The sequence below is a fragment of the Pseudomonadota bacterium genome (genome assembly GCA_026388275.1).
Taxonomy (GTDB): domain Bacteria; phylum Desulfobacterota; class Syntrophorhabdia; order Syntrophorhabdales; family Syntrophorhabdaceae; genus JAPLKB01.
The window spans coordinates 1-57,671 of sequence record JAPLKB010000010.1 but is presented as its reverse complement, the minus strand read 5'-3'; the positions used below and the strand labels follow the sequence as shown (position 1 = coordinate 57,671).

Annotated in this window: 58 protein-coding genes and 1 pseudogene (1 of these 59 running past the window's edge); 9 read left to right on the top strand and 50 right to left on the bottom strand. The window is 41.0% G+C overall.

Features of this window, described 5'->3' with window-relative positions; translation table 11 throughout:
* Both trmFO and NT010_02395 read left to right on the top strand, forming a co-directional pair.
* Window positions 1–863: the 3' portion of a methylenetetrahydrofolate--tRNA-(uracil(54)-C(5))-methyltransferase (FADH(2)-oxidizing) TrmFO gene (gene trmFO / locus NT010_02400; protein MCX5804908.1), read on the top strand. 451 nt of this gene lie to the left of the window's left edge; only the last 863 of its 1,314 coding nucleotides appear in the window; its start codon lies off the left edge, out of view; it ends in the stop codon at window positions 861–863.
* 75 nt (window positions 864–938) lie between these two features.
* Window positions 939–2,669: a GspE/PulE family protein gene (locus tag NT010_02395; protein ID MCX5804907.1), complete on the top strand. Its 1,731-nt coding sequence runs from the start codon at window positions 939–941 to the stop codon at window positions 2,667–2,669.
* A 100-nt stretch (window positions 2,670–2,769) separates the two neighbouring features.
* Here the strand turns inward: NT010_02395 and NT010_02390 are convergent, their stop codons facing one another.
* The 6 genes from NT010_02390 to NT010_02365 form a co-directional block, all read right to left on the bottom strand.
* Window positions 2,770–3,978, bottom strand: coding sequence for a type II secretion system F family protein (locus NT010_02390; protein MCX5804906.1), 1,209 nt, complete (start codon window positions 3,976–3,978; stop codon window positions 2,770–2,772).
* A 145-nt stretch (window positions 3,979–4,123) separates the two neighbouring features.
* Entirely contained in the window at window positions 4,124–5,599 is a 1,476-nt protein-coding gene (locus NT010_02385) for a DegQ family serine endoprotease (GenBank protein ID MCX5804905.1), read from the bottom strand.
* A gap of 14 nt (window positions 5,600–5,613) precedes the next feature.
* Complete coding sequence (locus tag NT010_02380) at window positions 5,614–7,023, bottom strand: ATP-binding protein (protein ID MCX5804904.1); 1,410 nt, start codon at window positions 7,021–7,023, stop codon at window positions 5,614–5,616.
* Entirely contained in the window at window positions 7,010–7,690 is a 681-nt protein-coding gene (locus NT010_02375) for a response regulator transcription factor (GenBank protein ID MCX5804903.1), read from the bottom strand. Before NT010_02375 ends, NT010_02380 begins: the two co-directional genes overlap by 14 nt.
* 262 nt (window positions 7,691–7,952) lie before the next feature.
* Window positions 7,953–8,546: an HD domain-containing protein gene (locus tag NT010_02370; protein MCX5804902.1), complete on the bottom strand. Its 594-nt coding sequence runs from the start codon at window positions 8,544–8,546 to the stop codon at window positions 7,953–7,955.
* A 117-nt stretch (window positions 8,547–8,663) separates the two neighbouring features.
* Window positions 8,664–11,096 carry a GNAT family N-acetyltransferase gene (locus tag NT010_02365; protein MCX5804901.1) on the bottom strand — a complete coding sequence of 811 codons (2,433 nt, stop codon included), beginning with the start codon at window positions 11,094–11,096 and terminating at the stop codon, window positions 8,664–8,666.
* A gap of 955 nt (window positions 11,097–12,051) precedes the next feature.
* On the opposite strand from NT010_02365, the gene NT010_02360 reads away from it, so the two are divergent.
* Window positions 12,052–12,873, top strand: coding sequence for an alpha/beta hydrolase (locus tag NT010_02360; GenBank protein MCX5804900.1), 822 nt, complete (start codon window positions 12,052–12,054; stop codon window positions 12,871–12,873).
* A gap of 2 nt (window positions 12,874–12,875) precedes the next feature.
* Complete coding sequence (locus tag NT010_02355; protein MCX5804899.1) at window positions 12,876–13,118, top strand: hypothetical protein; 243 nt, start codon at window positions 12,876–12,878, stop codon at window positions 13,116–13,118.
* Here the strand turns inward: NT010_02355 and NT010_02350 are convergent.
* Entirely contained in the window at window positions 13,111–14,088 is a 978-nt protein-coding gene (locus tag NT010_02350) for a DUF4931 domain-containing protein (protein ID MCX5804898.1), read from the bottom strand. The two genes, NT010_02355 and NT010_02350, sit on opposite strands and share 8 nt — an antisense overlap.
* A 318-nt stretch (window positions 14,089–14,406) precedes the next feature.
* Here NT010_02350 and NT010_02345 point away from each other — a divergent pair, with 318 nt between their 5' ends.
* Entirely contained in the window at window positions 14,407–14,802 is a 396-nt protein-coding gene (locus tag NT010_02345) for a hypothetical protein (GenBank protein ID MCX5804897.1), read from the top strand.
* 63 nt (window positions 14,803–14,865) lie between these two features.
* Here NT010_02345 and NT010_02340 read toward each other — a convergent pair whose 3' ends face one another.
* From NT010_02340 to NT010_02330, 3 genes are read right to left on the bottom strand one after another with little or no spacing between them, the layout of a single operon-like run.
* The gene (locus NT010_02340; GenBank protein MCX5804896.1) at window positions 14,866–15,132 is read right to left on the bottom strand and encodes a hypothetical protein; all 267 of its coding nucleotides are present in this window, start codon (window positions 15,130–15,132) and stop codon (window positions 14,866–14,868) included.
* A complete protein-coding gene (locus tag NT010_02335; GenBank protein MCX5804895.1) occupies window positions 15,095–15,454 on the bottom strand; it encodes a hypothetical protein in 360 nt (119 codons plus the stop codon). Before NT010_02335 ends, NT010_02340 begins: the two co-directional genes overlap by 38 nt.
* A gap of 55 nt (window positions 15,455–15,509) precedes the next feature.
* Window positions 15,510–15,722 (bottom strand): DUF2905 family protein, encoded by a 213-nt coding sequence (locus NT010_02330; protein MCX5804894.1) that lies wholly within the window; start codon window positions 15,720–15,722, stop codon window positions 15,510–15,512.
* A gap of 403 nt (window positions 15,723–16,125) precedes the next feature.
* Here NT010_02330 and NT010_02325 point away from each other — a divergent pair, with 403 nt between their 5' ends.
* On the top strand, window positions 16,126–17,751 hold the full coding sequence (locus NT010_02325; protein MCX5804893.1) for a methyl-accepting chemotaxis protein: 1,626 nt from the start codon (window positions 16,126–16,128) through the stop codon (window positions 17,749–17,751).
* Window positions 17,752–17,863: 112 nt separating this feature from the next.
* Here NT010_02325 and NT010_02320 read toward each other — a convergent pair whose 3' ends face one another.
* The 15 genes and pseudogenes from NT010_02320 to NT010_02250 form a co-directional block, all read right to left on the bottom strand.
* Window positions 17,864–18,730, bottom strand: coding sequence for a formyltransferase family protein (locus NT010_02320; GenBank protein MCX5804892.1), 867 nt, complete (start codon window positions 18,728–18,730; stop codon window positions 17,864–17,866).
* A gap of 108 nt (window positions 18,731–18,838) precedes the next feature.
* On the bottom strand, window positions 18,839–20,029 hold the full coding sequence (larC, locus tag NT010_02315) for a nickel pincer cofactor biosynthesis protein LarC (GenBank protein ID MCX5804891.1): 1,191 nt from the start codon (window positions 20,027–20,029) through the stop codon (window positions 18,839–18,841).
* Window positions 20,026–20,766 carry a nickel pincer cofactor biosynthesis protein LarB gene (larB, locus tag NT010_02310; GenBank protein MCX5804890.1) on the bottom strand — a complete coding sequence of 247 codons (741 nt, stop codon included), beginning with the start codon at window positions 20,764–20,766 and terminating at the stop codon, window positions 20,026–20,028. Before larB ends, larC begins: the two co-directional genes overlap by 4 nt.
* A gap of 308 nt (window positions 20,767–21,074) precedes the next feature.
* Window positions 21,075–21,428, bottom strand: a complete 354-nt coding sequence (locus tag NT010_02305) for a YraN family protein (GenBank protein ID MCX5804889.1) — start codon at window positions 21,426–21,428, stop codon at window positions 21,075–21,077.
* Window positions 21,418–22,002, bottom strand: coding sequence for a ribonuclease HII (locus NT010_02300; protein MCX5804888.1), 585 nt, complete (start codon window positions 22,000–22,002; stop codon window positions 21,418–21,420). Before NT010_02300 ends, NT010_02305 begins: the two co-directional genes overlap by 11 nt.
* The gene (gene rplS / locus NT010_02295) at window positions 22,002–22,349 is read right to left on the bottom strand and encodes a 50S ribosomal protein L19 (GenBank protein ID MCX5804887.1); all 348 of its coding nucleotides are present in this window, start codon (window positions 22,347–22,349) and stop codon (window positions 22,002–22,004) included. The genes NT010_02300 and rplS overlap by 1 nt, the downstream gene beginning before the upstream one ends.
* Entirely contained in the window at window positions 22,333–22,878 is a 546-nt protein-coding gene (locus NT010_02290; GenBank protein MCX5804886.1) for an RNA methyltransferase, read from the bottom strand. The genes rplS and NT010_02290 overlap by 17 nt, the downstream gene beginning before the upstream one ends.
* A 28-nt stretch (window positions 22,879–22,906) precedes the next feature.
* Window positions 22,907–23,641: a tRNA (guanosine(37)-N1)-methyltransferase TrmD gene (trmD, locus tag NT010_02285; GenBank protein ID MCX5804885.1), complete on the bottom strand. Its 735-nt coding sequence runs from the start codon at window positions 23,639–23,641 to the stop codon at window positions 22,907–22,909.
* Window positions 23,638–24,135: a ribosome maturation factor RimM gene (rimM, locus tag NT010_02280; protein MCX5804884.1), complete on the bottom strand. Its 498-nt coding sequence runs from the start codon at window positions 24,133–24,135 to the stop codon at window positions 23,638–23,640. The genes trmD and rimM overlap by 4 nt, the downstream gene beginning before the upstream one ends.
* Entirely contained in the window at window positions 24,135–24,368 is a 234-nt protein-coding gene (locus NT010_02275; GenBank protein MCX5804883.1) for a KH domain-containing protein, read from the bottom strand. Before NT010_02275 ends, rimM begins: the two co-directional genes overlap by 1 nt.
* A gap of 16 nt (window positions 24,369–24,384) precedes the next feature.
* The gene (rpsP, locus tag NT010_02270; GenBank protein MCX5804882.1) at window positions 24,385–24,642 is read right to left on the bottom strand and encodes a 30S ribosomal protein S16; all 258 of its coding nucleotides are present in this window, start codon (window positions 24,640–24,642) and stop codon (window positions 24,385–24,387) included.
* 11 nt (window positions 24,643–24,653) lie between these two features.
* Complete coding sequence (gene ffh / locus NT010_02265) at window positions 24,654–25,985, bottom strand: signal recognition particle protein (protein MCX5804881.1); 1,332 nt, start codon at window positions 25,983–25,985, stop codon at window positions 24,654–24,656.
* A gap of 121 nt (window positions 25,986–26,106) precedes the next feature.
* Window positions 26,107–26,823, bottom strand: a pseudogene (locus NT010_02260) (SDR family NAD(P)-dependent oxidoreductase).
* Between the two features lie 361 nt (window positions 26,824–27,184).
* The gene (locus NT010_02255) at window positions 27,185–27,997 is read right to left on the bottom strand and encodes a hypothetical protein (protein ID MCX5804880.1); all 813 of its coding nucleotides are present in this window, start codon (window positions 27,995–27,997) and stop codon (window positions 27,185–27,187) included.
* Window positions 27,998–28,114: 117 nt separating this feature from the next.
* Window positions 28,115–28,870, bottom strand: a complete 756-nt coding sequence (locus NT010_02250) for a hypothetical protein (protein ID MCX5804879.1) — start codon at window positions 28,868–28,870, stop codon at window positions 28,115–28,117.
* A 486-nt stretch (window positions 28,871–29,356) separates the two neighbouring features.
* Between NT010_02250 and NT010_02245 the strand changes: the two genes are divergently transcribed.
* The 3 genes from NT010_02245 to NT010_02235 all read left to right on the top strand — a co-directional run bounded on the left by NT010_02245 (window position 29,357) and on the right by NT010_02235 (window position 32,942).
* The gene (locus NT010_02245) at window positions 29,357–29,824 is read left to right on the top strand and encodes a hypothetical protein (protein ID MCX5804878.1); all 468 of its coding nucleotides are present in this window, start codon (window positions 29,357–29,359) and stop codon (window positions 29,822–29,824) included.
* A gap of 49 nt (window positions 29,825–29,873) precedes the next feature.
* Window positions 29,874–30,929: an aminotransferase class I/II-fold pyridoxal phosphate-dependent enzyme gene (locus NT010_02240; GenBank protein ID MCX5804877.1), complete on the top strand. Its 1,056-nt coding sequence runs from the start codon at window positions 29,874–29,876 to the stop codon at window positions 30,927–30,929.
* Window positions 30,930–31,376: 447 nt separating this feature from the next.
* Window positions 31,377–32,942: a 5'-nucleotidase C-terminal domain-containing protein gene (locus NT010_02235; protein MCX5804876.1), complete on the top strand. Its 1,566-nt coding sequence runs from the start codon at window positions 31,377–31,379 to the stop codon at window positions 32,940–32,942.
* A gap of 140 nt (window positions 32,943–33,082) precedes the next feature.
* Here the strand turns inward: NT010_02235 and NT010_02230 are convergent, their stop codons facing one another.
* The 25 genes from NT010_02230 to NT010_02110 all read right to left on the bottom strand — a co-directional run.
* Window positions 33,083–33,451, bottom strand: a complete 369-nt coding sequence (locus NT010_02230) for an aspartate 1-decarboxylase (GenBank protein ID MCX5804875.1) — start codon at window positions 33,449–33,451, stop codon at window positions 33,083–33,085.
* Window positions 33,444–34,298 (bottom strand): pantoate--beta-alanine ligase, encoded by an 855-nt coding sequence (panC, locus tag NT010_02225; protein ID MCX5804874.1) that lies wholly within the window; start codon window positions 34,296–34,298, stop codon window positions 33,444–33,446. The genes NT010_02230 and panC overlap by 8 nt, the downstream gene beginning before the upstream one ends.
* Window positions 34,299–34,367: 69 nt before the next feature.
* Window positions 34,368–35,153, bottom strand: a complete 786-nt coding sequence (gene panB / locus NT010_02220) for a 3-methyl-2-oxobutanoate hydroxymethyltransferase (GenBank protein MCX5804873.1) — start codon at window positions 35,151–35,153, stop codon at window positions 34,368–34,370.
* 265 nt (window positions 35,154–35,418) lie between these two features.
* Window positions 35,419–36,339 (bottom strand): PfkB family carbohydrate kinase, encoded by a 921-nt coding sequence (locus NT010_02215; protein ID MCX5804872.1) that lies wholly within the window; start codon window positions 36,337–36,339, stop codon window positions 35,419–35,421.
* Window positions 36,339–37,664 (bottom strand): adenosylhomocysteinase, encoded by a 1,326-nt coding sequence (gene ahcY / locus NT010_02210; protein ID MCX5804871.1) that lies wholly within the window; start codon window positions 37,662–37,664, stop codon window positions 36,339–36,341. Before ahcY ends, NT010_02215 begins: the two co-directional genes overlap by 1 nt.
* Window positions 37,665–37,814: 150 nt before the next feature.
* Complete coding sequence (metK, locus tag NT010_02205) at window positions 37,815–38,978, bottom strand: methionine adenosyltransferase (protein ID MCX5804870.1); 1,164 nt, start codon at window positions 38,976–38,978, stop codon at window positions 37,815–37,817.
* Window positions 38,979–39,044: 66 nt separating this feature from the next.
* Window positions 39,045–40,823 carry a phosphoenolpyruvate--protein phosphotransferase gene (ptsP, locus tag NT010_02200; GenBank protein ID MCX5804869.1) on the bottom strand — a complete coding sequence of 593 codons (1,779 nt, stop codon included), beginning with the start codon at window positions 40,821–40,823 and terminating at the stop codon, window positions 39,045–39,047.
* Window positions 40,820–41,086 (bottom strand): HPr family phosphocarrier protein, encoded by a 267-nt coding sequence (locus NT010_02195; protein ID MCX5804868.1) that lies wholly within the window; start codon window positions 41,084–41,086, stop codon window positions 40,820–40,822. The genes ptsP and NT010_02195 overlap by 4 nt, the downstream gene beginning before the upstream one ends.
* Before the next feature lie 6 nt (window positions 41,087–41,092).
* On the bottom strand, window positions 41,093–41,503 hold the full coding sequence (locus NT010_02190) for a PTS sugar transporter subunit IIA (GenBank protein ID MCX5804867.1): 411 nt from the start codon (window positions 41,501–41,503) through the stop codon (window positions 41,093–41,095).
* 33 nt (window positions 41,504–41,536) lie between these two features.
* On the bottom strand, window positions 41,537–42,382 hold the full coding sequence (gene rapZ, locus NT010_02185) for an RNase adapter RapZ (protein MCX5804866.1): 846 nt from the start codon (window positions 42,380–42,382) through the stop codon (window positions 41,537–41,539).
* A complete protein-coding gene (gene hprK, locus NT010_02180; GenBank protein MCX5804865.1) occupies window positions 42,379–43,320 on the bottom strand; it encodes an HPr(Ser) kinase/phosphatase in 942 nt (313 codons plus the stop codon). The genes rapZ and hprK overlap by 4 nt, the downstream gene beginning before the upstream one ends.
* 58 nt (window positions 43,321–43,378) lie before the next feature.
* Window positions 43,379–43,840, bottom strand: coding sequence for a PTS sugar transporter subunit IIA (locus NT010_02175; GenBank protein ID MCX5804864.1), 462 nt, complete (start codon window positions 43,838–43,840; stop codon window positions 43,379–43,381).
* Window positions 43,837–44,361 (bottom strand): ribosome-associated translation inhibitor RaiA, encoded by a 525-nt coding sequence (raiA, locus tag NT010_02170; protein ID MCX5804863.1) that lies wholly within the window; start codon window positions 44,359–44,361, stop codon window positions 43,837–43,839. Before raiA ends, NT010_02175 begins: the two co-directional genes overlap by 4 nt.
* Window positions 44,362–44,517: 156 nt before the next feature.
* Complete coding sequence (gene rpoN / locus NT010_02165) at window positions 44,518–45,873, bottom strand: RNA polymerase factor sigma-54 (GenBank protein MCX5804862.1); 1,356 nt, start codon at window positions 45,871–45,873, stop codon at window positions 44,518–44,520.
* Window positions 45,860–46,603: an LPS export ABC transporter ATP-binding protein gene (gene lptB, locus NT010_02160; GenBank protein ID MCX5804861.1), complete on the bottom strand. Its 744-nt coding sequence runs from the start codon at window positions 46,601–46,603 to the stop codon at window positions 45,860–45,862. The genes rpoN and lptB overlap by 14 nt, the downstream gene beginning before the upstream one ends.
* Window positions 46,603–47,514 carry an LPS export ABC transporter periplasmic protein LptC gene (gene lptC, locus NT010_02155; GenBank protein MCX5804860.1) on the bottom strand — a complete coding sequence of 304 codons (912 nt, stop codon included), beginning with the start codon at window positions 47,512–47,514 and terminating at the stop codon, window positions 46,603–46,605. The genes lptB and lptC overlap by 1 nt, the downstream gene beginning before the upstream one ends.
* A gap of 57 nt (window positions 47,515–47,571) precedes the next feature.
* The gene (locus NT010_02150; GenBank protein MCX5804859.1) at window positions 47,572–48,474 is read right to left on the bottom strand and encodes a KpsF/GutQ family sugar-phosphate isomerase; all 903 of its coding nucleotides are present in this window, start codon (window positions 48,472–48,474) and stop codon (window positions 47,572–47,574) included.
* A gap of 143 nt (window positions 48,475–48,617) precedes the next feature.
* The gene (kdsA, locus tag NT010_02145) at window positions 48,618–49,430 is read right to left on the bottom strand and encodes a 3-deoxy-8-phosphooctulonate synthase (protein ID MCX5804858.1); all 813 of its coding nucleotides are present in this window, start codon (window positions 49,428–49,430) and stop codon (window positions 48,618–48,620) included.
* A complete protein-coding gene (locus NT010_02140) occupies window positions 49,415–51,064 on the bottom strand; it encodes a CTP synthase (protein MCX5804857.1) in 1,650 nt (549 codons plus the stop codon). Before NT010_02140 ends, kdsA begins: the two co-directional genes overlap by 16 nt.
* On the bottom strand, window positions 51,061–52,251 hold the full coding sequence (locus tag NT010_02135; GenBank protein ID MCX5804856.1) for a cofactor-independent phosphoglycerate mutase: 1,191 nt from the start codon (window positions 52,249–52,251) through the stop codon (window positions 51,061–51,063). Before NT010_02135 ends, NT010_02140 begins: the two co-directional genes overlap by 4 nt.
* A gap of 77 nt (window positions 52,252–52,328) precedes the next feature.
* Complete coding sequence (locus NT010_02130) at window positions 52,329–53,621, bottom strand: homoserine dehydrogenase (protein MCX5804855.1); 1,293 nt, start codon at window positions 53,619–53,621, stop codon at window positions 52,329–52,331.
* The gene (locus NT010_02125) at window positions 53,618–54,802 is read right to left on the bottom strand and encodes an aminotransferase class I/II-fold pyridoxal phosphate-dependent enzyme (protein ID MCX5804854.1); all 1,185 of its coding nucleotides are present in this window, start codon (window positions 54,800–54,802) and stop codon (window positions 53,618–53,620) included. Before NT010_02125 ends, NT010_02130 begins: the two co-directional genes overlap by 4 nt.
* A 434-nt stretch (window positions 54,803–55,236) precedes the next feature.
* Window positions 55,237–56,463 carry a PAS domain S-box protein gene (locus NT010_02120; GenBank protein ID MCX5804853.1) on the bottom strand — a complete coding sequence of 409 codons (1,227 nt, stop codon included), beginning with the start codon at window positions 56,461–56,463 and terminating at the stop codon, window positions 55,237–55,239.
* Window positions 56,464–56,798: 335 nt separating this feature from the next.
* Window positions 56,799–56,999: a cold-shock protein gene (locus NT010_02115; GenBank protein ID MCX5804852.1), complete on the bottom strand. Its 201-nt coding sequence runs from the start codon at window positions 56,997–56,999 to the stop codon at window positions 56,799–56,801.
* Window positions 57,000–57,105: 106 nt separating this feature from the next.
* Window positions 57,106–57,671 (bottom strand): hypothetical protein (locus tag NT010_02110; protein MCX5804851.1); only part of this gene is annotated, 566 nt, incomplete at its 5' end.

The window sequence follows — 57,671 nt, the reverse complement described above, 5'->3', positions numbered from 1 at the left end:
GTGCAGAAAACCTGTCCTTTTTTGATGCCATATCTCCGATTATCGACAAAGAATCAATAGACATGGAAAAGGCCTTCTTCGGTTCCCGCTACATGGAGGACACCGGAGACTATCTCAACTGCCCCCTTACCGAGGAAGAATACAGTGTATTTTACGAGGAACTCCTTAAGGCAGAGAAGGTAGATCTGCGGGAATTTGAAAAAACCCCATATTTTGAAGGATGTCTGCCTGTTGAGGTTATGGCCGGCAGAGGTAAACAGACTCTCCTTTATGGTCCCGCAAAACCTGTCGGCATCATCGACAAACGGACAAATAAAAGACCTTTTGCAGTTATACAATTGAGAAAAGAAAACGCATCCGGCGCTATGTACAATATGGTAGGTTTTCAGACCAAACTCACATATCCGGAGCAGGAAAGGGTTTTCGCGCTCATTCCTGCACTGAAACATGCCATATTCTTAAGGCATGGGAGCATCCACAGAAACACATACATCAACTCCCCGGTTGTCCTTAACAAAAATCTCAGTCTTAGAAATGGCGAACAGGTCTTCTTCGCAGGACAAATAACAGGTGTGGAAGGATATGTGGAATCAGCAGCCATGGGTATTGTTGCCGGCATCTCGGCATTGGCCTCTCTTGAGGGCAGGGAATTCCTTCTTCCACCAGAAGAGACCTGTGTCGGTGCACTGGCAAGCTATATCACCACACCAACAAAAAACTTTCAACCCATGAATGTCAATTTCGGGATTCTTAAGGACTACAACAAAAAGTATAAAGAAAGAGTAATCGAAAGGGCACTGTCGGCAATTTTGGAATGGAAGAAAACAACTGATGGATCATTAGCAGCCCTCCCGGATATATGAAACGTTTAGCTGTATTAGAACTCAGGTCTCAACACGTTAAAGAACCTATCCCTCAGTTATGGAGGTGTTCATGCTATGCTAAAAAATATAGATAGAAAAGATTTATACGCAATTTTAACCAAAAACAACCTGATCTCTGAAAAACAAATCATTGAAATTGAACAAACCAGAATCTCTTCTAAGAAGGAGATTGAAGATATAATACTGGATATGCATATTATACAGGAAGAGGTTTTTTTAAAAACATTGGCAGCATATATGAGGATTGAATTTATAAAAATTGATCCTTTGGAGCTTGATTCTCGCGCAATCACAGAAATGATACCCGGAAAATTTGCCAAAGCATACGGGTTAATCCCAATAAAAAAACAGAACGAAACTCTGACTCTTGCCATTTCCAACCCATTCTTGCATTATCCCTTTGATGATATCGCAAAAATGACAGGGTTGAAGATAGAGATAGTGCTTTGCACAAAAAAGAACATAGACAGTGTTTTCAATATGACTTACGGTCTGATGGATTCATTGTCTGCCGCAGAGCAGGAAATGATTCTTCATGGAAAAATCAGCACTGTAGATTTAGGCAATTTAGAGCGTTTGCATAAGGGTCTCCAAATTTCAGGAGCTCAGGATCATGCTTCGCGGCCAATAGTCGAATCGGTAAATAACCTTTTCTATTATGCATTTGATCAAAGAGCAAGCGACATACACCTTGAGCCTAAAAGGGATATCAGTATTGTCCGTTTCAGGATAGACGGGATTCTTCACAATGTATATATACTTAAAAAGGTGGTTTACAACGCCATTGTTTCCCGTATTAAAACAATGGCAGGAATGAATATTGCTGAAAAACGGCGGCCTCAGGACGGAAGGATAAAGATTGTTCATAAGGAACAGGAAATAGAGCTTCGCGTTTCAACCGTCTCTACTGCCTTTGGCGAAAAAGTAGTGCTTAGAATATTTGATCCTGACATTCTCCTCCAGGACATTGACGAATTGGGCTTTTCAAATAACGATTCCTCATTATTCAATGAATTTATCCGTCATCCATATGGGATAATCCTTGTGACAGGTCCCACCGGCAGTGGTAAAACAACAACACTGTATTCTGCTTTGAATAAGCTGAGCAGCACGGAATTGAATATATGTACTATCGAAGATCCGATTGAACTTGTCCATGACATGTTTAATCAGGTTGCTGTCAATCCCCAGATTGATTTGACTTTCGGTAAAATATTACGGACCATGTTACGACAGGACCCGGATATCATTATGGTAGGTGAAATCCGCGACACAGAAACAGTTCAAAACGCAATACAGGCAGCGCTTACCGGACACCTTGTTCTCAGCACACTTCACACAAATGACGCCCCTACGGCAATTACGCGCCTCATTGATATGGGCGGACAACCTTTTTTAATCGCTTCTACTTTAATAGGGGTAGTAGCTCAACGTCTTGTTCGCAAAATATGTCCGCATTGCAAGACATCTTTTGAAGTAAAAGAAGAACATCTGAAAAAAGAATTGGGAATTGATACGGGCAAAAAAAAGAATATTGTTTTACATAGAGGCGAAGGTTGTCTGGAATGCAGAGGAACGGGCTATTTAGGTAGAACGGCTGTTTTTGAAATTATGAAAATAGATGATGAGATATGTGAATTAACAAAAAACAAGGCGTCTTCAAATGAAGTCCGCAAGGCAGCATTAAAAAACGGTATGGTTACACTTCGCGAAAATGCGTTGAAAAAATTATTCAACGGTACAACGACCATTGAAGAAATAGTAAAAATAATAAGAGGGATTTAAAAACACCCAAAGGTTCTCATAAAAGTTCCGGAAGTTCATATAAGGCAAAAATATTTTCATAATTATGATACAAAAATGAAGTTAAATGGAGAAACTGAGCTTATCCTACCGTCTCTCCGAGTTTGAATATGGGCAGGTACATGGCAATAACCAAGCCGCCCAATATAACACCGAGAAACATCATAATCATCGGCTCCATCATTGCCGTCAGGTTCGTTACAAGATTATCAACATCTTCTTCGTAAAAATCTGCAATTTTATTCAACATGGTGTCCAGTGCGCCCGTGGATTCGCCAACCTGGATCATCTGGACCACCATTGGAGGAAAAACACCACTTTCCTCAAGAGGCTCTGACATGCTTCTGCCTTCACTAATACGCGCCCTTGCAACAATCAATGCCTCTTCAATGACCTTATTGCCTGCAACTTTTGCCACGATTGCAAGACTTTCAAGAATGGCAACACCACTCGATAACAGCGTGGCAAGCGTCCTTGTTATTCTTGCAACTGATGCCTTGATTGTAAGAATACCAAAGATGGGGAGCTTCAGGACAAGGTTGTCCACCTTGCGTTTTCCGTTTTCGGTTCTATAGTATCTCTTAAAAAGAAAAACAAATAATACAAGAGCACCGATTATAAAATGTATGCTTGATTTTAACAATCTGCTCAGATTAACCACAAACTGTGTAGGCGCCGGAAGGCCAGCTCCCATATCTTTAAACATCTTCTCAAAAACTGGTATCACGAAAATTAGAAGCACCATTACCACAACAATTGCAACAATAATAATGCTGATAGGATATATCATTGCAGATTTTACTTTCTTTTTCAATTTCATGGATTTTTCCATGTAGACAGAAAGCCTTGACAGTACCGTATCGAGCAGGCCGCCCTCTTCACCTGCAACAACAAGATTTATATACAATGGATCAAAACATTGCGGGTAATCCCTAAGGCTATCGGCAAACCTTGATCCACCCTCTATCTTTTCTTTTATCTCCCTGACAATGCCCCGCAGGTTCTTATTCTCAATCTGGTTGGAGAGTATATCAAGGGATTGGACAAGAGGAAGACCTGATGAAATCATTGTTGAGAGCTGTCTCGTAAAAATTACAACACTTAACTGGTCAATTTTTTTCTTCGGATTATACTTTTCCTTTTTTACAATTTCTTTTTTTTCAGTTGATTTAGTGAGAATAATGCCGTCTTTTCTCAAAACGGCCCTAAGGTAAGCCTCGGAATCAGCTCTTGTAACTCCTGATTTTTTCTCACCTTTTAGTGTTTTACCCTGCCATTCGTAAACTGCCATAATTTTTATCTTACCTCAACTAAAATATAATGAAAAGAAAATTATTCACAGATCACAATTGTAAAAACACAGATTTAGAGACAACGGATCGCAAAAGCTAAACCTCTTCATAGCTTTTCCGATCCGTATAAGCCGTGAATTACATTTATTCCTCTCTTAATACTATGTAGAATGTTGCGTTTTCTCTCCTCACCAGTAAAACTATGCCTTCCTTAACATTTCCCCTCTTCATAGCATCCTTAAAATCAGTAATATTCCTTATAGGTTTTCTGTTAATCTCCTTTATGACATCTCCGGAACGTATGTCTACATTTTGGGCAGGGCTTCCCGGTTGCACATCCGTTACGATTACCCCTTTTTTATCTTTTATGTTCAGATGCTTTGCAATATCAGGTGTAATATTCTGCACAACAAGTCCAAAATCCTTTTCTATTTCAGGTTTCTTAGATGCCTGGGCACTTTCTTCTTTTAATTCATCTATCGTAACATTTACTTCAAGGGGTTTCCCATCCCTGACAATACCGACCTTGACCTGTTTGCCTATTTCTGCTCCTCCCACCAGTCTCGGGAGCATGTCCATATCCTTTATCTTCTTCCCGTTAAAAGATACGATAATATCTCCTCTTTTAATCCCTGCCTTTTCTGCAGGACTCTGTTCCATCACATCCGATACAAGAGCTCCTTCAGACTCTTTCAAGCCAAAGCTCTTCACAATCTCTGGAGTTATCTTCTGTATTACTACGCCAAGCCATCCTCTTGTAACCTTACCCTTTGACTTTAATTGAGCAAGCATTTCTTTGGCAGCATTTATCGGGATAGCAAAACCTATTCCCTGTCCCCCCGAAACAATAGCAGTGTTTATTCCAACAACCTCGCCTTTCAAATTAAATAAAGGCCCTCCGCTGTTACCCGGATTGATTGATGCATCAGTCTGAATAAAATCATCATAGGGTCCGGCGCCTATAACCCTGCCCTTTGCGCTGACAATGCCTGCCGTAACGGTTTGTTCAAGGCCAAAGGGGTTGCCGATAGCAATTACCCAATCACCAACTTCCAGCTTTCCGGAATCTCCGAATACTGCAACAGGAAGATTGTGCTTCGCATCTATTTTGATTAAAGCAATATCGGTCTTGGCATCTTTACCTATCACTTTGGCATCATATTCCTTCTCATCAGAGAGTTTTACTTTTATACTCACCGCTCTCTCCACAACGTGGTTGTTGGTCAGGATATACCCTTCTTTGTCGATTATAAAACCTGAGCCGAGACTTTTGTGCTTGAACTCCTTTCTTGGTGTATTACCAAAAAAATTCTCAAAAAAATCGTTACCAAAAAAATCCTTGAAAGGATTTTGCTGAGGGTTTTGCTGGCCGAAAAACCGCTCTTGCATGTCAGGGCCTTTAATGACAGTCGTCGTGCTGATATTCACTACAGAAGGTTTTACATCTTTTACAAGCTCGCTTAAACTCGGCAAGCCTTTATCATAAACAACCTTCTTTACATCCATATTTGTTGCATTAAACCAGGATTCCCTGGTAAATACCTTGCTCCTCACATACATAAATCCTGACAAAATAATAACCAGTAAGATAATGACCAAATACCATCTTCTGTTTCTCATAGAAACTCCTCCAATTATACAGGCAATTTTATCGAGAACAAGCTGCCTTCTGACAGCCCGCTCTTTACTTCTATTGTACCTTTATGCATTTCGGCAATCCATTTACTTATCGATAGACCAAGACCGCTGCCGCTCTCGCGTTTTCTCGATTTGTCCCCTCTGTAGAACCTGTCAAAGATAAACTTAATATCATCTTCTGCTATACCGACGCCGTTGTCTTTTATGTCAATCTGTACATAGCCATTATTGATAGAAGAAGATATATCTACCTTACCCCCCGGCTGGGTATATTTAATGCCATTTTCTACAATATTCAGGAACATCCTCCTGAGTTTCAGTTCATCGCCCTTTATTTTAACATCTTCCAGTTCTTTAATCATCAATCCTATCCCTTTGTTGTCTGCAAATATCTTAACATTCATACAAACATCAGCAATCAGATCTCTCAGTGAAACATCTTCAAAGCTCAGTTTTACCTCTTTTGTTTCAGCCTTGGAGAGTAGTAGCAGGTCATCAATAATTTCTGCCATTCTGTTAATCTCTTCGAGGTTACTCTTAAGTATGCTTTTATAATCTTCATTTTCTCTATCTTTTCTTAATGCAACCTCTGTCTGTCCCTTTAATATTGTTAGAGGGGTTTTTAACTCATGCGAAACATCGATACTGAATTGATTTATCCTCAGGAATGAGTCCCGTAATCTGCTGATCATTTCATTAAAGGTCCTTGCAAGCCTGCTAAGTTCATCCCTTCTGCTTCCGATATCAATTTTCTCGCCGAGGTTGCTCAACGTAATCTTTACAGCAGCCTTCCTTATCTGATCAACAGGACGCAATGCTTTCTTTGCCAGAAAATAGCCGCTCACTATGCTGACGCCTATAGAGGTGGGGATGCTGATTAACATGATAATAAGGAGCTTTTTCATGGTTTCATCAAAGTCCTCTAATGATGTACCTACCTGGACAATGCTAGTTACCTTCTTGCTTTCTTTATTCTCTATAATGGGGATTGTAACCATCCTCAGTCTCGGTTTTACCCGTTCCATTGTTTCGTAGACAACTTCTCCGTTGAGCACTCTTTCAAGCGTTTTAAAACTTGACGGCAGGACTTCGGTTTCAATATCGTTCATTTTTGCACCGATTTTTCCTGAGGTATCCATTATCTGAATGAATTTACCCTTCGGCCGCTTGCCAAGGACATTTTCAAGGTATCTTTCAAAGTTTCCGAATACGCTTGTGTTATGACTTTCCGACATTGAGGATGACAATATCTCGCCGATAGATTTAATCTTTTCGTCTATGCTTTTTTGAAGACTGTTCCTGAAGTAGGTATATACTCCGCTAGAAAAAACTGAAAGGATTAAGGTAAGTATCAACCCATACCATAATGTGAGTCTCCATCTTATAGGTAAATTAATTTTTTTCATTTTCTTCTTTCAGGATATAACCGGTGCCCCTTACAGTGTGTATATATTTCTTAGATGATAAAGATTCCATCTTCTTTCTGAGAAAATTGACATAAACATCTACTATATTAGTTGAATCGTTTGCATTTTGCCATGCGTATTCTGCAATTTCTTTTCTGGTCAATGGTTTTTCTTTGTTCTTCATCATAAATTCCAATATCATGTACTCTTTTTCAGTCAATTCTGCTTCTTTAGATGCTATGTTCATTTTTCTATTATATGGGTTTAGAACCAGTTCTTTATATTCAAGAATATGGGCATCTGCCTTTTTGCTTCTTCTCAATAATGCCCGTATTCTTGCAAGAAGTTCATCAAAGGAAAAAGGCTTTGTGAGATAATCATCGCTTCCTGTATCGAGTCCTTTTATAACATCTTCTTTTGAGGTTTTTGCTGTAATTATCAATACAGGAGTATCAATGCCCCATGTCCGCATATTTCTGAGAACTTCAAACCCATCTATTTCCGGTATCATGAGATCGAGAAGGATAATATCGTAACTGTGCTCGCCTAAAAATTCAAGCCCTGTCTTGCCGTCGTAAGCAGTTTCTACTGTATACCCCTCTTCCTCCAGGCCTTTGCTTATGAAGCTTGCTAACTTTTCTTCATCCTCTATAATAAGTACATTCATATTATTTATTATATAGCAAAAATCATTAATTTTAAATATTTTGATGGTAAATGGGCTTGAAATGATCTTTCCTGGTGTCCTAACTAGTTTCCATTCGCTAACTACGGATGAGAAACTATTGGTTCCCGAATCGGAAAGGAGGAATTTTTCGTTCCGGCAAGAAGATGAAGGGATTGCGCGGAGACGAACAACATGTACGCCGCACAAGGAAGACCACGGATCGACGCCGCCGGGGCGGAAAAGTACCCTTTCCGAACGGGAACTAACTATCCATTTCTGTAAGACGCCGTGAAAGCTCAATTCTGGCCATTTCTTTAGAATCCGGGAGGAAGAACCATCGGTCTATAAGACGTTCAAGCGATATCACAAATGCCTCAGGTGTTATCGGAAACCGTCGAGCCAGAAACCAGAAGCTTCCTGCAAAGCGAGTCAACTTGTCCGAATCCTGCACAATTTTATCGTTGATCGAGAAGGCCTTACTCCGCGTGTCGTGACCATCAATTATTTCAAGTATCTCATTTGTTCTTAAGGGATCATAACTGACTATTCCAAGGATTTCCCTTGCAATTTTCAAGCTTTCTTCTTCATGAATCCTTAGGAGATCCTTGTCAGGATTAGCCCGGCACACCTTTCCAATAATTTCTTCAGAGACCCTGCACCATCCCACATCGTGCAAAATTATAGCCGGAATTACTACAGCTCTCTCAGCTTGGTGGATTGCAAGCAACCTGAAAGCAAATTCTATTGCATTCCTGGTATGAAGTTCGTTGTTTCTCGTCTGCAGATAAGGTTTGGCTAGTCGTAAAATCGGTGATTCAATCCTATTCAGGCGAGGTGTTTTTGTATTTTTATGCATCGCGTCAATTCTTTAAATTATGTCGTGTTCCAAAATATTATCAATTTTTTTACGAAATAAATAGAATTTGTTACATAAAAATGATTGAGATCCTGGGGTCCGGTACTTCCAGGTATTTTAATCGAGCTTCAAACTGACCCTGGTGACGCCATCGGGCAGCCTCATCAACTTAAATCCCATTCTCCTGCTCAATCTCAGCATTTTATCATTCTCGGAAAGCACCATTCCGTAAATCTCCCGCAATCCATTATCCTGCGCTATCCCAATTGTAATATCAAGGAATTTCTCTCCCAAACCCTGCCTTCGGAAGTCATCATGCACTGACATAGCAAACTGACCGCTCCCTGAATCAGGCTCGACAATAAGGCGCCCACCGCCTATAATCCTCTTTTTGTCGCCTTCATTTAATTCAGCAATAATAGCAATTTCTCTGTCATAATCTATGTTACAGAAATTCATGAGCATCCTGTGATTGATTTTCAAAGCCACAAAAAATCGTAACCGAAGCGTTTCTTCGGATAATGTGGACATCATTTCTTTTATCAGAGGTTCATCTTCCGCCTTGAGCGGCCTCAATATAACATCTCTTCCATCCCTTAATCTCCAGGGCATGATGTACTTTGTCGGGTAGGGCATAATTACAAGATGAGGGTAATGAGCAACGCCCTTTTGATAGTTTTTATCTATACAAATTGTTGTGTTTCTTGCATATACCCTGTCGTCTGCCGTTACTGCAACTTCTATTTCTATCTCTGCTATCTCCGGGAAATCAACAATGAGGCTGGAAAAATTCATAAGGATTTCCTCCATATGCCTCATAACGGATTTATTGGTTGCCCGAAATTCAGCTTCATCCATCATATATTTTGCAAGAACCTGATTTAACGGGGGCAGGCCTACAGCAAAACCCGTACGATTTCTATATCCTCCAGCCATAGATACAAAAAGTATGACAGTTCCAAAATCAACGTCCTTCTTTGATCTTAAAGACCACTCATCAACTATAGATTCAGTTGTTACAGATTTTCCATGAGGATCAGATTTTTTTAAAAAGGGAATTTCATAATTTTTAAGAAAATTTGCAGCGTCATCTTCGTCAAGGATTTCTTTGTTTCCTTTAACAGCATTGCGAATAACAGCCTTCAGGTGATTTGTCAGTCCCATTTTGTTCTCAGGGGCTTCTTCCGGGGTTTCATTTAGAATCTCAATATTCCGCCGGTACTTAAACATATACATACATGCTCTCACAGCAACTTCCGGAGTTGTATAGACGGGTATATTGGCTTTTTCTAAAATATCTAAACCCTGGAGTGAATATTGACCACCCATCCAGACAGCAACGATTGGTTTTGTTGTTTTCAAAGAGAGTTCGACTATCCGCCTTGCCAGTTCTCCCGGGTCATGATAAGGAGCAGGCGCATATACAATGAGAACACCGTCGACACCATCGTCTCTCAGGCAAACGTCTGTTATCTCGATATATCTTTCAATATCAGCATCTCCGAAAAGATCAAAGGGGTTATTTGCTTTCCAGTAGGAAGGCATTATACGGCAAAGCTTTTTCATGCTTTTTTCTGAAAGCCTGGCAAGTTGACCTTTCTGTTCTGCAAGGGTGTCACAGGCAATAATGCTGATGCTGCCTGAGTTAGTAATAACACCAAGCCTTGGCCCCCTGGGCAGAGATCTTGAAACAAGGACCTTGGCTGTGTCAAAAAAATCCATTGTTTCCTTTGTCCTTACTATACCAACCCGCCTGAAAGCAGCATCATAGACTGCATCGCTTCCTGTCTCCACGCCCGTACGGGAAAAGAGCGTTTCTGTGCTCTGGGGATATCTGCCTGGTTTAAAAACAACAATAGGTTTATTTCGTGCAAAACAGCGCGAGGCACTTAAGAACTTTTTTGCATCTTTTATGTGCTCAACATAGAGCATGATGCTTTTTGTGTAATAATCTTCCTGAAGAAAATCTATGAGATCAGCAAAATCCACGTCAACCATGGAACCGAGAGATGCAAACATACTGAAACCAATATGGTTATCCATCCCCCAGTGAAGCATAGTATTTCCTATAGTGCTGCTCTGGGAGATAAAGGCTATATTTCCAGCTACTGGGTGTGCCTTAAGGAATGTGGTATTCAAGTTATTATTAGGCAGAATAATACCGTTACTGTCGGGGCCAATTATCCTTATGCCGTAATTCTTTTTTATATTCCATATCTCATTTTCAAACTTTTTTCTCTCATACTTAGGGCCTGCCGATATAATAATTGCACCCTCTACACCCTTTTTCCCGCACTCTTCAGCTATATCAGTAATCAGTTCATCATGTACTGCTATGACAGCAAGGTCTATATGTTCATCAATAAATGAGACAGAGGGGTAACAATCAATGTGAAGCATCTTTCTTCTGTCCGGACTGACAGCAAATACCTGCCTCTCTCCTGAGGAGAGAAGGTTATCAAATATTGATCTTTCGATGGTGCCCTCCCGGTCTTCTGAACCGATGAATGCAATGGTTTTAGGATTAAGCACTTTTTTAAGATTGCCCATTTATAACCCGCTTGTATCCCTTCCGGTAAATGCCACGCAACGCTTGCGAAAGGGTATTTTATTTATTTTCCTGTAACTCCAGGTTTTTTGCAACATTTTTCTATTATACTGGGGGCTCACGTCGCCCCCTCCTGCAGCATCAAGCCACTACCGGCAAGCATGTACACCGGTATAGTCGTTTCATGAGAAAACGGTACATAAAATGAACCTCCCCGCAGCAGAGCTTCGAGGAATCAATTGATTGAATAATGACAAGCCTGAACTGACAAATATAACAGGGGGGAGAATAGGGAACTGGAGATATTGATCCATGTTTTTTATCCCGGATTCGCATCAGCGTGAAGGCTTATGCGAATCCGGGTTCAGTGGGCAGCGGCATTTCAGTAAGGTTTCATTGCAAGAGATTTATCGAGCAAAAATTTTGCAGATGTGGATGGGCTGTGAGATTTGCAGGCCGTAGACGTACGCAATGTACGTCGGAGGATCGCAAGACGAAGCAGACCGCCGCAGATCAAAATTTTCGAAATGCCGCTGCCCGAACAAAAAGAAAACCTAAAAAAACATATTGTTCAAAAACCGCACAATATATAACAATAAAAAAGTCAGGAAACCCCGATTACTTTAGTCTTGCATTTCTATTCTTCCAGGTTTATCATTGCATAAGAAATATCTGCCATGCGAAAAAAGACAAAAGTTTCATACATTCAGGAACCCTTATTTGAGGAATTTAAAAAAGATATATGCTATGTCTGCCGCAAATGGATCAAGAAGGACGACGGACTGAATGTGGGCAAGGGAGTATGGAGACACTTGAAGTGCAAGCCTATAGATTTAAATTTATTAAAAAAATCCCCAACTTAACAATATAATACATTCAATAATACAAAATAAAATTTAGTGGAATCTTTTGCAGAACAGTCTTGAAAGAAAAGACATTGGGCTTTAATATATCAGAATGAAAAAGATCGCGGCTTATGCCGGAATGATACTGTTAGTTGCCTATTCTATAATTATGGGGGCAATATACTTCAAACAGGACAGCATGATCTACTTTCCTGAAAAAGAGATTTTGCAAACACCGCAAAGTATAAATCTCTATTACAGGGAGGTCAATTTTCAAACTAAAGATAACATAAATATATCCGGCTGGTATATCCCTGCAAACCCTGAGAAAGGTATTATTCTTTTTTGTCATGGAAATGCCGGAAATGTATCGCATGTAATAGAACGTATAAGGATTTTCCATGAGATGAATTTTAGCGCTCTGTTTTTTGATTACAGGGGTTACGGCAAAAGTACCGGTAAACCGTCTGAGGAAGGTACATATCTTGATGCTGAGGCCGCCTGGGATTATCTGATCCAATGTGGCAATTCCCCTGAAAAAATAATTGTTTACGGCCAGTCGCTTGGCGGCGCTATAGCAACAGAGGTTGCCATAAGAAAAAAACCTGTTGCCTTAATCATAGAATCAAGTTTTACATCTATGCCTGATCTCGGATCAAAACTTTACCCATGGCTGCCCGTAAAACTTCTGGCAAAATATCAGTATTCAACATTAACTAAAATAAGCATAATAAATTTTCCCAAACTGATCATCCACAGTCCGGATGATGAAATAGTTCCCTTCAAACACGGCAGGATACTGTACGAAAAGGCCTCTCAACCAAAAGATTTTCTGGAAATCAGGGGTGGGCACAATGATGGTTTTCTTTTGTCAAGCACAATATATCAGGATGGATTGATAAAATTTTTTGAAAAGTATAAATTAATCAGGTAAATATGAAAAATAAAAAGAAAAGTGTTAAATCCGTGAAGAGCAATAAATTCGAGAAAGACAGCAAGTCAACCCGTAATAATGCAAAAAAAGGCAACAAAAAACAGTGGGTTAAGGCAATGATATTTTTTCTTATCGCACTATTTTTTTTCGCATATATGTTTTATGCCGGCGGCACAACAACTAGCTTTTTTGCATTAATAATAGGCATTGTCTGTGGGTTAATCGGGGCTTTACACCTTAAATAGCCTGTCCCCTTAATGTCCTTGCAGCTTCTTCGGGTGTAATTGAGGTAACATAAAATTCATCCTCCCGCTTATATTTGGAGGATTTCTGGTCCATGGGAAGTATCTCGATATGCCAATGAAAATAATCGCTTATCGACAGAGTTTCTTTTTTATAATCTGTTTTATAAGTATTCGGCGATGTATGAATTACCAGGGTATACGAATTTGTTAATTTTTCAATCCTTTTCATAATATCCAGCATAATGTTAACAAGCTGAAGTTTCATATCATCCTTCAATATTTGCTCAAAAGCTTCGCTATGCATTTTCGGAAGGATCCAGACTTCAAAAGGAAATCTTGAGGCAAAAGGGCATATTGCAATGAAACCTGAATTCATACTAACTACCCTCTTATTCTGCTTTATTTCCTGATTTATTATATCACAGAGTAAACACCTCTCTTTTTGCTGATAATAATTTTCTGAATGGATAAGCTCAAGCTCAAGCCTTGCAGCCATCATCGGTGTTGCAAGGAGATGTGAGTGAGGATGAAACAAATGAGAGTCTGCAAGTTCCCCGTGATTTTTGAATACCTGTATACTTTTAAACCTTTTGTCTTTCTTTAAATCGGAAATCCTTTCCATATAGACTTCAAGCAACAATAACAGTTCATTATCCGTGAAGTTTGACATGGTCTTTGTATGTGATCTGTTCTCTACGATGATCTCATGTGCTCCAACATTATCCATTTTATCATAAAGCCCTTCAGCCCTCTTGTTTTCGACAGCTTCTATGACAAAAACAGGGTTTATTGCAGGAAAGCAACGTATAAGCCATGAACCGTCAGCATCTTTGTATTCTCTGATAGCTTTGGGTGTAAGATGTTCATTGCCGGGACAAAAAGGGCAAACGCCTACTGAGCTGCTTTCGAGTCCTTTGAATTCGGTAACTATCCAATTGCCGGCAACAGGATCTTTTCTCAATTCTGCCATATATGAATATTAGAATATGTTTTAGAATTTGTCAAAGAAGTAATTTTATTAGTGCTTTGATTCCCTTTTTTTAAAGATACAGCAGGAGGAAGAGCAAAATTTCCGTCTTTTATTCCATGCGTTGAAAGAAATAATGACTATTTTTGTCGAACAATCCGCGTACTTCGACAATTTTGTACAAAAATTATAGCCTCTAAGGACGGTACCTGATAAAATTATAAACCATTACGATGAGATACAAATATTAGAAATTATGGTACAAATATTGCTTATTTATATGCATAAGCGGCAATACTGACAGAATGGCGGAGGTTGGAGATGAAAAAAAAGATGTCAGCGACCTTGATTGTAATTTTGGGAATCTCGTTTATCTTGCCGACAGCAAGTTTTGCCTGGAGAGGAGTGGATGGGCCGGGAATAGGATATCATGGCGCATGGGGACCTCACAATCCTCACAGATGGTATCATCCCAGGGTTTATATAGGAACGTCATTTGTAAGTCCCTGGTATTTTTTTCCTCCTCCATATGTTTATCCGCCAACCGTTGTTTATGTCAATCCTGTTCCCCGGCCTGCCTATGCCTATCCTGATCCCGAGCTCTCAGGGCAAAATGTAGCCGAGAACCCTCCCGGTCAGTGGGTTACAGTACCCGGTCAGTGGATAGATGGTAAATGGATTCCTTCCCATAAAGCCTGGGTTGCTGTAAATCCATAGTCATAGAAAGTTTTGCAGTTTCACTGATGTCAGATAGTATTGACTTGTAATATCTAAACGATATTATCCTGTTAAGATGGTTTTTATTCTTGGATCGTCTTCCTGGATATTCACAAAAAGCTCTTTTCCGGTATTTTCACCAAAATGGTCAAGGATTCCTATGATCAGATAATTTATCATATCTCTGAGATCAGGACTTTCCCCGGTAACAGAAGCCTCTCCGATCCAGACATCGGTTGTCTTGCCTAAATCTCTGTAATCTTTCCCATCAATAATTTTCAGGGAAAGCCATTTATCGTGTCCCTCCAGGCTGGTATATAGGCATTGCACGGGTCACTGTTCTTTCATGTCCTATCCCGTAACCGTACAAAATATAATAACGTGGTCCATCAAGTTCTGATATTGAATAGCCTTTCAGTTTCAGCATATTTTCAAGTTTCTTTGTAACTTCTTTGTCAAGCAGGGTATTTTTTGCCTCTTTATCTTCAACGACATGGATGGTTGTGCCTGGAGTAATTATTAACGGCTTGCCCGGATCAAGGAACCCGTTCACTTTTACCGTATATGAAGATGCACACCCTTGCACAAAAATGAGGAGGAGAAACAGTATGCTCTTTAGTAAATATCTTAAAATATTTAGCTGCAGTAACAAATTGTAAGCCCCTCTATTGCCCCGTTTGGGATATAACCGTCTATGACGGGGTGATTCATCGCCTGAAGATAGAGAATATTATTGTTAATATGATACTTATTATAATGCTTGTTGTTATGGGAAAATAAAAGCTGAATTGTTCTTTTTTTATCAATATGTCACCGGGAAATTTCCCGATAAAAGGTATCCTGTCACCAAACATGAATGCCAGCCCGATGAGTATAAGTATTATCCCGAGGACAACAAATATCTTCCCAATGCCCGGCATTACTCCCTCCAACAATGGTCTTTTTCGCTCAAAATATGCCCACAACAATCTTTCTCCACATATCAGTCCTTATAGCTGTTTCATACAATATTCAATCATAAATAATACCATTTTCATGGTCCTTTTTCCATAAGCGGTTTAATTTTTACGGGTAAATTCCCAGGAGCTTGCTGTGATAACTTTTTCCTGTTTTTATCTCTAATACCTCGTCCGCTTGCGACAGGACAGTTCATTTCTACAATATAGATATCCTGAATTTATTTATCTCAAGATAAAAACAAAATGAATCGATTCGAACAAGTTAACTTAAGATAATTTTAAGAAAAACGATAATATTATATAAATCAGGTAACAATGTTGGACATTACAGCACAATGAAGATGGTTTGATAGGGGGCAAAAAAATGGATCTACGAAGTATCAGCATCAAAAAACGCCTTTATATTTCACACGGAATGTGTATATTTTTTGTTATTCTCCTTTGTGTTATCTCCTTCTATGGCTTTAGGAATGTCAGCAACAGGACAAACGAGATCATAAATATTGTCTATGAGAAAGCAATATCGTCACAGAAAATAATCAATACCGTTCACAGCATGTATAATTCATTGGCAATTATTGCATCAGAAAAAGATAGTAGTGCAATAAACAGGGAAAAAGAGAACATAACAGCAAAAACGAAGATGTACAAGGAAGAACTTGATAAACTCGAAAAACTGGATAAAACCGATAAAGGGAAAGCTATAATCGGGAAGTGCAAGGGACTGCTTGAAAAAACCCAGGAAGTAAACAATCAGATCAATGATCTTGCTGCTGCTGGGAACAGCGCAGAGGCTTCACAAAAATTTTTGAATGAAGCAGTGCCTGTATCGAAGGAACTTATTGGTGCCATGGATGAGATGGTCCAATACCAGAATCAGGGTTTGAAGGCAAGTCTTGAAGGGACCATGGACAGCAACAGCGGGGCAAAAATATTTCTTCTCGTATGCGGTCTTATATCAATAGCAATAGGCACTACAGCAGCATTCATAATAACCAAAACCATACTCCGACCTATTGACCGCATTGCCTATTTGACCACAAGATTTGCCGATGGTGATCTTACAGTAGATCTGGGAGCTTCAACAAGAGACGAATTCAATGCGGTAAAAGATGCATTGGTAAAGCTAAAAAAACAGTGGCGAACCGTTGTAACAGATATGAAATCGGCTGCAAATCAGATATCGTCGGCAGCCCAGGAGATGAACTCCAGCGCCAAAAATATGTCAACCGGGTCAAGCGAGCAGGCAAGCAGGTCATCTCAGGTGGCTACAGCCTCGGAAGAAATGTCTCAGACCATTGTGGATATTGCGCAAAATGTGAATAACATTGCAAAATCTGCTTCCAATACGGTAGCGGTAGCAAAGGAAGGAGATCAAATAGTGACAAAATCTGTACAGAAGGTAAAAGAGATTGCCATGATTGTTGATGATTCGGGAAGCTTTGTAAAATCCCTTGGTGAACGATCAAGGCAGATAGGAGATATCGTAAATGTCATTAATGACATCGCAGATCAGACAAACCTTCTTGCCCTAAATGCTGCAATAGAAGCAGCCCGTGCAGGGGATCAGGGAAGAGGATTTGCTGTTGTTGCAGACGAGGTGAGGAAACTTGCAGAGAGAACAGCCCACTCAACTTCAGAAATAGGTCAAATGATAAAGGCAATTCAGGACGAAGTCTCTATGGCAGTCAATTCAATGGAAAATGCCACGAGCAATGTCAACCTTGGTGTGGACCTTGTGATACAGGCCGGTTCTGCACTCCAGAATATCGTACTAAGCGCCAATGAGCTTCAGGTCATGGTTCAGGAGATTGCCTCTGCGACAGAAGAAATGTCGGCCACATCCGAGGAAATCAGCAAGGATATAGAGCAGATAGCATCGATATCAAAAGATACATGTGTCTCGGCTGAGAATGTTGCACAGTCATCGGTAGAACTGTCAGGTTTATCTGAGACTATGGAAATAGCGGTAAGTGAGTTTAAACTGTAATTGATTATTAGTATACAATTCCCTTCGTATGAAAGCCTGGAAGGCGGTGAGGGGTTTTTATACAACATAGGGGCGTCTATGGCGCCCCTTTTTTCATTTGTCAGAATTATTTTTAACGTATGCTGTCAGCAAATCCATATTTATCAACCTGCCACCCTTCTTCGGGCATTTGCAAACCGTCTATATAGAGTGTCCTGCCATCAAGGGCTGCTCTACCTTTTGCAATCAGTTCATGTACGGCAAAAGGGTATATCTGCCAGTCTCCTTCAACTTTGAGCACTTCCTGAATATTGGCAGAAACCTCCTGAAGTGTTTTGTAGAGATTGCTTTCTTCTTCTTGTGCTGCCTCTCTGAATGTCTTGAGAGTTCTTTTCTCTGTTTTTTCTGCAAATCTCCTTATGTCACGCAACTCTTTATCCCAACGTGAGAGCGGCAAAGATGCCGACTGAATCAGAATTGGACCGCCATCATCACTTTGATCGACAAAAAATACGGTTGATTTCACACTTTTTTCTTCCGCTAATATTGCTTTGGCAGTAGGTACCCATCCGAGGCCGGTATATTTTTTTGCATCACCAGGATGAACATTAAGAATTTTTGGATAGTACCTTTCAACCATCCAGTTCCCTATCCAAAGGTCATATCCGGCCAGGCATATGAGGTCCGGCTGCCCCTTCAACGTCTGTTCCACAAGGGTCATAATTGCCATATCATAGCTGTCTCTTTCAATGCCGTGCCTGGGAACTTTTTCAAGTCCGCACATTTCATGAAAATATCTGCCGGAATCTAGCAAAACTACCGGCACATTACGATTTTTTGCCTTTGTTATCCCTTTGCAGCCAGATGAATTACTGAAAACAACATGTTCTTTATTTGGATCCCATTCGTAAATTTTATCGTAATTGCTTCCGGAGCCCGAAACGCCGCAGGCATATCTAATTGACACAGAAGGGTGGTTATAAACTGATTGTACTGTCATCGCTATTATTGTGGCTCACGAAAGCCCCCTTCACCAGCGAAGCTCTGTCTCGGAGCCTTCTCCTTTCGCTCACAGTGTGAGCCAAATAGATATCCTACCGGTATTTCTTCAAGCAGGTACCAGGTTGCCCGCTACTTTCATCCTCACTTCAGATTCCAGCATCTCCAACACTGACCGGTACGGCAAACCCTTTTCTTCAGCAATTTTTTTGACATCTTCAAACTCGATGTGTGTCTTGATCAGGTTTCCTTTGCCGTCATATCCATACTTTACATTAATAGTCCCATAGGATGTCTCAACGAGCTTTTCCTCTCTTCTTAAGACATTTCTGTGTTCTGTCCGAAGCCTCAGCCCGAAAGTAGTTGTTTCAGCAAAAAGCATCTCCGTAACACGTTGCAGTGTTTCTATTTTTGTCGTTATTGAGAGTCGTATACCGATTCTGCCTTTTTTCATATACACAGGGAAATAGAGGACATCAAGGGCGCCCGCACTCCTGATCCTGTCAGCAATAGCGCCGATATATTCCATTTCCATATCGTCGATATCCGTTTCTATGACCCGGACATCTTCTTCTTCAAAGGCCGGTTCTTCAGATTTTCCAATAAAAATTCTCAAAACATCGGGTTTATCTGTTTTGTATGTACCCGCTCCATAACCAATTTTATCAATTTTGAATGCCGGCGGGGGAATATTCCTGTCCCTTACATAATGCCTGACTATGGTTGCGCCTGTAGGGGTAGTAAGTTCCAGTGGCTCTTCCAGAAAAACCGTGCTGAATCCCGAAAGGATCTCAAGGGTCACCGGTGGCGGATTTGGTATAATCCCGTGGGATGTTTTTATTGTGCCGCGGCCCTGGGGAACAGGTCCGCAAAATACTCTGTCTATGCCAAAATAATGCATGCCCTTTGCAACACCTAAAAGGTCGATAAGCGTATCAATGTGGGATAATTCATGCAGGTGCAACTCATCTTTTGATACACCGTGCACTTTTGCCTCTGCATTGAGCATAATACTCAACATGGCCTTGGCGTCTTCCTTGATTTTTGTTTCAATCTCCACCTTTTCAATAATGTCTTCCATTTCCCTGATTGTTAGGTGGATATTCGAATGTTCAATGTTCAGGTGTACACCTCCAATGATGCCATGCATGATCCTTTCCGGTATTATTGCAGGCACAGGCATTGGTATTTTTTTCAATAACCCTTCAAACTCGACAAATGGCATACCTGCATCGATAAAAGCGCTGATCGTCATGTCTCCGCTTATTCCGAAAATAGGGTCTATATAGAGTATGTTCATAGCCGGTTTATTAAAGTTGCAAAATACGCTGCACCGAAACCATTGTCAATATTAAACACCGAAACTGTGGAACATGAATTGAGCATAGCAAGGAGCGCTGTCAGACCACCGAAACTTGCACCATAACCTATGCTTGTAGGTACACCTATTACCGGCACCTTGACAAGGCCGGCTACTATAGACGGCAATGCACCTTCCATACCGGCCGTTACAATAATCACCCGTGCCTTTTTCAGCAGATCAAGGTTTTGAAAAAGCCTGTGTATGCCTGCAACACCGACATCACAGAGCTTTTCGGTTTGATTTCCGAAAAAAATGGATGTAACATAGGCCTCTTCGGCCACCCTGTTGTCGCTGGTTCCTGCAGATACAATGAGAATCGCCCCTTTCCCTTTGATTGTATTGTCTTCCTTGATATAGAAGCACCGTGCATCTTCATTGTATGTTCCGTCAGGAAACTTTTTTAAAATTTTTGCGCCTATCTTTTTCTCGACCCTGGTAGCAAGTACGTCCTGCCCTTTTCCTCTCATGGCCCTGACAATATCCGTAATCTGTGATAAAGTCTTCCCTTCTCCGAATATTACCTCTTCCATGCCTTTCCGCAGCACCCTGTGATGGTCGATCTTCGTATGATTCAAATCCTCAAAAGGTACATCCTTCAAAAATTCATAAGCATCTTCAACGGATGTTGCCCCATTTCTTACATTATTAAGTAGGTCTATGATTTTTTTTTCCATTAAGTAATATGGGCTCACGTCGCCCCCTCCGCCGGCCAAGCCGTCGGAGCCTCCCCTTCTCGCTCACTGTGCGAGCTATTTATCGCACTGACGTTTATGTTCGCTGGGGTTCACGTCGCCCCCTCCACCGGCCAAGCATGCCTTGTCGAATAAATTCGACATTAACAACCTGCTAAAATCACCATCTTCAGAACAAAACTCATTGACTATCAGCTATTTATGCTCAAGACTGAATAGCAATCGAAACTTATCTGCTATCTGCCGTTCACTATTCACTATCTACTATTCACTATTCACTACCTTATAATTCACTGCTCCAATATGAATGCATGTTTTACTATCTTCACATTTTCCCTGTCAATACCTACTACATCAAACCTCACTTTTCTATCAAAACATTTATGGGTTTTCATATAAAACATAGCGGTTTTAACCATACGCTTCTTTTTTACAGCATTAACAGATTCAAAAGAATCGCCGAAGGTTGGGGTATTCCTTTTTTTTACTTCCACAAAGACAAGATAACCGCCTTCTTCAGCTATTATGTCAAGTTCACCGAAGGGGCTCCGGTAGTTTTTCTCTATTATCCTGTAGCCCTTGCGCTTTAAGGTTTTTGCTGCTTCTTCTTCGCCTTGTATGCCTTCTTCTCTTCTACCAGGCAAGGTATTCTTTTACACTCCTGAATGTTTTTCTATGAATGGGGGAAACCCCGTACTCTTTTATTGCTTTTTTGTGATCTTTTGTGGGATAGCCTTTATTTTTTATGAAATTATATTGAGGGTACAGTGCATCGTATTCTTCCATAATGCTGTCTCTTACGACTTTTGCAATGATGGAGGCACAGGCAACAAAGAAACATTTCCTATCCCCCTTTACTATCGGTTTGCTGCGCGGAAATGTTTTTATACCATAATTCCCGTCGATGAGCAGGAGGTCCGGCTGAATCTGTGTATCCTCCAAGGCTCTTTCCATTGAAAGAAGACTCGCTCTTAGAATATTTATTTTTTCGATCTCTTCATGGGTTGCAGTTCCTATGCCTACTTTATAAGCATTATCGGAAATCCACTCGAAAAGTTCCAATCTTTGTTTTGCGGTAAGAAGCTTTGAATCATTTATGGCTTTTCTTTCTTCGGGCAATTCCTTCCAGATAACGCATGATGATACCACAGGCCCCGCAAGGGGTCCCCTGCCGGCCTCATCAATCCCGCCAACAAGCCCTGTGAGAGAACAACCCATTAATACCTTTTTTCTTTGAGTTTTGCTGCCTTTCCTCTCAGGTTCCTCAAGTAGAAAAGTCTTGCTCTCCTGATCTTGCTCTTGCCCATTACTTCAATAGTATCTATAAGAGGTGAATGCACGGGAAATGTTTTTTCAATACCTACGCTGTATGATACTTTTCTCACAGTAAAGGTTGCCCTGGTATTACCACCTCTTCTCCTTATGACAACGCCTTCGAAGACCTGGATGCGCTCTTTGTCCCCTTCCAGGATTTTTGTGTAAACTTTTACGTTGTCGCCGATGTTTATCTCGGGCAAATCGAGCCTCATATGTTCTTTTTCAATTAAATCAATCATCTCGTTCATGTTTGTCTCCTCTTTCACCAAAAATTCTGTCAAGAATGATGCCAAGCGCTACCCTTAAGGATAGATGGTTATATTCGCCTGCACCTTTTATCGGTACGAGCATCTTCTCGCATAAATCTGTTGTTTCATCGGTTAAACCCCATCCTGTTCCAAACAACAGGAGAAAAGGCCTTTCCTCTTTTTCAGTCCACGCGCGAAGCTCTCGATAGCCTATCACTTTATGCGCCCTCCCATGGGATGATGTTCCTATGATTATGGGAGCGCCGTATTTCTTAACTTCTTCCAGCATTTCGCTGAAATTGTTTATTATTCTTACCTTCTTAAGTGCCGCACTTCTTTTTGGGTTGTATGTTGCCCCGTACCCATGTTCCCAGTGATGGATAAGCTTATCCGATATTTCCCTCTGTCTGGTAAGCGGCGTAACAATATAGCACAACTCAATACCAAATGTCATGCAACTTCTTGCAATATCATGCAATTCAAGGTTGGTCACGCTTGTCGCGATTATTTCTCTGTTCTTGTCGTACACAGGATAATGTATAATGCCGATATAGACCTTACTCAGGGATATCCTCCATCGCCTGCCTTAAGAACTTCCTGTCTTCATCGTTCGGTTCAAAAACATCCATCAGATCAGGCCTTTTAAATATCGTTTTTTTTATAGCCTCTTTTCTCCTCCATTTTCGTATTTCTTCGTGGTTACCTGACAAGAGTACCGGGGGCACTTCCATGTCCATAAATACAGGCGGTCTTGTATACTGCGGGTATTCGAGAAGATTGTCCGTATGGCTCTCATCCAATGTTGATTGCTCATTGCCCAGTACTCCAGGGATATGCCTGACAATAGCATCTATCAGAACAAGTGCGGGCATTTCCCCTCCTGAAAGCACATAATCACCAATTGAAATCTCTTCATCAACAAATTGAAGCACTCTTTCGTCTATGCCTTCGTATCTTCCGCAGATAAGGCTAATATGGGACAGCTTTGACAGTCTGACCGCTGCTGCTTCATCGAAGACCCTGCCTTGCGGTGTAAGGAGAATATGTTTCGGTTTTCCCATTTGGGTCTCAACGTGTTGCATAGCTTTGTATATGGGTTCTATCTTCATGACCATACCCGGCCCCCCGCCGTAGGGAGCGTCGTCGCATGTCCTGTGTATGTCTTCTGCAAAATCCCTGATATTTACAATATTGAAAGTAACAAGCCCCTTGTCTGTTGCTTTTTTGACAATACTTTCCTGCAGGGGCGATGTGAATATGTTCGGAAATAATGTAAGGACAGAGATTATCATACAAAAAAATTATCCATACTGATTTTTATAAAGGCACCCTTAATATTAATTTCCTGAATATAGTCTTCTATCATGGGGATAAGTATCTCTTTTTCTCCTTTAATAAGTAACACGTCATTTGCACCTGTACGGATAATCTGCGTCACTTTTCCCAATATCTCGCCAGCCTGATTGAATGCATCAAGCCCCAGGAGCTGATACTCGTAGAATTCATTTTCATCCAACTGCGGGAGGTTTTCTTCCTTGACAAACAGTTCATTGTTTATCAAGGGAACAATGTCTTCCTGACTGTTTAATCCATCAAAATTTATGCAGAAAAAGCCTTTGCGAAGGTTTATGGCAGTCGGTTTAAGTTTTCTCCATCCATCGCCATCTTTAATGAAAAAAGAGGTGTACCTATAGAGCACCTCTTTATTTTCATTATAATACCGGAATTTAACTTCCCCTTTGTTGCCGTAGGTGGATATTATTTTCCCGATGGGAACATATTTCATTACTCTATTATTTCGAGTACCGCCCGTTTTCTTACCTTAGTGGAAGCTGCGCTTAAAATGGTTCTCATGGCCCGTGCAGTTCTTCCCTGCTTGCCTATCACCTTACCGAGGTCGTCTTTGGAAACACTGAGCTCGATAACGGATGTTTTTTCGCCTTCAATCTCCGAAACCTTTACCTGATCAGGGTTATCTACCAAAGCTTTTGCGATAAATTCGATCAATTCTTTCAACACGGCTTCCCTCCATCGATTATTGAATTACTTCCTTCAGGATCCCTTCCTTTTTGAATATGCTATGAACAGTTTTTGTGGGTTTTGCCCCTTTATCATACCATGCCTTGATCTTTTCTTTATCAATGGTTACACTGGCAGGGTCGGTCAATGGGTTATAGGTTCCCACATTTTCTATGAATCTGCCATCGCATGCATACCGGCTGTCAGCCACAACAATTCTGTAAAAAGGTTTCTTCTTTTTACCATACCTTGATAATCTAAATTTTACAGACAAACTGCCACCTCCTATCTCATGAGTAGTTGTTTTGGGAAACCTTTCATGCCTCCCTTTGTGAACTTCTTTATCATTTTTTTTGTTTCTGTATATTTTTTTAAAAGTTCATTGACATCCTGAACCTTTGTCCCGCTTCCCTTTGATATCCTGATCCTTCTGCTGCCGTCAATAATATTAGGATACAACCGTTCCTTTTGCGTCATTGAATTGATAATGGCTTCTACCTTCTTAATATCATTTTCAGCTTCAGAGAAATTAATCGCCCCTTTGAATTTACTAAAACCCGGAAACATACTGATAATTGACTCCAAAGAACCAAGTTTTTTCATCTGCTTTATCTGATCCCTGAAATCTTCGAGGGTAAATTCGTCCTTCCTGAGTTTTTTTTCAAATTCCTGAGCCTTCTTTTCATCGAAGACTTCCTGAGCCTTCTCTACAAGAGATACGACATCTCCCATACCAAGTATACGCGATGCCATCCTCTCCGGATAAAATGGCTCCAGTGCATCAAGCTTTTCACCTGTACCGATAAACCGTATCGGTTTGCCTATAACAGCTTTAATAGAAATGGCTGCCCCGCCTCTTGCGTCTCCATCGAGCTTTGTCAGGACAACACCATCTATATCCAATTTTTCGTTGAATGTCTTTGCGATATTCACCGCATCCTGACCTGTCATGGCATCAAGGACAAGGATAGTTTCACGGGGATTGAGAAACTTTTTCTGTTTTATCAATTCCTCAAGCATTTGTTCATCGATATGCAGTCGGCCGGCGGTGTCTACGATCATCGTGTCAAAGCCGTTCTTCATAGCATAGCCCCTGGCATCAACACAAATCTGAACCGGGTCTGTCATGCCCTTCGAGGGGAATACGGCTGTCCCTGTTTGGCTGCCTATTTTCATTAACTGGTCAATAGCAGCCGGCCTGTAAATGTCTGAAGGAACAAGAAGGGGCTTCCTGCCTTTTTTCTTTAAAAATATTGCCAACTTGCCTGCTGTAGTCGTTTTGCCTGACCCCTGTAGCCCTGCAAGCATGATCGCCACAGGTGGAGAACCTGATACATCGAGAGGTTTATTTGTATTGCCGAGGAGGTCGCATAACTCTTCATGGACAATCCGGATGAACAGTTGTCCCGGTGTTATGCTTGTTAACACCTCACCGCCTAAGGCCTTTTCTTTAACCCTTTCGAGAAAATCCTTTGCAACCTTGTAGTTGACGTCGGCCTCAAGGAGTGCAACCCTTACCTCTCTGAGAGAATCTTTGATATTCTCGTCGGTGAGTTTTCCGTAACCTCTCAATTTCTTGAAGGTTGTTTCTAATCTTTCCTGTAGCTTTTCAAACATATAGACAATAAGATAACAAATAACCCATTGAATAGTCAATGTTAATTAGTTACCATCCGGAAAGGGTACTTTTCCGCCCCGGCGGTGTCAACCCGCAAGCGGGTCGTGGCTTGAAACAAAATTATAATCTTTCATAGATGAATCCGGGCAATAACTTCATTACCCATGCCACCAGTCTCCAGCGTCGCGTGATATAGGCACTCGATTTCCTTCGTCTGATGGCGTTATATATCTGCCTTGCAGCTTTGTCCGCATCAGCGGCCCAGAAGATACCATCTCCTTTGGCCATTGCAGTCTTAACAAATCCTGGTTTTATATCAGTAATTGTGATCTGCAGCCGTAGTTTCCTGACCTTCTGTCTGAGCCCTTCCAGATAATTGGATTCAAAGGCCTTTGATGCATTATAGGCTGGAGACTCCCTGTTGCCGCGTAATGCTGCAATTGACGAAATCCCCACGAGATGCCCGGAGCCTTTTTCCAGAAAGTGTTGGAATGCAACATTGGCCATGGCAGTAAAACCCGTAACGTTGGTCCTGATTACTTAGTTTTCGAGCGTCCAATCCAGCTCCGCATTTAAGTATCCGGTTCCGGCACTGGTCACAACAAGCTCCACACCGCCCATTCTTTCAATAAGCTTTGTAAGAGCATCCTTTGCAGAATCGGTGTCTGACACATCTATCCTTTCAACAAACACATCTTTGCCCATTTCGTCGCGAAGTTCTGCCAGCAAATCAACTCGCCTCGCCATCATACCAACAGTGTACTGATTCCCGGATAAGATTTTGCTCAGCTCACGCCCTATCCCGGAACTTGCTCCAATCACGATAGCTTTTTTCATTTTAACCTTAAGGAAAACCTACCATTTTTAAGAACCTTCTTTCTTTGCCTTCCTGTACTCCAAAAAATACATTTCTAAAAATGGTTATATGCTTTCGTTCACAGTGAACGAAAAATTTACTTAATTATCTAAACCATAGCCTGTATTGGCTTTACAGAGATTTAACTTTTTGCTCTCACTGTGAGAGCAATTGCTACAGACACTGTGTCTGTAATCGCACGAAATGATACGAAATCGATATTTTCGATCATCTTGTTCCAACACCAGCATTACCGGGAGGCCTTCTTTATGGCCGATCCGGTGCATGCGGTTTATAAAGTGCTCTTATTCTTCCTCCGTTACTCCAGTTACCCAATATACCTCAGTTGGCAAATAGTTGGCGCAAAACCATGCCTCTGTCGGCATCAGGTAGTTTGAGTATCTTGCCATAGAAATCTATCGTGATTTTAACAATCTTTGGTTTTTTCTCAGGGTGCGCGAGGGGTGTCTGCATAAGTTGAACATCGTCGCCGTGTTCAGAATATAATTCTGTTGCTATGCTCTCAATGAGTTTATCCGTTTTACTCTTATCCGCAACGGCTATCTTATTCTCTGCGGCTGACAGCAACACTTGCCTATAATTTGCGGCTTCGACTTCAGCAAATTGTCTGGGCAAAGACTTATACCAATCTCTAGGCAAGTTCTTCTGGTTATAAATGATGTCAAATGCAAAATCTGGCTGACCCTTGCCGTAATAGTAACTCGCGGTGTTAACAAATGACTGCGCAAAGCCGGTAAGTGCTTCGTCGGATGCCATTTTCATTTTGCTCATTAGGATACTTATCAAGACTGATCTACCTTTCAAGTATGCTTCTTGACGGGTTTCTTTAGCCTTTGAGGATTTTATTAAGGTTTCTTTTATCCTCTTGTAGTCCTCAGGAAAAGTCTGTTTGAGTGTGGCATATGGCTCTGTCTTTACGATTTCGCTGTCGATACCTGTTATGGCTCGCCATTCTTCATACTTCGGCTGCACATATATATTCTTGAAGGCAATCAGGGCAAGGATTACCCCAACAAAAATTGTGTAGAACTTCGCCTTGCCTTTGTTCTTATCTCTAGCGAAACGGTTGGCAACAAACATGGCTATTGCACATATTGTTGCGCCAACGGCGAAATCGGTTATCAGTGTATCCATCCTTTCAGTACCCCTTCCCGGCTCTTGCTGAATGTAACATCAGCGGGACTTTATAACATGATGCTCAACGACTTGGCGTGCTTTTCTACCAAGTCCAGTACAGCTACTTGTCATAAATCAAAATAGACAAAGTGCATCCCTCATGCTCTCATATTTCTCCAAATCAGTGTCTATGTACCCGCACTCCAAGGCATAGGCGAGTTCAATGCAGATTTTGCCGAGCCGATTATCGATTGATTGTCTTATGAACTGTTTGTTTAAGACAAACCTAAGCTTGTTAGAAAAAGGCTCAATGAAGATGTATTCTTTGTTGTTTCTTCGCGTTATGTTGCGTGAGACGGTACGACACACTTGTGAGACGATCTGGACTGCCTCGTTGAACTGGGGATCGCTAGGATCAGAACCAATGGCACCAACTTTGGGGAACTTGAGCGTGAATTCATTGCCTTTTTCAGAATAACAATCCTCTTGGCAGTCATTTCTTTCGCAAAGTTCGACTTTCATCGCCTCTGCTGAAGGTTGATCAACAAAGAATGGAATAAGGTATTCTCCGGAGTATAGTTCCAATTCTTGATTCTTTTTATCACAGACACCAACGAAAAAGGGGATTCCAAGACCCTTTAGGTATTCTATCTTGCCTGAAATAGAGAAAGGCCTTCCGTTGCTCTTGATTTGAATAGCAAACGATTCTTTGGGTACAAGATAGTTATTGTTGCCGTCAACAATAATGTCAAACATGGTGCAGAAGAAATCAGAACCCAAATCATCTGCAATAGTCGATGGCTGGGAGATAAACGCAAAATTAGATAGTATATACCTCGCGAGATTTTCGCTCTGCCAGCCCTTCCTGAAATTAGCGAGATGTCTTTTCATTCCGATCTCCATTTATAACTTATAAGCTTTTTTCTGATGCTGCCGTTCAGTTTCAGAAAAAAGCTGTTGAACTATACCGCTTATACTTAGCTATGGGCTTTCAATGGTTCAGATTGTTGTATTAATATTGTTGTATCAAAGACAGACCCGGTTTGTTTATGCAGAGTATAAGATGCTTGTGATCCGGGAAGGACTGATTGAATGATTGAACCCCCCATAGTTTTTACAACTATATAATAAAATAATATTTTTTTGCAACAGAAAATTATTGTGATCCATAAAAACAGGTTCACAGGTGATCGGATACATGTGTTTATAGAACATCACTTGCTCTTCCTCATGGAGGTCCTCTATACTGTTGTGACGGAATTGCCTCTTTTCTTTTCATCCTCCTATGACAGGTGGGATATTCCGTAAAAAATGGTGGAACTCCAGTAATCAGGTTTAATATTGACATGCCAAACTGTATATGTTGAAATACCTGTTATGGCAAAAAACAAAATAAAGCAGGACATAAAAAAACCGGATATTGTGATGAGAACTTTTGCGTATACCATCCAATGGGTCAGAGAAAACCTGAAATTATGCATTGCCGGTATTGCGGCAATTCTCATAATCTGCGTTTGCGTCTTTGCATACACCATCTACGCAAAGAAACAGGACGATAAGGTCCAGTATATGCTTTCTCAGGGTATTCAGGGTTTCACAGAATTCAGCGCTACCGGCGGCGAAGAGGCTTTAAAAAAGGCCGAAGATGCCATGAACAAGGTTTTAAATGAAAAACGGAAAAAAACACAGAGTATAGCAAAGCTTTATCTCGGCAGGATTTATTATTTAAAAGGAAAGATAGAAGAATCAAAGAAGATGTATAAAGAAGTACAAAATGAATCAAATGAACCGGTTATTAAGATGCTTTCAGAAAATGCGCTAAACTATATTGAAAAAAAGCGATAGCATTAATTCCCTTGGCTCGCAAGCGAGCATGTTGAACAAATAAAATCCCATGAATATCCATGACTTTGCAGAAAGTAAAGGGTGCGACTTAAGGCAGATAATGGACTTTGCCTCCGGAGCAAACCCCTTAGGCCCGTCAAACAAGGCAAAACACGCCATAAGAAAAGGTATAAAACACCTCTCCTTTCCCCCTGATGAAGGAATCAGGTACTTAAAACGATATATCTGCAAAAGAGAGCGGATCAAAGAAAATAGTATCTTATTCGGACAGGATCTGTCCCATATACTCCATGCCGTAACAAATACAGCCTTGCCAAATAAAGTTTTTGCGTTGTCGCCTGTCTCGCTTGCATATAAGGCGGTTTTTAACAGGTACAATATGACGTTAATCACCTTTCCAGTGACAGAAAAGAACGGATTTCCCGTTGATATGACGAGTCTTATGGAGCATATCCGGGATGCAGATATGGCAGTGCTGGCAAATCCCCACGACATAACCGGCGCAACGTTGTCTGTGGAAGACCTGAATCGAATTGTTGAAGAAACGGACAGGCAAGGCAAAACACTGGTTATCGATGAAACGTATATCGAATTCACACAATCCGCAGCCCCTGTCCGACAGATTGTTGAATCCGAAAAAGCCATTATATTCAGGACATTTTCCGCCTTCCATGCTCTGTCAGGACTGCCTGCAGCTTATGCAATAGGCTCACCGGCACTGATTAGCAAAATAAGCGGCAACATCGTATTACCGCAAGTTTCTGCTTTAGCATATATGGCTGCCTTTGCCTCATTGAAGGACAAGGGGTATAAAGAGAGAACACAAAAGTTTATCAAAGAGGAAAAGCAATTCATCATGGAGAAGATAAAAGACATAAGCAGGCTGGAAATCTTTGACACGCCCTGTAATTTTTTCCTGCTGAAAATTCGTGAGCCGATAAAAGATCTGGAAGATTTGTTTCTGAAAAGGAATATTTTAATTGATACATACACAGATGACGCCGGGATCATATATATCAGGATGCCGTTAAAAACACACAAGTTTAATGCCCGTTTTATTAAAGTGCTGAGAAATATTGCAGGTTCAGACGGAAAAAACAAATAAATCATTTAAACAGTTTAAACCGTTCACACTGTTCAGTCCCCTTTAAAACCAAGCAGAGACTGGACACCAGCTTGCGTGAACACAGGAAATAGTACTTTAAATGTTTCATAATAAATTGGTGTGAAGATTGAATAAATACAAGCCCTTACAAACCAAAATAACAGGTAGAGAAAACTGCCCCATTATTTATCCCGGATTCACATAAACGTATATGTGAATCCGGGTTGAGTGGGCAACGGCATGGAAGAAATGCTTCAGATGTGGATGAGCTGTAAGCTTTGCAGGCCGCAGACTTACTGAACGTACGTCGGAGGATCGCAAAGCGAAGCAGATCGCCGCAGATGAGTATTTCAATCATGCCGTTGCCCGACCAAGAGAAAGTAGCTAAAATTGCTCAATAAGATGAAGCCTTTTAACATAACAACTGAAATCCAAAGGAGATTCAACATGAAAAGACTGCTTTTTATTGTCTCGTGCCTGCTTTTAATTATTGTTTATGGCTCAATCCTGCACGGCAATGAAAGCGAAATAAGAATCCTGTATATGAACGATTTTCATGGTTTTGCACAAAGCTATAAGCCTTATGGTTCAGAAGAATATGCCGGCGGCGTTGCATGCCTTGCATGGCTGGCAAATGAGCTCAGCAAGGAAAAACCGTCGCTCTTTCTCGCTGCCGGAGACATGATCCAGGGGAATAGCTGGGCAAACCTCTTTCAGGGGAAGTCCGTTATCGAAGTGATGAATGAAATGAAGTTTGATGCTATGGTTGTGGGGAATCATGAATTCGATTTCGGACAAAAAGCTTTAAAAGAAAGGATTGAAGAAGCTAAGTTTCCTGTTCTCGGTGCCAACGTAGTGTCAGATTGGCAGATGCCCGGAAAAGCTGAATTATCGCCTCTTAAGCCTTATGTGCTCAAAGAATTGAACGGGATAAAGACAGCAATCATCGGCATAACAACAGAGGAAATGCCGATAATAACGCACCCGAAAAACCTTACAGGTCTGAAATTTCTATCTCAGGTCGAAACAGCAGAGAAATATGTGAAAGAATTGCGGAACAAAGTGGATCTGATTATTGTCCTGTCGCATATAGGCTATCACCAGGATATGGTGCTGGCAGAAATGGTGGAAGGCATTGATATAATAGTCGGCGGCCACTCACACACAAAGGTTGAACGGCCTGCCTTAGTAGGAAAAACAGTGATTGTGCAGGCCTGGGAACACAGTAAGGTTCTTGGCGTCCTCGACGTTAAGGTTGCAGATGGTAAGATGACAGAGGTAAAGGACAGGCTTGTTGAAATAAAACAAGAACAATTAAATAAAGATGAGGCTGTTGCCTCAATTGTCGATAAATACAGCAAAAAGTTTGATGCACTTCTGCAGGAGGTTATCGGGGAAACAGAAACCGATCTTGACGGAAAAAATACAAGATGGGCTGAGACGAACTTCGGGGACCTTGTGGCTGATATTATAAGACAGACATCCGGCACACAGATAGCAATAATTAACGGGGGTTCCATAAGGACAAGTATTAAAAAGGGAGAAATAAAGACCGATGATATATATACAGCATTACCCTTTGATAATTACATCATCGCCTTCACCCTTACCGGAAAACAGATTCAGGAAACTCTGGAAAATGCCATATCATTAATAAAAAAAGGCGGAGGCAGGTTCCCCCAGGTTTCCGGCGTTACCTTCAGTTATGTGTTCTCCGGGGATAATCTCCCGAAAATTAAGGATATTTTTGTTGCAGGCGTGCCTCTGGAGCCTGATAAGCATTATACTGTCAGTACGAATGATTTCCTTGCAGCCGGCGGGGACGGGTATAAACTGTTCAGGGAAGCAATAAATGAATCCGGGGACTATTCGTTAACAGGAAGGGCAATAACAGGAAAGACCATTATTTACAACGACCCCGGCAGATGGTTAAGGGATATTGTCATTGACTATATTAAATCCAGAAAGAAGATAGCACCCGCCACAGAGGGAAGAATAGTTGAGATAAGGTAATGCCGGAATGTAATGAGCGTGTTTTCCGGGGCAGGCTTAATTACGGCATATTTAGAGTTTCACAAAAGTCTTATGGTATTAAAAAACTCTTAAATTTTCCATAATACTAAAGTGACAGAAACTTTTTACAAAGCTTATATCTAATTTACCAGTCTTAACTGGTCTTTTATCCTGTTCAGGTCATCTGCATATACTTTTTTCGGTTTAAAAACTGCGAGTTCTTTATCATCATACATAGCATATGTCGCTATGATGATAATATCGCCTTTCCTTGCCTTATGGGCTGCTGCACCATTTAAGCAGATCACGCCCGAGTCTTTTTCACCCTTTATTGCGTATGTAGTAAAACGTTCACCGTTTGTGACATTGTAGATCTGCACCTGTTCGTACGGTATGATTTCGGCAGCTTCCATAAGCGTTGCGTCTATAGTAATACTTCCTTCATAATCAAGGTTGCTTTCAGTGACCCTTGCTCTATGGATTTTTGATTTCATCATAGTCTTAAACATGGTAAGCCTCCGTCAAAATAGTATTGTCTATGAGTCTTGTCTTGCCTACACGGCAGGCAATAGCAAGGACTGCTTTGTTTCCTATCCTTTCGGTTTCAATAAGTGTCTCACCGTCGGATATGGTTACATATTCAATTTGTATACCTTCTTTTGTGCCTAAAATTTGTTTTGCTTCATTAATAAGAATGGATGCATCTCTCTCACCGTCTTTAAAAAGGCTTTCAACTTTTTTTATTGATGCATATATGAGGAGTGCCTTTTCTCGTTCAACAGGACTCAGATAAGTATTCCTTGAACTCATAGCAAGCCCGTCCGGTTCTCTAACAGTGGGAAAGGGGACAATTTCCAGATCCATATTGAGATCCCTTGTCATCCTCTCAATAACCTTCAACTGCTGGTAGTCTTTTTGTCCGAATACTGCAAAGTGGGGTTTGACGATATTAAACAATTTTGCAACAACTGTAGCTACACCGATAAAATGGCCTGTTCTTGTTTTTCCGCAAAGGTGGTCTTCCAGTTCCCTGACCTGTATATAAGTAGAATACCTCTCCGGATACATCTCGCTTGCGTCAGGAAAAAAGATGATATCGGTTTTTTCCCCTTCGAGGAGGTCCCTGTCCCGTTCAAAATCTCTCGGATATTTTGCAAGGTCTTCAGATGGTCCGAACTGGGTAGGATTAACAAAGATACTGACTACAACAACATCGCTGATTTCCCTTGCTTTCCTTACAAGAGAGAGATGGCCTTCATGGAGATAGCCCATGGTAGGAACAAAACCGATTTTTTTATCCTTTCGAAGTTCATCGGCAACTTCCTGCATCTCTTTTACTGTTTTTATAATCCTCATATCAAATCCTGATCCATTAACAGTTCATAGCAGCTTAATTCAAATTCCGCAATGTAAAATGTTTCAGCATCAATGGAAAGAGTGGGCGTCATCCGGAAATGTGCCGCCTCTGACCTCCTCAATATAGTCTTTTATCCCTTTTTCAACTTCTGTACGCAGGTTCAGATAATTCTTAACAAATTTTGGTCTGAAATCGCCAAGCAATCCAAGAAGGTCATGAATAACAAGTACCTGTCCGTCGCAATCCGGACCTGCACCTATACCTATTGTCGGAATGGACAGCATATCGGTAATTTTTTTTGAGATGTCTCTGGGTACACATTCCAGTACTATTGAAAATGCGCCTGCCTCTTCCACTGCTAACGCATCGGCAATCAACTTCTCTTCTTCTTTCTGCACCTTATAGCCGCCCATACGATGCACTGACTGCGGTGTGAGCCCGATATGCCCCATGACAGGGATATCTATATCAACAATGGCCTTAATGACTTCCTTCATTCCCACGCCGCCTTCAAGCTTTACTGCTTCGGCACCGGTTTCTTTTATCATTTTGCCGGCATTACGTCTTGCCTGCTCTGTACTTTCCTGGTATGACATAAAGGGCATGTCTATAACAACAAGGGCATTTTTTGTGGCCTTTACAACAGGTTTTGTGTGATGGATCATCTCTTCAATTGTTACCGGTATTGTATTGGGATAACCGAGCATGACTGAACCAACAGAATCTCCTACAAGAATTATATCAATTCCTGCTTGATCCATTATGCTTGCAAACACATAATCATAGGCAGTGAGCATAGCAAGTTTCTCTTTGCCTTTTCTCTCTCTTGCTGCCGGTACAGTCACTTTGTCCATTCAACCTCCTAAATAAAAAAGCCCTCTGAACGCGGTTCAGAAGGCTTAGAATTGTTCCATTTCCTTCCGTCTCGGTCCAGGGTCTGGATCCAAGCGGTATGTGACAGTATTAAAACAGTATTGAAAGGCAATGTCAATATATATTTATACTTTAATCCACATCTTCCATTAAGATAAGTATCGGCGTCGGGTTGTCTGGCCTGCCTTGACTTTTAACAAAAAAATCCCGCCGGAGGCGGGATTCACTTATTGTTTTATCAAATATTTATTCCAACGTTATATCCCCGAATTGAAGGCAATTCTTAAAGGCTTTGTACCGCTCGCGGATTTCTGCATATTCAAGCCCCTTAATCCTGTTGATACTGAAGTCCTCCACATTAAAAGATGCCATGACAGTTCCCATGATAATAGCCTGTTTAAGCGTTTCCGGTGAAGTATTGCCCATGTTTGCAATATAGCCCATAAAACCGCCTGCAAAAGTATCACCTGCGCCGGTCGGATCAAAAACTTCTTCCAAAGGAAAAGCAGGTGCAAGAAATACTTCTTCTCTGTTCAGCATTAGGACGCCGTATTCACCCCTTTTCACTACAATACAGGATGGGCCATATGCCATAATCTTCCGCGCTCCCTTTACAAGATTGTATTCCCTGGATATTTCCCTCAGTTCTGCCTCATTAATAACGAGCATATCAACTCTTTTTATAACATCAATCAGCTCATTGAGTTTGTTCTCTATCCAGAAATTCATCGTATCAAGGACAACTACTGCAGACGGTTTTTTAATCTGATCGATGACATAAGATTGCAGTACAGGATCAATGTTCGCAAGGAAAACAAAATCAGCTTCCCCGAAATCTTCCGGGACATGAGGTTTAAAGGTTTCAATAACATTCAGCTCTGTCTTTAGCGTAATTGCCTGGTTAAGGTCGTAGCCGTATTTCCCTTCCCACCTGAAGGTTTTTCCTTCATCAATTTTTATCCCGCTTAAATCAACATTTCTCGCTTTAAGGAATTCTATATCGCTTAAGCTGAAATCCTTTCCAACTGTAGCTACAATACCAACATCCGTGAAAAAGCTTGCTGCATTGGTAAAATGGAGAGCTGACCCTCCAAGGACATCAGGCGCTTTGCCGAAAGGGGTTTCTATGGAGTCATAGGCAACGGTCCCGATAACGAGGAGCTTTATCATGTACCCATCTCCCAGGAAGCAAGATATATCTTCTGTTCCTCCGTTAATTGATCTATCGTGATACCTGCTGATGCAAGTTTTAAAAATGAGATATTTTCATCTATCTCTTTGGGGACACTGTAGACCTTTTTCTCCAGTTTCTTGCCGGTTTTCCACATATATTCCGAGCATAATGCCTGGTTGGCGAAGCTCATATCCATAACATCCGACGGATGTCCTTCAGCGCAGGCAAGATTTACCAGCCTTCCTTCACCAAGAAGAAAGACCTTTTTATTCCCGGGAAGGGTATATTCTTCGATGAATTCTCTTATCCTTCTTTTTTTCTTTTTCATTGACTCAAGGGCATCTATGTCAATCTCAACATTAAAATGCCCGGAATTTGCGATAATTGCACCGTCCTTCATTTTTTTGAAATGTTCCGCCCGAAGCACATGTATATCTCCGGTGGTCGTTACGAATATATCACCTCGCTGACAGGCATGTGCCATATCCATCACCTCGAAGCCGTCCATATGCGCTTCCAGCGCCCGGAGCGGGTCAACTTCCGTGACAATTACATGCGCACCGAGCCCCTTTGCTCTCATGGCAACACCCTTGCCGCACCATCCGTAACCGGACAAAACAAAGGTTGCGCCGGCAAAAAGGATATTTGTGGCCCTGATAATGCCGTCAATTGTGCTCTGTCCTGTGCCGTACCTGTTATCGAACATATGTTTCGTATATGCATCGTTTACCGCTACGATGGGGAAGCATAGTACGCCTTCTTTTTCCATACTTTTCAGTCTTATCACACCTGTTGTTGTTTCTTCTGTTCCGCCTATAACATTTCCGATCAGTTTCTTTTTCTTCTTTTCATCGAGTTTTAAAAACCAGTTTTTTATAGAGCCGTGGAGCGCATCGTATCTTTTCAAGGCGATCATATGCAGAGCCCCGACAAGGTCAGCACCGTCATCCATGGTAATATTCGGCATAAAGGCAAGGGCCTTCATGATATGTGTATAATATTGTTCCTCATTCTCCCCCTTGATTGCATAAGTTGGAATTTCCATATGTTTTGCAATGGCAGCAGCAACATCATCCTGTGTACTTAAAGGGTTTGATGCACAGATCGCTACATCCGCGCCGCCAGCTTTCAGTGTCCTCGCAAGATTTGCCGTCTCTGTGGTAACATGCAGGCAACAGGAAATTCTTACACCTTTTAAAGGCTTTTCTTCTGCGAATCTCTCCCGTATCTTCCGTAAAACAGGCATCCTTCTTTCTGCCCACTCAATTTTATCGTAGCCCTGATCTGCCAGGGCTATATCTTTCACATCATATTCCATCTTTCCTCCTAATTTTTTCAAGGTTTACGTAATTGTCGCAATAAAATCAAGGTTAAGCTATCCGGCGATTGTCAGACTTTAAAAGCCTTAAATTTAAGGTATTATATAGTAAACCGTGAGTCTTATACGGTGAACTGTTCTGTATTACTGCTATATTCCTGCTATCTTTCTGATCGCATCTACCATATCAAGCCGTTCCCAGGTAAACTCTTCCTCGTTTCTTCCAAAATGTCCGCCACATGCGGTCTTTTTGTAGATTGGCCTGAGAAGATTAAGCCTTTCGATAATTTTCCTCGGCCTCATATCAAAAAGCTCGTTCACGATCTGGGCAATTCTGTCAGGGTTTATTTTTGCCGTTCCCTTGGTATCGATCATAACTGAAACAGGCTGAGCAACACCTATGGCATAGGCAAGCTGTACTTCAAGCCTGTCTGCAAGACCGGCAGCTACAAGGTTCTTCGCAATGTAGCGTGCCATATATGAGGCACTTCTGTCTACCTTTGAAGGGTCTTTACCGGAAAAAGCTCCTCCGCCGTGGCTGCCAAAACCGCCGTATGTATCAACAATAATCTTTCTTCCTGTCATACCGCAGTCACCTTTGGGTCCTCCTACAACAAATCTACCTGTAGAATTGATATAGATTTTAGTCTTCTCGTCCATCAGTTCAGGAGGGATTACCTTTTTTATCACCTCTTCAGTGATTCCTTCCCTTATTGCAGCTATAGATACATCAGGGTTATGCTGAGCAGCAATTACCACTGCATCAACCCTAACCGGTATCCTGTCAATATATTCTATAGTTACCTGGCTTTTTCCGTCAGGCCTCAAGAAATTCAATATATTCTTTTTTCTCACCTCTGCCAACCTGGTTATCAGCTTATGGGCATACATGATAGGCATGGGCATAAATTCCGGCGTTTCATTACAGGCATACCCAAACATCGAACCCTGGTCGCCGGCTCCCTGCTCATGGTCATCTGACTCATTTACACCCATTGCAATATCAGGCGACTGTTCATCTATTGTTGTGATAACTGCACATGTTTCCCAGTCAAACCCCATAGCTGAATTGTTGTAACCTATATCTTTAACAGTCTGTCTGACGATATCCGGCACATTTGCATATACGCTTGTGGTGATTTCCCCGCCAACTAGCGCCATTCCTGTCGTAACTAATGTTTCACATGCTACCCTGGATTTTGGATCCTGTTCAATCAATGCATCAAGTATTGCATCAGATATCTGATCGGCCACCTTATCAGGATGCCCCTCTGCCACAGATTCTGATGTGAATAGATACCTGCTCATTCCCATATTTTTGCCTCCTGTTTTTTAATATTATCGTGTTAAGTTATAAACTTAGCACAGAATTACTGTTTTTTATAATTTTATATTAAAATCCTCCGGAAAAAATCTCGCCATCTCTTTTCTCAGTAAGGATTCACCTTCTTTTGCGGATTCTATGCTCAAAATTTTATTCAATAATTCTTTACAATAGCTGTGCTCAAGTTTGCGGATTATTTTTTTGATCTTCGGGATAGAATATGCGTTCATGCTCAGTTCATCAAGCTCCAATCCGAGCATAATCGGCGTATACAGGGGTTCACCGGCAATTTCTCCGCATAATGCAACCTCAATTTTATGAGCATGGGCATTTTCAACAGTCTGCTTTATTATTCTTAGTACAGCAGGATGAAGCGGTTCGTAAAGATATGATACATATTCATTTCCTCTGTCAATAGCGAGAGAATATTGAATGAGGTCGTTTGTTCCTATGCTGAAAAAGTCTGCCTCAGGTGCAAGCATATCGCTTATCATGCAAGCCGACGGCACTTCCATCATGATACCTATTTTTATATCTTTATTAAAATTGACTCCCTTAATGGTCAGTTCCTCCATGCATGCTCTTATGATCTCTTTTACCTTTCTTACCTCTTCAATACCTGAGATCATAGGAATTAATATTTTCAAAGGACCATAGGCGCTTGCCCGCAATATACCCATAAGTTGGGATTTAAAAATTTCTGTCTCTCTCATGCATAGTCTTATTGCCCTTAAACCCATTGCAGGATTTATTTCTTTCGGGATATCAACATTGGAGGTCAATTTGTCTCCACCTATATCCAGGGTTCTTATTGTTATGTATTCCAATGATTTATTTTCTGCGAGCTTTTTGTATATCTGAAAATGATCCATCTCGGTAGGCAGAGTTTTGTTTGACAGGTAGATATATTCGGTTCTATAGAGGCCTACTCCTCTGGCACCATATTTTTCAATGATATCCATCTCCGCCAGAAATTCAATATTTGCACCTATTTTAACTCTGAATCCATCCTTTGTTTCAGCCTTTAGTTTTGCAGTCCTCAAGAGCTCCCTTCTCTGGTTTTTGAGATGAAGGTGCTTTGCAATGTAACCTCTTTGCACATCTTTCGTAGGATTGATTATTACAATACCTTCCTCGCCGTCGATTATAACTGTGTCATTGTTTTTCACAAGACTCGTGATATTACCGGTACCAGCAACTGCCGGGATTTCAAGCGCCCGGGCAATAATCGAGGTGTGTGATGTGCGCCCGCCTACATCAATAGCAAACCCGAATATTTTATTGAGGTTCAGCTGAATGGTGTCTGCAGGAGACAGGTCATGGGCAACTATTATTGTTTTTCCTTTTATACCAACATTATCTATATCTGATACTTTACCTTTTACAAGTATTCTTACAAGCCTTTCGTATATATATTTAATATCCTGGCCGCGCTCTCTCAGATAGGCATCTTCAACTTTCTCGAAGCTTGTGAGGAACTTTGATACAACAATATCAAGAGCCCATTCTGCATTTATTTTTTTCTCTCTTATTGCATCAATTACAGCATTTGAAAAATAAACGTCCTGAAGAATCATCATATGCGCATCAATAATAAATGCGTGCTTCCTTATCTCATCATCCAGTATTGTTTCTTTAATACTTTTAAGCTCATCTATGGCATTTTCTGCGGCTTGCCGGAATCTATTGATCTCGTTTTCTATGGATTCTTTCCTGATGGAACGTCTGCTGATAGATATCTTACCCCTTTCAAGCAGGCGTATTTTCCCAAGGGTTATACCGGATGAAACCCCTATACCTTTCAGAATCTTGTTTGAAGAAACATCTTCACTCATGTCTCGTAAAACCCGTCTTCAATTAATTGTCCAAGTTCTTTAAAAGCCTTTTCCTCATCGGTTCCATCAACTTTTATTTTAACTTTACTCCCCAGAGGACATGCAAGCATCAAAAGACCCATTATACTTTTTCCGTTCACCTCTGTACCATCCCTTTCAATCCATATGCTTGAGTCAAATTCATCTGCTTTTTTCACAAATGTAGCTGCAGGCCTTGCATGAAGACCCAGCCTGTTTTTTATAACAAAAACACCCTCCACCACTTTATCTTATGCCTTCTTTCTTGTTTTTAATATATCTGTTGCAAGGTAAATGTTGCTTTGACCATATTGAGTAATAAAGCTGGCAAGTTCATCCAGCGGTCTTCCCTCACGGTAAGTAATAAGTTTAATTAACATAGGCAGGTTTACTCCGGCAACAACTTCAACCTTTCCTTCGTTCAGCAAAGACAGGCTTATATTGGAAGGTGTGCCGCCGAACATGTCCGTCATTATCAATACACCATCACCTTTTTCAACAGAGCTTACAGCATCCGTAAGTCTTTTCTTGATTTTATCTACATCTTCGTCAGGAAAAATATCAACCGATTCAAATTGTTTTTGCTTACCTACTATCAGCTCGGTGGCTGCTACCATCTGTTTTGCCAGGTTAAAATGGGCTATCACTATAATCCCGATCATTATGCCTCCTTGCCGTACCATTTCCATTCATTATTATTTATCAATATCCCTGTGAATCGTCGATACATCATAATGCATGCACAAAAGCTTCTCTAAGAGTTTGCTTGTAATAAAAACAGATCGATGCTTCCCCCCGGTGCATCCAAAGCATATGGTTAGATAACTTTTACCTTCTTTTTCAAATAGCGGTATAAGATATAACAAAAAATCCAAAAGCAAAAGAAAATATTTATTATAAACATCGTTGGACATAATATATTCAGATATCTCTTCCGAAAGACCTGTTTTATCTTTCAAACCCTCAACAAAAAAAGGGTTCGGTAAAAACCTTACATCCAGAACCATATCTGCTTCAAGTGGTATCCCGTAAGCATAACCAAAGGACATGAGGTTTATTTTCATTTTATATTCAGTATGGCTGTAATTTTTGAGCGCAAAACGTCTTAGTTCGTGAGGAGTAAGAGCTGAAGTGTCTATTACTTTGTCTGAAATATCTTTTATCCATCCTATAAGTTCTCTCTCTTCTTTTAATGCATCTTTTATGTTTGAATTGGCATTCAAAGGATGGAGTCTTCTTGTTTCCTTGAATCGTTTAAGCAAAACCTCGTCAGAGCTCTCAAGAAAAATAAGTTCTGCTTCAGGTTGCTTTTTGATACGTTTAAGAATCTTCTTGCCTAAGTCAAAAAATTCCTTTTCCCTTATATCTATGACAAGCGCACACTTTTGTACTTTATCGCCTAACATTTTTGAAAGTAATGAAAAATTTTTCAGCAAAACAAGTGGAAAATTGTCTACACAAAAATAGCCTGTATCTTCAAGTGCTCTTAAGAATGTTGTCTTTCCTGAACCTGAAATGCCGCTGAGAATTATGAATTTCAAGATATTTCTTCCACCTTCATGGATTTCAGCATTTTTTCCTCCAGTTCTAAGGCAGTATTGATCCCCTGCTTTTTAAGAATGTAATTTCTACAGGCAAGCTCAATAATTGTAGATACGTTCCTCCCCGGACTGATTGGAATCCTTACCAATGGTAAATCAATACTCAGAAGCCTGTATTTATCTTCCTGAAAACCAATTCTGTCATACTCTTCCTTCTGGTTCCAGTCAACCAGTTCAACTACAAAATCAATCTTTATTTTCTTTCTCACAGAAGAAACCCCGAAAAGACGACCTATATCTACGACACCTATACCTCTTATCTCTAAAAGATTTTCAATCATTTCAGGCGATTCTCCATAAAGATCTATGGCGCCCATTTTTTTTACATATACTACATCATCAACTATAAGTCTGTGTCCTCTCATAATAAGTTCAAGGGCGTTTTCGCTTTTTCCGATACCCGGTCTTCCTATAATCAGGATCCCAACTCCCATAATGTCTACTAAAACCCCGTGAACGGTTGTAGAAGGAGCAAGTTTTTCTTCAAGAAGCTTAGTGATCCTTTCAATAAACACTGAAGTCGTAAGCCTGGAGCGTAGTAAGGGTATACCCTTTTCTTCTGTTTCTGTAAGGAAATATTCCGGAACCTTGAGATTACGTGTTACTATGAAACAGACCACATCGTGCTTACAGAGTTCTTTAATTATTTTCAGACATTCCTGGTTTTCAATCGATCTCAGATATGAGATTTCAGTGCTGCCGAGGATTTGAACTCTATGGGGGTGCAGATATACAGTATGACCTGTAACTACAAGCCCGAGCTTCTGTATTCTCTGATTGTATATCTTTCTTGAAAGACCTTTGAACCCGGAAATAACCTCCAATTCCAATCCGTATGATTTGTTGTCGTTGAGTTCCTGAACCGTTACGCCCTTCATCGGTTTTTACTTATTAGTTTTTGGATTTCAGGTTTTTTAAAAAACGAAAGTGTCAATGTCAAATCTTTCTGTCCTCTTCGATAATACTGCTGTATATTTCATGTGAATCATTCAAATCCATAAGTTTCTTTTTAAATGAAGGATCGCGCAATAGTTTTGAAATGCGCGACAATGTTTTGAGATGCAGGTTTGCCGAATCCTCAGGTGCAAGCAGCAAGAAGAAGATCCGAACAGGTTTTCTGTCAACTGCATCAAAGTCTACACCGTTTTTTGATTTTCCAAAAACGCAAAGGATATTGTTTATGCCCTTCATCTTGCCGTGAGGTATTGCAACGCCATCGCCTATTCCTGTGCTGCCGAGCTTTTCGCGCTCAAGGACAATATCAACCACTTTTTCAACATCCTTGATAAGGTTTGCCTCCTTTAAAACACTGACAAGCTCAAAAAGGGCTTCTTTTTTCCCTTTGCTTTTTATATTTGACACAACACAGGATTCTCTGAGTATATCTTCTATTCTCATACAGGCTTTCCTGTCGTTTCAATCAGGCCAAAATTCCCGTCTTTTCTCTTGTAAACTACACAGATATTACCCATTTCGGTATTGCTGAATATGATGAAACTATCCCCGGATGCTTCAAGCTGCATAATGGCTTCTTCCGGGTCCATTGGTTTTGCATTAATAGCCTTTGTCATAATAATTTTCGATTCTGCTTCTATGTTTGCAGAAACAGCGCGTTTTGGCTTATTTTCTCTGTATTTTTTCAGCTTATCCCGATACCTTGTGAGTCTTCTTTCAAGTTTATCAAGTATTTTATCTACAGCAGCATGCATATCATCCATAACTTCATGGGCATTTATAACAACACCATTCAAAGTGAACATGACATCTATTCTATATCTGTATTTTCTTTCAAGCGAAAGTACTGCATGTACATCAAGAGGCACTTCAACAAATTTCTGTAATCTTGTAAGTTTTTCTTCAGCATATTGTTTTAGATTATCATCCGGATTAAGATGCCTGAAACTTATTGTTATATCCATGTTGCCTCCAATGATCAATTCGGCTTTAACCATCAGTCGTCAGTTTTTATTGCCAACCGCTGATTGTCTACAGCCGTTTATTTAAAAAATAAGGTTGGTGCATACCCAACCTTATTCAACAAAGTTACCAGATATGGCACACCTTGTCAATCCAATTTACTCCTCGACTTTTCTTTGCCGGGAAGAGTCTATATTGAGTATTTCTCTATACTTTGCGATTGTTCTTCTTGCAATTTTTATGTCCCGTTCTGTCTTCAAAAGTGAAACCAGCTCATCATCGGTTAAGGGGTTCCTCTTATCTTCTTTTCCAATATATTCTAAAATCAAATCCTTTATAATGTTTGTAGAAAGTTGATCTCCTTCCTCCTGGTATATACCTGTGGGAAAGAAGAATTTTAATTCAAAAACTCCAAACTGGGTACTCATATATTTGTTAGTTGTTATCCGGCTTACCGTAGATTCATGGACACCTACGTCCAATGCAATGTCTTTCAATATCATGGGTTTTAAAAATCGTACACCTCTCTCAAAGAACGCTTCCTGGAATTTTACGATGCTTTTCGAAACGTTGAAGAGGGTTTTTTGCCGCTGCTTTAAACTTTTTATAAACCATTCCGCCTGTTTTAGTTTTTTCTTGATATATCTTTTTGTTTCACCATCAACATTGCCGGCTGCATAAATGTCTATATAGTAACCATTAAGCTTAAGATCCGGTATATTATCATCGCTTAAATATACTTCAAAACCATCTTCTCCCTTTATTACATAAACATCAGGCACAATATAAGACGTAAAATCATCACTGAAGTTTCTTCCCGGCTTCGGGTCAAACTCTTTTATTTTGTTAAGAACATCCTGGATTTTGTCCGGGGCATATCCTGTTTTTTTTACAATTTCATTAACATTTACTTTCGGGTACAGATCAAAGTATACGTTCATTATATCTTCGAATACAAAATCCTTTACCCCCTTTGATTCATATTGGAGAAACACGGATTCCCTCAGGTTTCTTGCACCAATCCCGGCAGGGTCAAGCTTTTGAACTTTTTTAAGAACGCTTTCAAGCAACTCCGTAGTGTACCCGGATGCTTTTGATATCTCCGGGATAGGATCAACCAGATATCCATTATCATCAATATTTTCGATAATCCATTCAGACGCTATACGCTCATTCGAATCTGTGAATGAAAACCCTATCTGCCAACGCAGATAATCCCTGAGATTATATGTCTTTTTTACAATATTTTCATAGTCAGGATACTCCTTATCATCTCTGCCTACGAATTCCTCTGAAGAAGTGTATCTTTCAAAAAGTTCTTCTGTATTTTCCTCCTCCTTAATCTGTTCTTCTGCAGGCTCTTGCTCGGTTGCTTCTAAAATGGGATTTTCTTCGAGCTCCTGTTCAATTGCCTCAACCAATTCCAGTTGTGACATTTGCAAGAGTTTTATTGCCTGCTGAAGCTGCTGAGTCAATACGGGGAGAAGTCTCTGTGTTTGTTTAAGCTCCAACATCTATTTTGAATTCCTCGCCTAAATATACCTCTCTTACCATCTTATCACCTGCCACGCTTTCCGGGGTACCTTCAAGAAGCACCTTGCCGTTATTCACGACATAGGCCCTGTCGCAAATGGGTAGAGAGTCTCTTACATTATGGTCGGATAAAAGTATACCTATATCTTTATTTTTTAAACCGTTTATGATCTTTTTTAAATCGGAAACAGATATGGGATCTATGCCTGAAAAGGGCTCATCGAGCAACATAAACCTGGGGGAAATCATGAGAGCTCTTGCAATCTCCAGTCTTCTCCTTTCACCCCCTGAAAGCGAGTCAGCATTGTTTTTGGATAAATGATCAAGCTTGAATGCCTCGAGCAGTTCCGTTACCTTATGTTCCATTGATTCTTTGGCCATATCGTTAAATTCAAGAATAGATAAAAGATTATCCTCAACGCTCATTTTCTTGAAGACAGAAGGCTCCTGGGGCAGATAGGTAATGCCTCTTCTTGCTCTCATAAACATGGGCAGTGTAGTAATATCATCAGCATTAAGAAGTATTCTGCCGCTGTCCGGTTTCGTAAATCCGATAATCATGTAAAATGTGGTGGTTTTACCTGCACCATTCGGACCAAACAATCCGACTATCTCGCCTGTTTTTATATATATGGAAATATCGTCAACTACCTTCCGTGAATTATAAGACTTCGTGACGCTCTCAGTGAAAAGTTTGAATATTTCAGGCATTACTTCTCCATTCTCATCTTTGGTTTATTTATAGAAAATTTTCTGCTTGAAAGGCTATATACGATTGACTCTCCTTCCATATCCACATTGTCCCTCAATATTTTTGGTCTCTCAGTCAACACAACCTTATCTTCTTTAAGATAATATACTGCCTTCTCGCTTTTCGCAATAGTCCCTTTGGAAATCAATCGCACCTTTCCTCTTGCATCTATTCTTTCCATTTCGTTGTCTTTACTGAAAAGATACAGTCTATCGCACAGCAGGTTTATGTCCTGGCCCTTCATGATGACTTTGCCATCAAGGATATAGACATTTTCTTTCATATTGTATGTAAATCTGTCAGACTCAAATCTGTATCTACCCTTATCGGTTTCTATGTATCCCGTAACATCTCTTTCGATTCTTACGATTCCCTGTTCTGTGCTGGCTGTTAAACCGACACCTCTGAGGGTTAGCTTCGTGCCCTGGATATCCACAGGTGCACTCGTGTTTGTAAGTCCTTTTTTGAAATCAAAATCCATATACCTGCTTGTAAGCCTGTAACCGCTTTTATAAATAAAGTCTACATTCTCAACAGTACCTTTTTCTTCTTCCGTGTTCATCGTACCTTTTGTACCTTTGAAAGAAACAACAACACCGTCCTTCGGCATATACTTACCTGCAAGATCTTCCATCTCTATAACCGGTTTGTCTATATGTTTACGCGCAGTTTTTGCGATTATCTCCCAGTCTATTGTCCCCTTTTTCTCTGCAGAATACTTCACATCCTTGAAGACAATAACCTTTTTCTCTTCATCCAATATAGGGATAGATATTCTTACAGGTTTTTTAACAAAAAAATAGAGTGCTAAGAGGAGGCTTGCAATTATAAACCCTGAAGCTATATAAACAATAACCTTTCTGTCTTTCATCTATCACCATAACTACCTAAAAATTGTCTTCCTGTCTACTCATTTTTAAGTTAACATTTACACTATTTTAGCCTTCAAAAGGTCGTGAATATGTATTATCCCGACGGGATTTGTTTCACCCTCTCTATCCAGAACAAAAAGTGACGTTATAGAAAATTCTTCCATCTTTTTTAACGCATACACTGCAAGCGAATCTTTCAACATAGTTTTCGGATTACTTGTCATTATATCAAAGGCCTTTTTTTCCAGGATGTTTTCCTGTTTTTCAATTGCTCTTCTCAGGTCACCATCCGTTATTATGCCCATAAGCTCTTCTTTGTGGCTGTAAACCCCAACTACTCCGAGCCTTTTTGAGGTAATCTCAAGAATTGCATGTTTCATAAGAGTGTCCTGATATACTTTAGGCACAGCATCTCCGGTATGCATCAGGTCTTCCACCTTAAGCAAAAGCTTTCTTCCCAACGTGCCTCCGGGATGCAGTGAAGCAAAGTCTTCAATTCTAAAACCCCGCATCTCCATCAGGGCTACGGCAATTGCATCGCCCATTGCGAGTGTTGCAGTAGTACTTGATGTAGGCACTATATTGAAAGGACATGCTTCATCAACATTAATACTGAGAACTACATCGCCGTATTGTGCTATTGATGAATCTGTATTACCAGTAATAACAAGGGTAGCAATATCCATTCTTTTTATCCAGGGCAGTATACCTATAACTTCGTCTGTTTCTCCGCTGTTGCTGACAACAATCAGCACATCGCCTTTTTGCAGCATGCCAAGGTCTCCATGTAACGAGTCTGCAGGGTGGAGGAATAAAGCAGGTGTGCCCACACTTGACAATGTTGAAGCAATTTTTTTACAAACAAGGCCTGATTTACCGATACCGGTAAGCACTACTCTCCCTGAACATTTAAATATGATATTGACTGCTCTTTCAAAGGTATTATCAAGTCCTTCCATTACCTGAAGAATTGCTTCGGCCTCTTTTCTTAATACATCCTTGCCTATTTCTATTATTGAAGTTCCAGGTGCTGTATTTTGTGGTTCAGATTTCAAAATCCTGTTTTTCGGAGACCCCTTACTACTGACCCCTGACCCCTTTTTCATAGAACTTCCTCTATGTTTTTCAACGTTTTCAGTATAACGGGCAGATCATCGAGGGCAACAGAGTTTTCACCATCACATAGCGCCTTTGACGGATCAACATGTGTTTCCATAAATATGCCGTCAACCCCGACAGCAATTGCTGCTCTTGCCAGCGGGAAAATAAATTCTCTTTCTCCGCCTGAACGACCCGATGCCGCCCCGGGTTTCTGAACACTGTGGGTTGCATCAAATATGACAGGATATCCAAATTCTTTCATAATCGGTATAGATCTGAAGTCATTTACCAGCGTGTTATATCCGAAGCTTGTCCCTCTCTCAGTAATCAATATCTGCCTGTTTCCGGTAGATACGACTTTGTCTATAGCATACTGTATATCATATGGAGACAGGAATTGACCTTTCTTGATATTCACGGGTTTACCCGTCTTTCCACATGCAACAAGCAGGTCTGTCTGTCTCGAAAGGAGCGCAGGGACCTGGAGGACATCAACCACACGGGCTGCCATGAACGCTTCTTCAACGCTATGTACATCTGTTAATATTGGTACGCCGAAAGTTTCCCTGACTTCAGAAAGTATCTCCAGCCCTTTTTCTATGCCAAAACCGCGGAAGCTTCCCACCGATGTTCTATTTGCCTTGTCGTATGAGGATTTGAAAATAAAAGGAATATGTAAATCTCCGGTTATTTTCAAAAGTCTTTCTGCAATTGTCAGGGTTATGTCTCTCCCCTCAATAACGCAGGGCCCCCCGATAAATACAAAAGGCCTTTGTCCCATCCTTATATGTCCGATATTTACTTGTCTTTGCATTTTAGTCTTTCTTGCCCATAATTTAATGATGCTTTGATAAAATCTCTGAAAAGGGGATGTGGATTAAAAGGTTTAGATTTGAATTCAGGATGGAACTGGCACCCTAAAAACCATGGGTGATTTTTAAATTCAACTATCTCAACAAGTGTTTCATCAGGAGATATACCTGTAACGGACAGCCCGCATTCCTCAATCTGTCTTAAAAAAGACATGTTGAACTCGTACCTGTGCCTGTGTCTTTCATGGATTAAATCATGTTTATATGCCATTTGAGCAAGGCTTCCCTGTTTTAATTTACAGGGATAAGCGCCGAGTCTCATGGTGCCGCCTTTATCGGAATGTTTGTCTCTCTTTTGAATATTATTTTCTCTATCTGTCCATTCCTCAATAAGATATATGGAAGGGCAACTTGTATTTTCATTAAATTCCGTACTATGGGCATCTGCAAATCCGGCAAGATGTCTGCATGCTTCGACAACTGCAAGCTGCATACCAAGGCATATACCGAAAAAAGGGATTTTATATTCACGTGCATGCTGTATGACGGCAATCTTGCCTTCAACCCCTCTATCCCCAAAGCCTCCGGGCACCAGTATGCCGTCAACATCTCCCGGAACAGGTGCCCCGCCCCTCTCAATTTCTTCTGAGTCCACATACCTGATATTGACCTTGCAGCTGTTTGCTATCCCTCCGTGCGCAAGGGCCTCGTTCAAACTCTTATATGAGTCTTTCAGCTTGACGTATTTACCGACTACTGCAATTTCTACCTGATATTCCGGATGCTTTATCGTATTAACAATTCGTTCCCATTGGGAAAGGTCCGGTTTTTTTGACCAGATATTCAGCAGGCTGGTTATCTTTTCGTCGAGTCCTTCCTTGTGATAAATCAGAGGAACTTCATATATTGCGCCTACATCTTTTGCCATTATAACTGCATCTTTTTCAACATTACAAAAAAGCGCTATCTTATCTTTCATCTCCTGCGGGAGATCGCCTTCGGTCCTGCACAACAAAATATCAGGCTGGATACCGATCCCTCGCAATTCCTTTACACTGTGCTGTGTCGGTTTTGTCTTCATCTCATCAGCAGTTTTAATTAAAGGAACCAGCGTAAGATGTATAAACAGTGAATTTTCCTTGCCCAGGTCATTGCGAAGTTGACGTATTGCTTCGAGAAAGGGCAGGCTTTCGATATCGCCAACCGTACCCCCGATCTCCACTATTACTACGTCTATGCCGTCATCCACATCGAGGATTCTTCGCTTTATTTCATTGGTAATGTGCGGTATGACCTGAACGGTTCCACCAAGATATTCGCCTCTTCTTTCTCTTGAAATGACGGTATCATAGACCTGTCCGGTAGTAAAGTTGCATTTTCTTGAACCTGTAGCATTTGTAAACCGCTCATAGTGGCCCAGATCCAGATCTGTTTCCGCCCCATCATCAGTAACAAAAACTTCTCCATGTTGAAAAGGACTCATTGTACCAGGATCAACATTGATATAAGGGTCCAATTTCATGAGCATCACAGCAAGTCCTCTCGATTCAAGGAGTGCGCCTATGGATGCAGAGGCAAGCCCTTTGCCAAGAGAAGATACTACCCCACCTGTTACAAAAATGAATTTTTGTCTCATGCCTGTTTTCCTTTTATTAATTGCTCAATCAGCGCTTCGCCATCCAGTATCAAATCACCCGAACGTTCATCATATCCTGTCGGGCAGCCGTTTCCTTTCCTGCCTTTTTCAAATATTACATAAGGGACCGGGCATGCATGATGTGTCTTCATTGTTATGGGCGTTGCATGATCTGTAACAATGAGCATTCTTACCTGCTCCCCGATTTTTTCATATATACTGCCCACCACTTCGCTATCAATATGTTCGATGGCTTTAATTTTTTCATTTACATTTCCGTTGTGAGACGCCTCATCAGGAGCCTCTATATGAATGTATACGATGTCGTGGTCCTTGAGGAGTTCTAGGGCTCTTGCTGCTTTTGCACTGTAGTCTGTATCCAGGTAACCGGTTGCCCCCTCCACATGGGGCGTATCAAAACCAATGAGACTGCTTATTCCTTTTATCAGGTCTACCGCTGCAACAGTTGCCCCTCGTACACCATATTTTTCAAAAAATAATGGAAATTGCGACCTCTTTCCCTGTCCCCAAAGCCATATGCTATTGGCAGGAACCTTGCCGGTTTCTTCCCTTGTCTTATTTATCCGATGTTCCCGGAATATTTCCTGAGAGTTCTTCATTAAAGCAATAATTTTATCTGCGCCTTTTCCTTTCGGGAGATAGGATAAAATATCTTTCCCTGTAATATCATGGGGCGGTGTTGTTTCCATTTCGAAGAGGCCCTTATTCCATAACATGATATGCCTGTAGCTGATACCCGGGAAAAAAGTGAATTCGCCGCTGCCTGTCTCCCTTTGTAGAGCATCTATAAGAACTCTTGCCTCATCTGTTGTGATATGGCCGCTGCTGTAATCAGTCATAATAGTACTGCCGGAGAGATTTGTAAGATAAACAAGGTTGCATCTGAATGCCACATCTGCCTCTCCCATTTTTATGCCCATGCCGGAGGCCTCTATGGGTGCCCTTCCTGTATAGTATTTTGCAGGACTGTAACCAAATATCGACATGCAAGCCACATCGCTCCCCGGGGAAAATCCTTCCGGTATAGTCAATACCTTGCCGCAGGCGCCTTCCCTTGCCATCATATCCATATATGGTTTATGTGCAGTCATAAGCGGCGTTTTACCGCCAAGTTCATCAAGCGGAAAATCAGCCATACCATCGCCGATGATAACTATATATTTCATCTTACCTGTCTTTGTCTTGCCTTTAAGATCATTATAGGCCCTATAAGACTACTTATAAGACCTATAGTTTTTTGCTCTTACGCCGGTCCTTGCTCGATCCTGATGTGTACACTTTCTCCCTTTATAAAAGGCAGTTTATCTATCTTCACCTTTGCTGCTTTCAGGTTTTTTTCTATTGCTTCGTGGGTAAGCATCACGATAGGAACATAGCCTCTCTCCTCTCTACCCTTCTGGATAACAGCAGAGATGCTTATATTGTATTCCGATAATATTCCGGAAATTTTTGAAAGCACACCCGGACTGTCCTGGGCAGTAACTCTCATGTAATAAGGTACGGATATATCTTCGCCTTTCCTTATTTTCAGCTTTTTGTTGATCTGTTTTGGAACCAGTGTCTTTGATTTTTTTTCCTTAATCCTCGAAGCCATGTCCACAATATCACTTACTACAGAACTTCCTGTAGGATCACTGCCGGCTCCCTTTCCATAATAAAGATTGGGACCGATCCTGTCGCCTACAATATACACGGCATTGTAAACTCCGTTTACATTGCTCATCAAATGACCAATTGGGATCATGGCAGGCTCAACGCGCGCATCTATGAGATCATTTTCCTCTTTTGCCAGTGCAAGGAGTTTGATCTTGTATCCGAATTCTTTTGCAAATCCTATGTCTATCGGCTCAATCTTCGATATTCCGCCCGTTACCATATCACTCATTTTTATCGGACAGTTAAAAGCCAGACGTACCAGTATGGATAATTTATGGGCTGCATCGATCCCTTCTATATCAAGGGTTGGGTCCTGTTCAGCAAAACCCAGTTTTTGGGCATCCTTCAGCGCATTGCCAAAACTTACTCCTTTTTCGGTCATTTCAGTAAGAATGTAGTTGCTTGTACCGTTTAAGATACCAAGAATGTAATAAATCCTGTTTCCGACGAGGCCGTCACGTATTGCTCTTATTACCGGGATACCACCGCAGACGCTTGCTTCAAAGCCTATCTCACAGCCCGCTTTTTCAGCAAGACCGAATATTTCATCCCCTTTTTCGGCAAGGAGGGCTTTATTGGCAGTTACAACCCATTTTTTATGTTCTATGGCAGAGGCAACGTATTCGTAAGCCGGGGTTATTCCTCCCATAAGCTCAACAACAATATCTACATTTTTATCGTTTATGACCTCATAAGCATCTTTTGTAAGGATATTTCTGTCTATCCTGATGCCTCTATCTCTTTTAAGATCAACATCTGCGATCCTGACAACCTTTATATCCAATCCTGTCCGTTCTTTTAATAGAGAATTATGTTCTGTGAGGATTTTGTATGTCCCGACGCCGACAGTTCCGAGACCTATGATGCCGATGCCTATCATTTCCTGCTTGAGGTATACAACAGATTTTTGATGCCTTGTACTGCCTGTCTGGTTCTGTGTTCGTTTTCCACAAGGGCAAACCGGACATAACCCTCTCCGTATTCTCCGAATCCGATGCCCGGGGAGACTGCTACTTTGGCTTCCTTCAGCAGAAGTTTTGAAAATTCCAGAGAACCCATTGCTGCAAACTCATCGGGTATTTTTGCCCAGACAAACATCGTTGCTTTCGGTCTTTCTACTTTCCATCCGTAACGGGTCAGTCCATCACAGAGTACATTTCTTCTTCTCCGGTATTTTTCAACAATTTCCTGCACATCTTCATCGCCTTCGTTCAAGGCTATTATAGAGGCAATCTGGATCGGCTGGAATACACCATAATCAAAATAACTCTTAATCCTACCGAGAGCAGAGATCATTCTTTTATTTCCCACAGCAAACCCAACTCTCCATCCAGGCATATTATAACTTTTTGAGAGAGAGAAAAATTCAACACCAACATCCTTTGCGCCTTCAACCTGTAAAAAACTCGGCGCCTGGTATCCGTCGAATACTATATCTGCATAAGCCAGATCATGGAGTATCATAAGGTCATACTCATTTGCAAAGGCAACGATCTTCTCAAAAAAGTCGATTTCAACAATCTCGGTAGTAGGGTTGTTTGGAAAGCTTATTATCAGCATCTTCGGTTTAGGCCATGTCGTCTTAATTGCCATGCTCAGCCTGTCAAAAAACTCTTCCTTCGGGAGGATAGGAATAATTCTCAAATCACCGCCCGCAATAACTACAGAGTATGTATGAATAGGATAGCTCGGATCCGGTACAAACACTACTTCTCCTTGACTGATCGTGGCAAGCACAAGATGCCCTATGCCTTCCTTGGCACCCATACTGACAACAATCTCGGATTCCGGATCAACATCAACACCATATTTTCTCTTATACCAATCGGCAATAGCCAGCCGCAATTTATAAATCCCTTTTGTTACGGAATATCTGTGGTTCTTCACGTTTCTTGCGGCCTCAATGAGTTTTGAGACAATATGCTTAGGTGTAGCCATATCCGGATTGCCCATACCAAGGTCAATAATATCCTCATTGTTTCTTCTGGCTTCTATCATAAGGTCTCTTACAATGCCAAGCCCGTAAGGCGGTAATCTTGATATTCTATAAAAATCGTCCATTTAGATGAAAATTACCATACAATAATAGCAACAATCAATATTAAAAAGGGCTGATCAGTTTTTTGTGTAATGCACAGAGGGCTGCGCTGTTTCCCGGAAACAATGGTTGCCTGTAGAAATACATCTGTTAAGTCATTACCGGGGTGATTCTTTTAATACCAATTCGCCTTCAATCATATAACTTTGTTGCCTCCTCCTCACGCTCCGCTATTTCTGGGGCTCACGTCGCCCCCTCCACGAACGAAGTACGTGGAGCCTCCCCTTCTCGCTCACTGTGTGAGCTAATGCCTGCGTCGGCTCGTCGTCGTCGCCCGGGTACCCTCTGGGTGCTATCAATGAATCCGAATTGGCATAACACCTGCAAAGAGGATATATGGCCTTTCGGCCTTGATCGTGTATTACATAATGAAATCAACGTACAACACAACATTCGTTCACTTTTTTTTATAGTACTCAGGATATAATTTTTCAGCACATTCCGGGCATATACTGTGACTGAATTCAGCTTCCGAATGGTCTCTTATATATAGCTCTATCTGTTCCCAATAACCTTCGTCATTGCGTATCTTTTTGCAGGAAGCACAAATTGGAAGCAACCCGCTCAACGTTTTTACTTTATTAAGGGCTTCCTGGAGTTCAACAATAAGCTTCTCCCGTTCTTCCTCTGCTTGCTTACGTTCCGTGGATCTTCCCAGAAGATCTCCAACAGTATTAAGAAGTTGGCGCTCTTCAGCCAAAAAAGGGCCTTCATATTCTTCCTGTCGTTCTTTAAGGTAACAGACTTCAATAGTTCCTGCCTGTTCGCCATGAACCATAATGGTACGGTTTTGCGACCATGTAGTTTTCCTGAAGTTTGCCGTGCTGTATTCATTGTTACCCCAGGTAATGCAACATGCGGTAATCTCCGGGAATTGATATGCCTTTGAAAGAATAGAGGCAAGCTCTTGTAATATTTTTTCCTGAGAAATATCGTTTCTACGAACAAGCTCAGAAATTGAGTGGAGGCAACTGAGTTCTTTTACACGCTCGCCCAAATCGTGTGAATATTTTTCCATCGCTTCTTCCGCCTGCTTACGTTCGGCAACTTCCTGTGTGAGTAATTTATTTTTTGCATCAAGTTCCGCGGTACGTTCTTTGACCAATTCTTCTAAATGTTCCTGATAGTGTTGAAGTTCCATCTCAGCTTTTTTTCGGTCTGTGATGTCATGAATAATGGAGAATAGCAATAATTGTCCTTGCACATCTATAGGTGTTGAATGTACTTCTACGGTTCTAACTTCTCCGGTGGCGAGACGATGAGGAAATACAAAATAATTATATTCTTCTCTCTCAGCACGTTTGCGTTGTTCAGCAATCTCTGAAGGGTTCAACTGATTGATGTCAGCAATATTCATAGATGAAAGCTGATCTCGTGTGTATCCATAAAATTGAGATGCTGCATGGTTGGCATCAATAATTTTGCCTGAATCAGGTTCAATTAATAGCATAACAGCGTGATGACGTTCAAAAAGTGTTTTGAAACGCTGCTTGCTTTCTTCTAATGCTTCCTCCCCGGACCCCTTGATATCAGTCTCTGATCTTTCTAATTCAGAAACTCGTTGACGCAGCTTTGAAAGTTCGTCGAGGAGTTGTTCCTTGCTCATATTTTTGTCTTCTATCACCAATGCCTCAAAAGAATAACTACCAATATAAGTATACTACACTGTTATAATTTTTACTTCTGTGAATTGCAGGGATAATATATTGAAACAAAATGAATGGAAATGAAACATAAAGCTGGAAAAGTCCAAATTACTATTTGAAATGGTGCTTTGTGAGGCGTGACTTATAAATCACGATTTCATGAAGACAGCGAGTGTGTCAGCCCAAAACTGTTCAGCAGTTGACAACCATTAAAACTGAGGACTGCGGATCGAAAGTGAGAAGAGCATTGCCATTTGGCGGAGGCAATAGAGAAAGCCCCCTTGTTATAGGAGGCTTTCAAATGCATCAGGTCTTATAGCTTGCGAACATTCTCAGCAGCAGGGCCCTTAGGGCCTTTGACGATATCGAAACTGACACGGTCGCCCTCAGCCAGAGATTTAAAACCTTCTCCCTGGATGGCGGAATGATGCACGAATACATCGTTTCCACCCTCCTGCTCGATAAAACCAAATCCCTTTGAATCATTAAACCATTTGACTTTTCCTTCTGGCATCCTCATTCTCCTTTAGTATTGGGTTTCTTCGTGAAATCATTTCACAAAAATAAGTATGAATACTTCTTCCCGAAAATGCAAGCTTATTCACTATTTAATACCTTCCTCACACTTGTGGGGGTCTTTTCTTTCCGTATGGGGTTATAAACGTCTGTTGCTGCACAAAATTACAGAAAACCTGTAGTTCATAGAGATATTTTTCAACATCTTCCCGTATATAGGTTCCAATGCCCTTTTCAAAATCTGTTTTTATAGATATAAGGCCTTTAACCTGTTTCTTAACAGATTTGGGCTTTGTATTAACAGGGGCAGGTTTGACTTTTTTGTATGCGGTGAGTCTGCTCTCTAAAGATGTATAGGTCACCGGTGTTTTTAAAATGTCGGTAAATATCGTCATAAGGTCGGGGCAATCAAGGTTGGCGGCAAAGAGATAACCCTGGGAAACGGGGAGATTTCCTGCCGAAATTGTTGCCTGAATTTCAGGAGAAAGTTTTAAAAGTGAAATAGTGCGATGTAGCGTCCGTATTGACTTTCCGGAGATATTGACCGTTTCTGACAATGTGTCAGAAACTCCATCCTGGAGGTAGTCAGGAGAGCGCTCGTAGTTCACCAAATCGGCCATAAAGTTATCCACGTTATATCCTTTGTCAGGATGTTTCGCCTGAATATATG

Coding starts and splice junctions, on each gene's coding strand:
- NT010_02125 (MCX5804854.1), bottom strand. CDS start 54,802: ATGGACGATTTTTATAGAATATCAAGATTACCGCCTTACGGGCTTGGC.
- NT010_02245 (MCX5804878.1), top strand. CDS start 29,357: ATGGCAAAAAACAAAATAAAGCAGGACATAAAAAAACCGGATATTGTG.
- NT010_02250 (MCX5804879.1), bottom strand. CDS start 28,870: ATGAAAAGACATCTCGCTAATTTCAGGAAGGGCTGGCAGAGCGAAAAT.
- NT010_02390 (MCX5804906.1), bottom strand. CDS start 3,978: ATGGCAGTTTACGAATGGCAGGGTAAAACACTAAAAGGTGAGAAAAAA.
- rpoN (MCX5804862.1), bottom strand. CDS start 45,873: ATGTTGGAGCTTAAACAAACACAGAGACTTCTCCCCGTATTGACTCAG.
- panC (MCX5804874.1), bottom strand. CDS start 34,298: ATGAGGATTATAAAAACAGTAAAAGAGATGCAGGAAGTTGCCGATGAA.
- lptB (MCX5804861.1), bottom strand. CDS start 46,603: ATGCCTGAAATATTCAAACTTTTCACTGAGAGCGTCACGAAGTCTTAT.
- larB (MCX5804890.1), bottom strand. CDS start 20,766: ATGGAAAAAAAAATCATAGACCTACTTAATAATGTAAGAAATGGGGCA.
- NT010_02330 (MCX5804894.1), bottom strand. CDS start 15,722: ATGCCGGGCATTGGGAAGATATTTGTTGTCCTCGGGATAATACTTATA.
- NT010_02385 (MCX5804905.1), bottom strand. CDS start 5,599: ATGAGAAACAGAAGATGGTATTTGGTCATTATCTTACTGGTTATTATT.
- trmD (MCX5804885.1), bottom strand. CDS start 23,641: ATGATAATCTCTGTCCTTACATTATTTCCGAACATATTCACATCGCCC.
- lptC (MCX5804860.1), bottom strand. CDS start 47,514: ATGAAAGACAGAAAGGTTATTGTTTATATAGCTTCAGGGTTTATAATT.
- larC (MCX5804891.1), bottom strand. CDS start 20,029: ATGAACATACTCTATATAGACCCTATTTTCGGAATAAGCGGAGACATG.
- NT010_02355 (MCX5804899.1), top strand. CDS start 12,876: ATGAAAAATAAAAAGAAAAGTGTTAAATCCGTGAAGAGCAATAAATTC.
- NT010_02320 (MCX5804892.1), bottom strand. CDS start 18,730: ATGACAGTACAATCAGTTTATAACCACCCTTCTGTGTCAATTAGATAT.
- ahcY (MCX5804871.1), bottom strand. CDS start 37,664: ATGGAATATGATGTGAAAGATATAGCCCTGGCAGATCAGGGCTACGAT.
- NT010_02350 (MCX5804898.1), bottom strand. CDS start 14,088: ATGGCAGAATTGAGAAAAGATCCTGTTGCCGGCAATTGGATAGTTACC.
- NT010_02140 (MCX5804857.1), bottom strand. CDS start 51,064: ATGAGACAAAAATTCATTTTTGTAACAGGTGGGGTAGTATCTTCTCTT.
- NT010_02300 (MCX5804888.1), bottom strand. CDS start 22,002: ATGGGTTGTTCTCTCACAGGGCTTGTTGGCGGGATTGATGAGGCCGGC.
- raiA (MCX5804863.1), bottom strand. CDS start 44,361: ATGGATATAACAATAAGTTTCAGGCATCTTAATCCGGATGATAATCTA.
- ptsP (MCX5804869.1), bottom strand. CDS start 40,823: ATGAGTGAAGATGTTTCTTCAAACAAGATTCTGAAAGGTATAGGGGTT.
- rimM (MCX5804884.1), bottom strand. CDS start 24,135: ATGAAATATGTTCCCATCGGGAAAATAATATCCACCTACGGCAACAAA.
- NT010_02345 (MCX5804897.1), top strand. CDS start 14,407: ATGAAAAAAAAGATGTCAGCGACCTTGATTGTAATTTTGGGAATCTCG.
- NT010_02360 (MCX5804900.1), top strand. CDS start 12,052: ATGAAAAAGATCGCGGCTTATGCCGGAATGATACTGTTAGTTGCCTAT.
- NT010_02235 (MCX5804876.1), top strand. CDS start 31,377: ATGAAAAGACTGCTTTTTATTGTCTCGTGCCTGCTTTTAATTATTGTT.
- NT010_02115 (MCX5804852.1), bottom strand. CDS start 56,999: ATGCCAGAAGGAAAAGTCAAATGGTTTAATGATTCAAAGGGATTTGGT.
- hprK (MCX5804865.1), bottom strand. CDS start 43,320: ATGAAGGGCGTAACGGTTCAGGAACTCAACGACAACAAATCATACGGA.
- NT010_02375 (MCX5804903.1), bottom strand. CDS start 7,690: ATGAATGTACTTATTATAGAGGATGAAGAAAAGTTAGCAAGCTTCATA.
- NT010_02365 (MCX5804901.1), bottom strand. CDS start 11,096: ATGGGCAATCTTAAAAAAGTGCTTAATCCTAAAACCATTGCATTCATC.
- NT010_02175 (MCX5804864.1), bottom strand. CDS start 43,840: ATGAGAATAGAAGATATACTCAGAGAATCCTGTGTTGTGTCAAATATA.
- NT010_02230 (MCX5804875.1), bottom strand. CDS start 33,451: ATGTTTAAGACTATGATGAAATCAAAAATCCATAGAGCAAGGGTCACT.
- metK (MCX5804870.1), bottom strand. CDS start 38,978: ATGGGAATGAGCAGGTATCTATTCACATCAGAATCTGTGGCAGAGGGG.
- rplS (MCX5804887.1), bottom strand. CDS start 22,349: ATGAACGAGATGATTGATTTAATTGAAAAAGAACATATGAGGCTCGAT.
- NT010_02380 (MCX5804904.1), bottom strand. CDS start 7,023: ATGAAAAAAATTAATTTACCTATAAGATGGAGACTCACATTATGGTAT.
- NT010_02255 (MCX5804880.1), bottom strand. CDS start 27,997: ATGGATACACTGATAACCGATTTCGCCGTTGGCGCAACAATATGTGCA.
- NT010_02135 (MCX5804856.1), bottom strand. CDS start 52,251: ATGAAATATATAGTTATCATCGGCGATGGTATGGCTGATTTTCCGCTT.
- NT010_02370 (MCX5804902.1), bottom strand. CDS start 8,546: ATGCATAAAAATACAAAAACACCTCGCCTGAATAGGATTGAATCACCG.
- NT010_02395 (MCX5804907.1), top strand. CDS start 939: ATGCTAAAAAATATAGATAGAAAAGATTTATACGCAATTTTAACCAAA.
- NT010_02240 (MCX5804877.1), top strand. CDS start 29,874: ATGAATATCCATGACTTTGCAGAAAGTAAAGGGTGCGACTTAAGGCAG.
- NT010_02130 (MCX5804855.1), bottom strand. CDS start 53,621: ATGATAGGCATCGGCATCATAGGTCTCGGAACTGTCGGCGTCGGGACA.
- NT010_02150 (MCX5804859.1), bottom strand. CDS start 48,474: ATGGAAGGACTTGATAATACCTTTGAAAGAGCAGTCAATATCATATTT.
- NT010_02190 (MCX5804867.1), bottom strand. CDS start 41,503: ATGATCGGGATTATAGTGATAGCCCATTTTAACCTGGCAAAACAGATG.
- panB (MCX5804873.1), bottom strand. CDS start 35,153: ATGGACAAAGTGACTGTACCGGCAGCAAGAGAGAGAAAAGGCAAAGAG.
- NT010_02325 (MCX5804893.1), top strand. CDS start 16,126: ATGGATCTACGAAGTATCAGCATCAAAAAACGCCTTTATATTTCACAC.
- kdsA (MCX5804858.1), bottom strand. CDS start 49,430: ATGCAAAGACAAGTAAATATCGGACATATAAGGATGGGACAAAGGCCT.
- ffh (MCX5804881.1), bottom strand. CDS start 25,985: ATGTTTGAAAAGCTACAGGAAAGATTAGAAACAACCTTCAAGAAATTG.